This window comes from Janthinobacterium lividum (genome assembly GCF_011601275.1).
Lineage (GTDB): Bacteria > Pseudomonadota > Gammaproteobacteria > Burkholderiales > Burkholderiaceae_D > Janthinobacterium > Janthinobacterium lividum_E.
In genome coordinates this window covers 1-56,372 of record NZ_JAAOLY010000023.1, presented here as the reverse complement: position 1 = coordinate 56,372, position 56,372 = coordinate 1, and the positions used below count along the sequence as shown (strand labels likewise).

The window sequence follows — 56,372 nt, the reverse complement described above, 5'->3', positions numbered from 1 at the left end:
GGCCTCAGGGCGGAACACATCCTGGAAAACGGCGATGGCAGCGCCCGCTTCCAGGGCGTCGTCAGCCTGGTGGAACACCTGGGCGAAGCCAACTTCATTTACTTGGCGCTGGACAACGGCCAGGAACTGGTGATACGCGGCGACGGCAACAACCGCGTGCCGCTGGGCCAGCCATTCACGGTCTCGGCCGCCAGCAGCGCCTTTCATTTGTTCGACGCGCAAGGTGTGGCGCGCACGCGGCGCCAGCCCGGCAACCTGATTTCATCGAAACAGATATTGGCCGCCTGAGCTTCCCGCCAGGCAGCCCCCCGATTGGATCGGCAGCGATCCGGTACGACGTGCCCAAGCACGCATTTTGATAACGACAAGGAGACTCCATGCAACACCCGATCAAGACCTCGCTGGCCCTGGCCTGCACTGTGCTGCTGGCCTGCGGCGCCGCCCACGCCAGCGATGCCGAAGGCGAATACCACGGCTACTTCCGCGCCGGCCTCGGCTCGAGCACGGACAGCCGCGGCCCGCAAAGCTGCTACGGCCTGGGCGGCAACACCATGCGCTACCGGCTCGGCAACGAATGCGACACCTATGGCGAATTCGAATACCAGAAGGAAATGGCCAAGTCGAGCAACGGCGTCAGCTTCGTCGGCCATATCATGGTGGCCGCCTATACGCCCAGTTCCGCCGTCAGCGATTCGGACCTGAGCATGTCGAAGATGTACGTGGAAGCGAAAAACATTGAAATCCTCAACGGCGGCACGGCCTGGATCGGCAAGCGCTACTACATGCGTCCCGACATCCACATGTTGGACTTGCAATACATCAATATGAACGGCACGGGCGGCGGCATTGACCAGTACAAGCTGGGACCGGGCCGCATCAGCTATGGCTTCTTCAAGGATAACGACAAGCCCGGCAACTCGGCCATCCGGCAAAACCTCGTCTACCAGGGCATCCCCGTCAACCAGGATGGCACACTGGAAGTGCTGACCACCCTGATCACGCCCGACAAGAAGGACAGCACCTCGCACAGCGGCTGGCAAGCCACCGTGCTGCACAAGCAGGATAAAGTATGGGGCGGCGCCAACACCTTCGGCATCCAGTACGGCGTCGGGCCGGGCACGGGCGCCGGCGGCCAGTGCTGCGACCGCATGGGTACGACGGGCTCGATCCGCAACGGCAGCGACGTCACGCGCTTGCGCATCTTCAATTCGCTGTGGATACAACCGACGCCGGAATGGAGCGCGGAAATGATCGCCATCGTGCAGCGCGACAAGTCCGACGCCACGGGCGGCAGCTCGACCTGGACATCCCTGGGCGTGCGCCCCGTGTATGCCGTCAACGACAACTTCAAGCTGCAGTTCGAGCTGGGCACGGACCGCGTGACCTCGCCCACGGGCGGCGCCGCGCAGCGCCTGACCAAGCTGACCTTCGCCCCTACCCTGACGGCGGGCAAGGGTTACTGGTCGCGTCCCGAGCTGCGCGCCTTTGTCACCTACGGCAAATGGAACGACGCCGCCACGGCCGCCGTCAACAAGGCCAATGAATCGGGCCCCGTGTACGGCAACGCCACCAGCGGCACCTCGTTCGGCCTGCAAGTGGAGACGTGGTTTTAAGAAGCTGTCTTGATATGGCGCAGTGCGTGCGCCTATCGGACTGCGCGAAATCGCGTGCCGCGCTATGCTGCACGCCATAGCGCTCACTTCGGAGGTCGCATGCACGCCGCATTTCCCCGGGCCGCCGCCGCACTGGCCCTCGCTTTCGCCAGCATGGCGGCCGCCCGCGACGCCGTCGTCGCGCCGGCGCCGGTCCTGAGCGAGCGCCAGCAGGCGCTGATGGCCACCGTCGTGGGCAGCGCCGCCCATCCGCGCATCCTGCAGGTGCGTCTCGATGAATTGCATCCGACCCAGCCGGCCATCGGCTACGACCAGGTGTATTACAAGCTGGGACGCTATGCGGCCGAAGAAAAACACATCGCCGACATCGCCAAGCCAAAGAAATTCGCCGACCTGTGCGAAGCCAATGGCCAGGGCGACGTCTTGCCCAACACAGCCAATGTGCCCGGCGCCACGCTCAGCGCGCCACCGGCCGGCTACCGCTGCAAGGCGGCCGTGGGCAGCCGTCCGGACGACATGAAGACCGTCGTGATCGGCCCGCGCGGCATCGTATACCTGACCGATGGCCACCACACGTTTTCCACCTTCCGGGATGCCGACGGCGGGCGCAATCGTCAAATGAAAGTCTGGGTCAAGGTCAGCGACAATTTCAGCGCGCTGGGCGAAGCGGCCTTCTGGACGCGCATGCGCGAGGAAAACAAGGTATGGCTGAAAAACGGCCGCAACCAGGCCATCACGCCGCGGCAGCTGCCATCCGCCGTCGGCCTGCAGTCCCTGGGCGACGACCCGTACCGCTCGCTCGTCTACTTTACGCGCGGGGTCGGCTACGAGCCGCCGGAGCACGCCACGGAATTTCTCGAGTTTTATTGGGCCGACTGGCTGCGCGGCATGCCGGCGCTGGACCTGGCGCGCGTCGACCTGCGCGATTCGGCCGCGTATGCGAATGCGATCCTGCTGGCCGCGCAGGCGATGGCGGCGCTGCGGCCCGGCGATATCGTCAGCGGCGGCAAGAGCGCGCGCGAGCTGGGCTCCCTGCGGGAAGTCAACCGGGAAGCGTTCGATGAACTGATCGACGACGAGGGCAAGCTGCGCCACACCATCGCGTACAAGAAATCGTTGGCGCAATAAGCACAGCGGCGTAAACGACAACGGCCCGCCTGTCATGCGACAAGCGGGCCGTTTTCTGTTGCAGGTGCTGCTTACGCGATGCGCTCGCCGTTGGCCGGATCGAACATGGCCGCTTTCGACAGGTTGAACGACAGCTGCATGGTCTGCCCCGGCAGCACGGCTTCGCGCGGGTGCGTGCGGCACGTCACAGCAGCGCCGTTCAGGCGCGTCGTCAGCAGGGTGTCGGGGCCGGTCGGCTCGACCAGGTCGATCAGGCAGCCCAGTTCCTGGCCCACGTCGCCATGTGCGCTGCTCATGTCCGTGATCTGCTCCGGGCGTACGCCCAGGATCACGTCGCGGCCCGCATAGCTGCGCAGCTTATCGGCCGCGAACGGCAAGGCCAGGCGCAGGCTCTTGCCCGCGTTCTCGATGGCGACAAACACCTCGTTGCCCTCGATGACAGGCTTGACGGTGATGAAGTTCATCGACGGCGAGCCGATGAAACCGGCCACGAACAGGTTGGCCGGGTTGTCGTAGATTTCCTGCGGCGTGCCCAGTTGCTGCACCACCCCGTCCTTCATGACGGCGATCAGGTCGCCCATCGTCATCGCCTCGATCTGGTCATGCGTGACGTAGACGATGGTGGCCTTCAGGCGCTGGTGCAGCAGCTTGATCTCGGCGCGCATTTCAACGCGCAGCTTGGCGTCCAGGTTCGACAGCGGTTCGTCGAACAGGAACAGCGACGGCTTGCGCGAAATGGCGCGGCCCATGGCGACCCTCTGGCGCTGGCCGCCCGACAGCTGCGCCGGACGGCGGTCCAGCAAGTGCGTGATCTGCAGGGTTTCGGCGACGCGGGCGACGATTTCTTCCTGCTCCGCCTTCGGCACTTTTTTCACGTTCAGGCCGAACGCGATGTTTTCGCGCACCGTCATCGACGGGTACAGCGCGTAGGACTGGAACACCATGGCGATGTCGCGGTCCTTCGGCGGCAGGTCGTTGACGACCTTGCCGTCGATGAGGATCTCGCCCGAGGTAACGCTTTCCAGGCCGGCCACCATGTTGAGCAAGGTCGACTTGCCGGAGCCGGAGCCGCCGACGAGGATCAGGAACTGGCCGTCCTTGATCTCGATGTCGATGCCCTTGAGGACTTCGACGCCATTCGTGTACACCTTGCGGATGCTGCGTATCGATAAACTGGACATATTCTTTCCTTAACCTTTGACTGCGCCTGCGGTCAGACCGCGCACAAAATAACGGCCTGCGACCAGATAGACCAGCAGGGTCGGCAGCGCGGCAATCACCGCGGCCGCCATGTTGACGTTGTATTCCTTCACGCCCGTGGACGTGTTGACCAGGTTGTTCAAGCCCACCGTGATCGGCTGCGAATCGCCGCTGGCGAAGACGATACCGAACAGGAAGTCGTTCCAGATCTGCGTGAATTGCCAGATGATGCAGACGACGAAGATCGGGCCTGAAATCGGCAGCACGATCTTGCGGAAGATCAGGAAGAAGCCGGCGCCGTCGATGCGCGCCGCCTTGATCAGCTCTTCCGGCACGCCGATATAGTAATTGCGGAAGAACAGGGTCGTGAAGGCCGTGCCATACACCACGTGCACGAAGACGAGGCCCGTGGTGGTATTGGCCAGTCCGAATTCGCCCAGCAGGCGCGCCATCGGCAGGATCACCACCTGGAAGGGAATGAAGCAGCCCACCAGCAAGGCGGCAAACAGGATTTCCGAACCGCGGAAGCGCCAGTGTGCAAACACATAGCCGTTGAAGGCGCCCAGGAAGGTCGAGATCAGCACGGCGGGAATCACCATCTTGATCGAGTTCCAGAAGAACGGCTGCATGCCGTCGCAGGTAACGCCCGTGCAGGCCGAAGACCAGGCCTTGGACCAGGAATCGAACTGCCACACGTGCGGCAAGGCCAGCAGGTTGCCGCTGCGGATCTCGTCGAGCGACTTGAACGACGTCGACAGGGTCACGTACAGGGGCACGATGTAGTACACCGCAAACAGAATCAGCAGCAGGTATACCACCACCCGTCCGAGGGTGAGGCGATTATTACGTGTAGGTGTCATCTCATCGCCTTTGCGCTGCGCGTTTCCAGGTACATCAGCGGCACGAGCACGGCCACGATGGTGGCCAGCATCATCATTGCCGATGCCGAGCCCAGGCCCAGCTGGCCGCGGGTGAAGGAAAACTGGTACATGAAGATGGCCGGCACGGACGACGAGTTGCCAGGTCCGCCAGCCGTCAATGCGATGACCAGGTCGAAGCTCTTGATGGCGATATGCGCGAGGATCAGCAGCACGCTGAAGAACACGGGACGCATGGCGGGAATCACGATGCGCCAGTAGATCGTCGGCAAGGATGCGCCATCGACTTGCGCCGCCTTGATGATCTCGTCATCGATGCCGCGCAGGCCTGCCAGGAACAGGGCCATGACAAAGCCGGACGACTGCCATACGCCGGCAATCACCACCGTGTAGATGGCCATGTCGGAGTTCACCAGCCAGTCGAAGGTAAACGAGGTCCAGCCCCAGTCGTGCATGACCTTTTCCAGGCCCAGGCTGGGATTGAGCATCCATTTCCAGGCCGTGCCGGTGACGATGAAGGACAGCGCCATCGGATACAGGTAGATGGCGCGCAACGCGCCTTCGGCGCGGATTTTCTGGTCCAGCAGGATGGCCAGGAACAGGCCGATGGCGATGCTGCAACCGATGAACAGGACACCGAAGATGCCGAGGTTCTTGAGCGAGGTCCACCAGCGCTCGTTGTCGAACAGCTCGACGTATTGCACCAGACCGGCGAACTCGTAGTTCGGCATCAGCCGCGATTCGGTCAGCGACAGCCAACCGGTCAAAAAGATAAAACCATAGACGAATACCAGGCTGGCGATGAGCGTGGGGCCCAACACCATCTGCGGTATCCATCGGTCGAATTGCTTGCGTATGGACATAGGAGAGCCGTAGAGAGAACTGCGTGTGGCGCCGGCCTGGTCGAAGCCAGGGCGGACGCCTGCGATGCATGCAATGCAGCGGGCGCCGGCGAGCGTGCCGGCGCCGTCGTGATTACTTCACTTTTGCCGCTTTGGCCAAGGCTGCAACCGCGTCTTTCGAGCTCATGTTGGTGTTCATGAACTTGGCAATGACGTCGGTCACGGCGCCTTGCGTGGCCGATGGCAGCGCCATGCCGTGGGCGAACGACGGTACCAGGCCGCCGGTCTTGTTGGTGGCGTCCATGTCTTCCATCGATTTCAGGGCGCAAGCGTCAAACTTGTCCTTCGATACGCCGGAACGCACAGGGATGGAACCCTTGTTCAAGTTGAAGATCGACTGGAACTTCGGATTCATGATGGCGTTGGCCAGGGCGATCTGCCCTTTCTTCGCATTCGCATCCTTTTGCGTGAACATGGCAAACGAATCGATGTTGAAGGTGTAGGCCTTGTCCGTGCCAGGCGCTGCCACGCACAGGTAGTCCTTGCCCGGCACTTTGCCTGCAGCCGTGAACTCGCCCTTGGCCCAGTCGCCCATGAACTGGAAGCCGGCCTTGTTGTTGATGACCATGGCGGTGGCCAGGTTCCAGTCGCGGCCTGCCGCATCCTTGTCGATGTAGGTCTTCACCTTGCCCAGGGTGTCAAACACCTTGAGCATGGTCGGGCCGGTCAATTCCTTCTGGTCCAGCTTGAGGATGGCCTTTTTGTAGAACTCGGTGCCGCCCACGCCCAGCGCGACGGATTCAAACACGGTGGCGTCCTGCCAAGGCTGGCCGCCGTGGGCGATCGCGATGCCGCCCGATTTCTTGATTTTCTCGGCCGCGTCGAAGAACGCATCCCAGGTCGTCGGGGTGGTGGCCACGCCGGCTTTTTTCAGCACTTCCGGATTGACCCACATCCAGTTGACGCGGTGGACGTTGACGGGAGCGGCAACGTAGTGACCCTTGTATTTCATGATGTCGGCGACGACTTTCGGCAGCACGGCATCCCATTTGCCTGGAATGGCGGCATCATCGATATTGGCCAGCACGCCTTCAGCGCCCCACTCCTGGATCGATGGGCCCTTGATCTGGGCGGCCGTCGGCGGGTTGCCGGAAATGACGCGGGTTTTCAGTGCGGTCGCGGCGTTTTCGCCAGCGCCACCGGCCACGGCGAAGTCTTTCCAGCCGAAGCCGCTTTCTTTCACGATTTGCTGCAACTGGCCCACGGATTTCGCTTCGCCGCCGGAGGTCCAGTAGTGCAACACTTCCACGTCGGTCGCAAAGGCGCTGCCAGCGAATGCCAGGGTGGTCAATGCGGCCAGTTGGGTAATCTTGAATTTCAGTTTCATCTCCACATTCCTTTTTTGATCAAGCTTTTAGGGGGCTTCGGCATACGGGGGCCGAAAAAGGTGAAATCTGCGCCTGTACCGGCGCTCTTGTGCTCAGACCCGCTTGCAAACGGGCATCATCTTGGTGTAAAGACGGCGCCGTGATCCATGACATGACTACATTGCATTTATATCACGGGACGGCGCCAAAAACGCATCCGCGAAGGATGCGCCAGGTTGATCTAGACTTACGACGCCTGCAAACTTAGAACCAAGTTTCCACTTGGAAACCGTAGGAGGTGCCGCTGGTATTGTTGTTATAGATCGGGCCGCCGTTGTTCGACGCGTTGACCGAGGCGGTGGCCGCATCGTTCCACTTGCCGTAGGTAACAAAAGCGCGCAGTTCAGGACGCGACCACAGGCCAGGACCGGCCGAGATCGTCGGTGCGATGGTCAGCTTGGTCAAGCGCTTGGCTGGCTGGCCGCCCGATTGCGTCACGCGGTCCGTGCCCAGTTCGCCCACCAGCTTGAAGTTGTCGGTGAAGGCGTACACGGGACGTACGCCGACCGAGGTCCAGGTCGAGGAACCGGTGGCTTTCGACTCGTCTTTTTGCCACAGGGCGACAAATTCCATGCCGAAGTTGGCCATCGGCTGGATCGCCATGTCATTGAAGATGCGCGTGCGTTTCACGTCCGAACCGAAACCGGTGTCGCCCGACGCGCCGAACTGCGCGCCCTTGCCCGTGCCAGGACCGACGCCGTACTGCACGCCGAAGGTATTGCCGCCGCCAAATACCTTACCTTGACGGTGGAATGCCGACAACTGCCAGCCGTTGTGCTTTTCGCCAAAAACGTCGGTGTCCTTGCCTTCGCCGATGATGTAGGTCGCGGCCAGGTCCAGCGTGCCGTTTTCATTGACGGGAATTTCGCCGTAGATGAAGTTCTGGCGCACGGCCGACTTGGTGCCGCGGATGGTGCCGTCGGCATTGCGGTCGTTGATGTCGTTGTCCTTGAAGAAGGCATACGAGAATTTACCAGGGCCGGCAGGAATGCGGTCCAGGCCGGCGCCCGTGCCGTTCATGTTGATGTATTGCAGATCCAGCATGTGGATGTCAGGACGGTAGTAGAAGCGTTTACCGATCCAGGCCGTGCCGCCGTTCAGGAAATCGAGTCCCTGCGCTTCGACATAGGCTTTGACGATGCCCAGTTTGTTATCGCCGAAATCCGAATTTGGCGCGTAGGCGTTGACCCAGATCGTGGCCAGATAGTTCACGCCGCCGGACTTGGCGACGGACTTGGTGTAGCCGAATTCCGTGTAGGCGTCGCACTCATTGCCCAGACGATATTTCATGGTATTGCCGCCGAGGCCGAAGCAGCCTTGCGAACCGCCGTCGCCCGAGGTATTGCTGCCGGCGCCAGCGCGCAGGTAGCCGTGGAAGCCTTCGGAGTCGGATGGGTACATGGGATCGGCGGCAGCGGAACCGCTGGCGATGGCTAAGACGATGGCAGCCGGCAGTGTCTTCAACACGGCCTTCAACATGTTGCGATGCAGCATGGTAAGTCTCCTCAGTAGTTATTTTTTATCTAGTCATTCGTGGCCGAATGTACTGGCCAGAATTCTTTCCAGCAGGGACATAGTAACTATACTACGAACAAATATCAACATATTATGTTGTAATCCTACGACTACTCTGCGACACTTTATTTGCGTACCGACAGGCGAGTTGACTGCCCTGTTTTTCCCGCTGGCGCCACCGCATCCGGCACTATGGAAAAGCATTTGTGCAGGCAACCCGCATTTTTCGGCACGCGGCACGTATACGAATTAAAATCCTTGGTTTTTGCCATAACGACAGTGCGCGGCCATGACCGTGCACGCATACGAGACTAGGCACCGCCATGAAAATTGATGAAAAAATGGAAGTAGCAGGCAGCGATCCGGCGGAGCGTTTCAGTGAAGGCCCGCGCCTGCTGGCGGACATCGGCGGCACCAATGCCCGCTTCGTGCTGGAAACGCGCCAGGGCCACCTGGAAGCGGTAGCCGTGCTGCCCTGCGACGACTACGCTTCGCTGCTCGACGCCATCACCGCCTATATGGATAGCGGCGAGGCGCGCGCCGCCGGTTCGGCGCGCGTGCGCCATGCGGCCATCGCCATCGCCAATCCCATCGACGACGACAATATCCGCATGATGAACCATCACTGGTTCTTCTCCATCGAGGCGATGCGCGCCGCGCTGGGCCTCGACACCCTGCTGGTGGTGAACGACTTCACGGCGCTGGCCATGGCCCTGCCCTACCTGCGCCCCGACCAGCGCCTGCAGATCGGCGGCGGCATGGCGCGCGCCGACAGCGTCATCGGCTTGCTCGGTTCGGGTACGGGCCTGGGCGTGTCGGGCATGATCCCCGCGGAAGACCGCTGGATCGCGCTGGGCAGCGAAGGGGGCCACGTCAGCTTCGCCCCCTGCGACCAGCGCGAGATGGACGTGCTGTCCTTCGCCTGGCGCGAGTTGTCGCACGTCTCGGCCGAACGTCTCGCTTCCGGACGGGGGCTGGAACTGATCTACCGCGCCCTGTCCGAGCGCGCCGGCAAGCCCGATGCGCCGCCGCTGCTGGCAGCCGACATCACCAGCCGCGCCCTGAACAATGAATGCGACGTGTGCCTGGAAGCGGTGGACTGCTTTTGCGCCATCCTCGGCTCCATCGCCGGCAATGTAGCCATGACCCTGGGCGCGCTGGGCGGCATCTATATAGGCGGAGGCATCGTGCCGCGCCTGGGCCCCCTGTTTGAGCGGTCGCAATTCCGCGCCCGCTTCGAGCAAAAGGGCCGCCTGAACGAATATCTGGCGCAGATTCCCACCTTCCTGATCACGGCTGAACTGCCGACTTTCCTCGGCATCGCCGCCATCCTGGCGCAAAAGCTCAAGCGCGCCCATACCGGCGCGCCCGTGCTCGAATCCGTGCGCCAGGCGCGCGGGCGCATGAGTCCATCGGAATGCAAGGTGGCCGACTGGGTCTTGAAGGAGCCGAACGCCATGCTGACCCTGCCGATCGCCGAAATCGCCCAGCGGGTCGGCGTGAGCCAGCCCACCGTAATGCGTTTTTGCCGTTCGATCGGCGTGCAGGGTCTGGCCGACTTCAAATTGAAGCTGGCATCCGGCCTGACGGGCGGTGCCATCACGGTGGCCCACTGCCATGTGGAGATCTCGGACTCCGACGCCGAACTGGCGCGCAAGGTGCTGGGCAATAATGCCTCGGCCGCGCTGGCCATGCGCGACATGCTCGACGTGAAAGCGCTGACGGCGGCCATCGAACTGCTGCGCAGCGCACAGCGCGTGGAGCTGCTGGCCGTGGGCAGCGCCCGCGTGGTGGCCGACGACATGCAGCACAAGCTGCTCAACCTGGGCATCGTCAGCAGCTTCTTTGCCGACCCGCAGGCGCAGGAAATGAGCGCCGCCATGCTGAAACCGGGCGACGTGGCGCTGGTCATTTCCCGCTCGGGCGCCCTGCCCGACCTGCTGCGCACCGTCAAGGTGGCGCAGGGCTGCGGCGCGCGCGTGCTGGCGATCACGGCCAGCGGTTCGCCGCTGGCCAAGCTGGCCGACGTGCTGCTGACCTTGAACCACCCGGAAGGCAACCTCAATTTCGTGCCCATGATCGTGCGCCTGCTGCAACTGATGATGCTCGATATCCTGTCGGTGGGACTGGCGCGGCGCGACACGGCGCAACGCACCAGCGCCGCCGAACTGGAAGAAGGCCAATTGCACGGCATGCGCATCAGCGGCAAGCTGAAATTCGGTGGCCACCTCGAATAAGGCGGCGCACGCCGCACCAGACACCGCCAGCGGGGCCACCGTGCACGACGTGGCGCGCGTGGCCGGCGTGTCGGCCATGACGGTATCGCGCGTGATCAACGGGCGCGCCAGCGTCAGCACGGCCACGCGCGACAAGGTCGAGGCGGCGATCGCCAGCCTGCACTATCAGCCCAACCTGGCGGCCAGAGCGGCCCGCACGGGCACCCTGCGCATCGGCCTCTTGTACAGCAACCCCAGCGCGGCCTTTCTCAGCGAATTTCTCGTCGGCGCCATGGACCAGTGCCGCCAGGGCGGCGGCCAGCTGCTGCTCGAGCGCTGCGAAGACCAGGGCAGCCAGCGCGCCGGCATCGATTGCCTGGTGGCGGCCGGCGTGGACGGCATCCTCGTGCCGCCGCCCCTGTGCGATTCGCCCGCCGTGCTGGCGCAGCTCAATACCATGGGCATCCCCGCCATCGCCGTGGCCACGGCGCGTCCCTCGCCCGGCGTCTCGGCCGTGCGCATCGACGACTATGAAGGCGCGCTGGCCATGACGCGCCACTTGCTTGCGCTGGGCCACCGCGACATCGGCTTCATCGAAGGCGACCCGGCGCACACGCCCGCCCTGCTGCGCCGCCAGGCCTTCGAGGACGCCATGCGGGAAGCAGGCTTGCCAGTGGCGCCGCACAGGGTGGCGCAAGGTTACTTTACGTATCGTTCGGGGCTGGACGCGGCGCGCCAGCTGCTGGCGCAGGCACCGCACCCGAGCGCCATCTTCGCGAGCAACGACGACATGGCCGCCGCCACCCTGGCCGTGGCGCACGGCATGGGCTTGCAGGTGCCGGCGGAATTGAGCGTGTGCGGCTTCGACGACACGCCCGTCGCCACCACCGTCTGGCCCGAGCTGACCACCATCCACCAGCCCATCGCCGACATGGCGCGCGCCGCCGTCAGTCTCGTCATCGACGAAATCCGCCAGCGCCGCGCCGGGGAAACGGCGACGGCCACGCATCATTTGATGGCGTTTACCTTGATGGAACGCGCGTCGACGGGGCGCGCGCGCTAGCCACGCGCATCCATGGCGCTCACGCCTGCATGTCGGGCAGCTCGATTTCCGCCTTGCGCGCCGCAATCTGGCTGCCCATGGCTTCCAGGTCGATTTCCGCGTCGCGCGCGCGCGGGAAAATCTCGCCCTCCTCTTCCAGCACGTGGTGATCGATCTGTTCGGACAGTACCTTGACCTTGGCGTCGTACAAGTCTTCGCCCGGCGCCATGGCGACGATTTGCGCGATCAGCTCCTTGGCTGATGCGTGCTCGACGATGGCTTCATCGACCAGGTCTTCATTCGAACGGCTGGCGTCGCGCACGGCAGGATAGAAGATTTCTTCCTCCACCATCGCATGCTTGCTCAGTTCCTCACAGATTTTCAAGGCCAGCTTGCGCTTGCTGACGAGCGAACGGTCGCTGAGGCCCTCGTACTGCTCGAACAGTTCTTTGACGGTTTGATGATCTTGCGTCAGCAGCTCGATCGCGTCCATGTCCGGCATGCCTGCCTGTGTTTGGGAAACGGAAGCTGCCTGAGGTGATTGGGTGGCCATGATGTTGTCTCCAGTTGTACACATGAAGTGCACATTCTAGACAGCGCCCTGCGGTAGCCATGTAGGAGCACGGCTTACAACAAAGTAGGCCAAGCCCAAACGTGGCTACCTTGTTGATGCAGATCAGCCCAAGCTGACTTAACTGACGACCGTGCGCGCCTCCAGCGACTGTACCAGCTCCACCGAAGGCGGCGCTGCGCCGGCCGCCAGGCAGGCGCCCGCTCCGGCCGCGACGGCAAAGCGCAAGTGCTGGCCGCCGTCGGCATCCGGGCGGTACATCAGGCTGTACAGCAAGCCGCCGATGCTGGCGTCGCCCGCCCCCACCGAGTCGACCACCTCGATGACGGGCGGCGCCGCCTGCCATGTCCGTTCGCCCTGGTACAGCGCCGCGCCCTGCGCGCCGCGCGTATACAAATACGTGGCGTGCGGATTCCAGCTGCGCAGCATGGCAAACGCGCCATCGATGTCGCCATGGCGGAACAGCCCGGCCAGGTCTTCATCGGACACCTTGATCACGTCGGCCAGTTCCGTCATGCGGCGCAGGGTGGCGTCGTAGCGTTCATCCATCATGATGCGGAAATTCGGGTCGTAGCTGATCTTCACGCCAGCCGCCTTCAGTTCCTGCGCCAGCGCCACCAGCTTGCCCGCCAGCGGTTCGCGCGCCAGGCTGATGCCGCCGAAATGCACCCATTGCGCGCCCTGCATCCAGCCGGCAGGCAAGAGCGCCGCGTCGAAATGCAGGTCGGCGCTGTCGTCGCCGATGAAGTAATACGTGGGCGGATGCAGTTCATGCACGATGGCCAGCAGCGGCGACTTCGCATGGCGCTGCAGGAAGCGCATGTCCAGGCCCGCCACGTCGGTGGCAGCGGCCAGCGCGTCGCCGAAGACGTCGCGGCTGACGGCGCCCGCAAAGGCGCTGGGCACGCCCAGGCGCGCCATCACGCGCGCCACGTTCCAGGTCGAGCCGCCTACCTGGCTGCTCCACGTGTCCGGGCCTGTGCGCAGCATGTCCGTCAGCGCTTCTCCAGCCGACACAAAAGCGGGGAAAGAGGGAAAAGCGTTGGCACTCATGCTGCACCGCCAATCGCGTTCAGCACTTCATAGCAAGCGCCCATGGTGTGGTAATCGGTCTTGCCGGCCGGGCTTTTCTCCTTGCTGATTTTTTGATTCTCGGGCGTCAGGATGCGGTACCAGGCGCCATGTTCATGGTCGACGAAGTGCTGCCAGCTGTAGTCCCAGATCTTGTCGTAGCTGTGCCAGTAGGCCTCGTCGCCCGTGCGCGCGGCCAGCACGGCGGCGGCCGCGAAGCTTTCCGCCTGCACCCAGAAGTATTTGTCGCCATCGCAGATTTCATCTTGCGGACCGAAGCCGTAATGGATGCCGCCATGCGCGCCATCCCAGGCCTTGGCCAGAGCCGTGTCGTACAGTTCGCGCGCGCGCGGCAGCAGCCAGCCGGACGGACCGGCCATGAACTTGGCGTGGCGCTCCATGATCAGGAGCAGCTTGGCCCATTCCGTGAAGTGGCCGGGCTGGTAGCCCCAAGGGCGGAAGATATTGCTCTTGTCGTGCAGGTTGTAATCCCAGTCGATAGCCCAGTCGGGCGTGTAGTGTTCCCAGATCATGCCGTTCGCCAGACCCGCCTGGCGCACCGTGATGTTGTGCGCCAGCGTCTCGGCGCGGTGCAGATAGCGCGCCTCGCCCGTCGCCTCGAACGCGGCCAGCATCGCTTCGCACGCATGCATGTTGGCGTTCTGGCCACGGTAACCGTCCAGAGTAGACCAGTCGGCGCTGGCCACGTCCGCGTACAGGCCGTGTTCGGGCAGCCAGAAGCGCTGCTCCATCAATTCGAACGTTTCGTCCAGGTAGGCGCGCGCTTCCGTCATGCCCGCCTGCAAGGCGTGGGCATACGCCAGCAGCACGAAGGCCAGGCCGTAGCAGTGGTTGGCGCCGTCTTCGACTGTCTTGACGCCGTCCTGCCATTTCAGTTGCCAGGCATAGCCGCCCGTGGCCGGGTCGCGGTGCGCGTCGCGCAAGAAGGCCACGCCGTGGCGCAGGGCCGCCTGGTATTCGTCGCCGCCAAAATGGCGGTAGGCCATGGCGTAATTGAAGATGAAGCGCGTGCTGCTGACCAGGTGGCGCGTGCTGGCGTCGTACACGGTGCCATCGTCGAGGAAGAAGTGATAAAAGCCACCGCTCGCATCGATGGCGCGCGGGTGATAAAAGTGCATCGTGTGCAGGATATGCGCTTCGAGCGTCGCCTTGGAGCGGAAATCGGGATTCATGGTTCTCTCATGATATTGTTATCGATAACAATGATGATAGCATGCCGTTTCCGCGCCGTCATGCCCGCTCAGGGAGTCTTGGCCAGCCTGAGCTTTTCACGCCACAGTGCGGCCAGCGCGGGGTCGGCCGCCTGTCCCAGCTCGCCCTTATCGTACGCCCTGACCAGCCGTTCGATGGCTTCCAGGTCGCCCTGCTTCGCGGCCAGCAGATACAAGGCAAAGGGTTCGGGCGCCGGCCCTTGCCGGGTCGGGCCGCCACGCCCCTGCTCCAGCAGCCGCGCAAAACCCGTCTGCCCCGGCGGGCTTTTGGCGATGGCCGCCATCTCGTACCAGCCCAGGGCCGCCTCGTCGCTCTGCGGTGCGCCCTGCCCCACTTCATACGAGTACGCGACATTGTTCAAGCCCGACGGATCGAGCGCCTTCGCCGACTTCATGTACCAGCCGAACGCTTCCTTGCGCTGCGCCTCGTCCTTCGCCGTCATCATCAGGCGGTAGCCGATTTCATTGTAGGCGGGGATGAAGCCGTTTTCAGCATAGTATTTGAGCCAGTGCAGCGCGTGCGCCTGTTCCTCAAGGCTGCTGTGGATGTTTTCAAAGTGCTGGGCCACCGTGAAGTTGGCCAGTTCCACGCCTTGCGCGGCGCCTTTGCGCGACCAGTATTCGCCCAGCTTGCGGTCGATGGGCATGCCCTGGCCCAAGGTATAGGCCACGCCGAGGAAGGCCTGCGCCGGGCCATAACCGCCTCGGGCCGATTTCTGCATCCAGGCCAGGCCGGCGTCATAGTCGCGCGGCGTGCCCTCGCCCTCATGCAGCATCTGCGCCAGTTCCAGCTGGGCGGCCGTGTCGCCCCGTTCCGCAGCGGCGCGCGCCTTGTCGAAGGCCGCGACCTTCTCTGGCGACAGGTCGGCCGGGCGGTCGATCACGGCCTGCACCTTTGCGCGCATGGCGTCCTGGCCGGACATGTCGAATTCCACGAGCGCCGGATGCTGGCGCGGCTTTTGCAGGGACGCTGGCTGCGCCAGGACGCTCTGCGCCAAGGCCAGGCTCAAGATGAACAGCATAGTCTTCATTTGTTTTCCTTTTCAGCCAATTTACCGCGCCATTCGGCGGCGTCTTCGGCATTCGCCTGTTGTCCCAGTTCGCCCTTGACGTACACATCGACCATGCGCTGCATGGCGGGCACGTCGCCGCTCCATCCCGCACGCTCGTACCAGACCAGGGCCAGCTTGTCCGACTGCGCCACGCCCTGGCCCAGCTCGTGCGCGCGGGCCAGGTTGCGCATGCCGGCCGGCTCCTTTTCACGCGCCGATCGGTAAAACCAGTGGAAAGCCTCGCTGCGGTCCTGCTCGTCGGTGGCGGCGCGCATCAGGTGCTCACCCAGCGCATTGTAGGCGGGCACAAAGTGCTGCTCGTTCGCCGCCACCTTCAGCCATTTGATGGCCAGCGCCTGCTCTTCGGCACTGCTGCGGCCATCGATGAATTCCAGCGCCAGGATGGTTTGCGCCTCGGCGTTGCCCTGCGCCACGCCCTTGCGCAGCCAGTACTCGCCCTGCACGCGGTCGATGGGCACCTTGCCGCCCACGGTATGCGCCAGGCCCAAAGCCGCTTGCGCCGGCGCATAGCCGCCTTCGGCCGACTTGCGTATCCAGGCCATCGACTGCGCCGTGTCTTGCGGCGCGCCGACGCCCAGCTGCAGCATGCGCGCCAGTTCCAGCTGGGCCTCGGCGTCACCGCCTTCGGCCTGCGCGCGCGCCTGGGCGAACTGCGCCTTCGCCTGCTCCGAGGGCGGCGCTTCGGCCCGCGCGCGCACGGCGATCAGCTGCAGGTCGAGCAAGGTGGGCGCGGTTTGCGCCAGGACGGGCAGCGGCAATAATAAAGGAAACAGCAAGAGTAATTTCCTGGGCATGCGATTGGGTGCGGGAAGAAGAAAACACGCATGGTAGCCGATGCCGCGCCGCACTGGCGCGCACAGTAGGGGAAGTTTGACAGGGCGGGCAGGCAGGCTTACATTGCATCAACTCAACCCCAACAGTCAGGAACGCCATGAACCGCCTTGCCACCACCGCCTTGACCCTGCTGCTGGCCGCAGCCTCCATGGGCGCCAGCGCCGCAGACACCCAGCTGGCCGGCTGCGCCGCCAAGCGCGAAAGCATTCGCAGCGAATTGCGCCAGGCGCAGGAACAGGGCCTGTCCGACAAGGTCGCGGGCCTCACGCGCGCGCTCGACGAAGTCAACGCCCACTGCCGCGACAGCAGCCTGGTCGAACGCCACAACAAGAAGATCGTCAAGGCGCAGGCCAAGGTGAACCAGACGGAGCGTTCGCTGCGCCTGGCGCAGGAAGCGAATAAACAGCCGAAGAAGATCGCCAAGCTGGAAGGCAAGCTGGAAAAAGCCAGGGCGGAACTGGCCGCCCTGCAGGCGCAACAACCTTAAGCCTTCTCGCCCAGCATCTGGTAGATGCTGGAAAAATCCAGCGCGCCCGATCCCGCCTTGCTGTGCAAACTATATAAATTGCGCGACAGGGCGCCCAGCGGCACGGAGGCTCCGCTGGCCAGCGCACTTTCCACGGCCAGGCCCAGGTCTTTCAGCATCAGGTCGACGCCAAAGCCGCCCGTGTAGCCGCGCGACGCGGGCACGTTTTCCGCCACGCCCGGAGATGGGTTGTACACCTCCAGAGTCCAGTTGCGGCCCGAGCTTTTCGCCATCACGTCCGACACCACTTTTGGATCGAGGCCATTGGCCACGCCCAGGCGTATCGCTTCGCTGGTGCCGATCATGAGTATCCCCAGCAGCATGTTGTTGCAGATCTTGACCGTCTGCCCGCAGCCCGCGCCGCCCGCATGGAAGATCGCCTTGCCCATGACTTCCAGGCAGGGCCGCGCCGCCGCCAGCGCGGATGCTTCGCCACCCACCATGAAGGTCAAGGTGCCGTTGGTGGCGCCTGCCGTGCCGCCCGAGACGGGGGCGTCCAGCATGGGCATGCCCTTCTCCTGCGCCGCACGGCCCACCTGGCGCGCCGCCTCGGTGGAAATCGTCGAGCAGTCGATCAGCAGGGTGCCGGGCCGCGCCTGCGCCAGGATGCCCGCGTCTCCAAGGTACGCGCCGAGAACATGCCGGCTGGCCGGCAGCATGGTGATGACGATGTCGGCCTGGCCTATCGCCGCGCCCTGGTCGTCGGATACGAGGCCGCCGCCGTCCGCAAACTGCCGCACGCTGGCCGGCACCAGGTCAAAACCCGTCACCGCATGGCCGGCCCGCACGAGGTTTTGCGCCATGGGCAAGCCCATGTTCCCCAGGCCGATGAAAACGATATTGGTGCCCATGGCAGTCCCTTATTTCATCGAGATGGTGGTATTAACGCCGCTGCCGCCGTCGTCCGGGGCGAACCAGCGCGCCGTGACGGTCTTGGTCTGCGTCCAGAAGTATAAGGCTTGCTTGCCGTTCGGGCCCAGGTCGCCCAGTTTCGATGCGCGCGAGCCCGTGAAACTGAAATACGCGACGGGCACGGGAATAGCCACGTTGATGCCCACCTGCCCCACGTCGATCTCGTTCTGGAATTTGCGCCCCGCCCAGCCGGACGAGGTGAAGATCGACGTGCCGTTGCCGTTCGGGTTGGCGTTGATGAAGGCGATGGCCTGGTCCAGCGTGTCCGTCTCGACGACGCACATGGCGGGGCCGAAGATTTCCTGCGTGTAGACGGAGTTCGATGCCTGCACCTTCGAGAAAATCGTCGGCCCCATGAAGTTTCCGCCCTCATAGCCGGCCACCTTGTGGCCGCGGCCGTCGAGCAGCAGTTGCGCGCCTTCGTCGACGCCCGCCTGGATCAGCTTTTCCGCGCGCTGCATGGCCGCTTTCGACACCATCGGTCCCAGGTCGGCATCGCGGTCGCTGCCCGGCCCCACTTTCAGGGCTTTGGAGCGGGCGACGATTTCCGGCAGCCAGGAGCGGGCCTCGCCCACCAGCACCACGACGGAATTGGCCATGCAGCGCTGGCCGGCCGCGCCGAAGGCGGCGCCGATCAGGTTATTGATCGCCTGCTCCTTGTTGGCGTCGGCCAGCACCACGCAATGGTTTTTCGCGCCCATCATCGATTGCGCGCGCTTGCCCGATTCGCTGGCGCGGCGGTACACATGCGTGCCCACATGGGTGGAACCGATGAAGGAAACGGCCTTGATGTCGGGATGGTCGCACAGCATGTTGACGACGTCCGCGCCGCCATGCACGACGTTCAGCACGCCCGCCGGCAAGCCCGCCTGGTACATCAGTTCGACCAGGTACATCGACGAGGACGGGTCCTGTTCCGACGGTTTCAGTACGAAGGTATTACCGCAGGCAATGGCGATCGGGAACATGAAGCACGGCAGCATGACGGGGAAGTTGAAGGCCGTGATGCCGGCGCCCACGCCCAGCGGCTGGTAGATATTGTAGACATCGACGCCCGTGGCCGCGTTTTCCGCGATCTCGCCCAGTTGCAAGGTGGCGATCGAGCACGCGTGTTCCACCACTTCCAGGCCGCGCATCACCTCCCCTTCCGCGTCGGGCAAAGTCTTGCCGTGTTCGCGCGTGATCAGTTCGGCCAAAGTACCGATGTTTTCGCGGATCAGGTGCTGGTACTTGAGCATGATGCGCATGCGCGCCGCCAGCGGCGTGTTGCGCCAGGTTTTGAATGCTTCCTTGGCCGTGGCGACAGCCAGGTTGACTTCATCCGGCGTGGAAAACGGCACCTTGGCGACGATTTCCTGCGTGGCCGGATTGATGACGTCGCGCCATTCGGTGCTGATCGAAGAGTGGTGCTTGCCGCCGATGTGCAGGGGGACAGTAGGGACTTGGGTGAGGGCTTGGTTCATGGTTGAGACTCCGGGTGTGCGATGTTCATAGGACTCGACGGAGCAGCGGAAATCTGGGGTCAGACCCCGGCTCTCTGCTGCTCAGCCACAATTATTTTTTAACGAGGTTGCACGCGGCCGCATCCATCGGCTTGAATGCCTGGTCGGCGGGGATGGTCGACAGCACTTTCAGGTAGTCCCACGCGCCTTTCGATTCGGCCGGGGTTTTGACCTGCACCAAGTACATGTCGTGGATCACGCGGCCATCGGGGCGGATCGAGGCGTTGTTCATGACGGCGTCCTTGATCGGCAGTTCGCGCATCTTCTGGGCGACGATCTTCGAGTCGTCGCTTTTCGCGGCCGCCACCGATTTCAGGTAGTGGTAGACGCTCGAATACACGCCCGCCTGCACCATGGTCGGCTTGGCGCCCTTGTTGAGCGCCTCGAAACGCTTGGCAAACGCGCGGCTGCGGTCATCGTAATCCCAGTAAAAGCCGTCCGCGTAGACGAGGCCCTGGGCCGTTTCCAGCCCCAGCGCGTGCACGTCGGACAGGAACACGAGCAAGGCGGCCAGGCGCTGGTCCTTGCCGCTGCCGATACGGAATTCGCGCGCCTGCTTGATGGCCGACACCGTGTCCGCCCCGCCATTGGCCAGGCCGATCACCTGCGCTTTCGAGCCTTGCGCCTGCACCAGGAAGGACGAGAAATCCGAGGCGTTGAGCGGATGGCGCACGGCGCCCACCACGGTGCCGCCATTGCGCTTGACGACTTCACTGGCGTCTTTTTCCAGCGAGTGGCCGAACGCGTAGTCGACGGTGACGAAGTACCACGATTTCTGCCCCAGCTTGGTCAGCGCGGCCGCCGTGCCGGCCGCCTGCGAATACGTGTCGAACATCCAGTGGAAGCCGTTCGGCGAGCAGTCTTCATTCGTCAGGCGCCCCGTGGCGGGGCCGCTGAACATGGCGATGCCGCCCTTCTCCTTCATCAGCTTTTGCACGGACAGGGCCACCGAGGAGTTGGTCAGATCGGCGATGGCGTCGACCTTGTCCCGGTCTATCCATTCGCGCGCCTTGGAGGCGGCGATATCGGCCTTGTTCAAATGGTCGGCCGACAGGATCTCTATCTTCATGCCCTTGCATTCGGCTTTTAAACAATCCTCGACGGCCATCTGACTGGCGACGACGGAGCCGCGCCCGCCCATGGCCGAATACGGGCCGGACATGTCGGTCAGGATGCCCACCTTGACGACGCCGTCGGAAATCTGCGCTTGCGCGCCGGTGAAGGACAGCGTGAGCGCCAGCGCGCCCATGGCCAGAACGGTCTTTTTCATGCAGTGTCTCCTGAGGGGTAAAGGTTTTTCTTATATGGTTAGATGCATTCTGCATGTGTAAAAATATGCGCTCAAGTGAAATTAATGCATAATTCCTTTGCAAAAATGCACAGAGAGGGTTTGCCATGCTCGATTGGGATAATGTACGGGTCTTCTTGGAACTGACGCGCAGCGCCGGCCTCGTCGATGCGGCGAAAAAGCTGGGCATCGACCATTCCACCGTGTCGCGTCGCATGCGCAAGTTCGAGGAGCAGGTGGGCACGCAGCTGTTCGACCGCAACTACGTGGGCTACCAGCTGACGCCCGAGGGCCACCGCCTGATGGAATACGCGGAAACCATGGAAAGCACGGTGTTTGCCGCCACCGAGGAACTGGGCGAACATAACCGGCTGCTGTCGGGCCAGGTGCGCCTGGGCGCCACCGAGGGCTTCGGCGCCATCGTGCTGGCGCCCCACCTGGCGCAGTTTTGCGGCCGCTATCCGCACATCAGCGTGGACCTGATCGCCGTGCCCCGTTTCGTCAGCCTGTCCAAGCGCGAGGCGGATGTGGCCATTTCCATCGAGCGCCCCCTGTCCGGCCCGTATGTCGTAACCAAATTGTCCGACTACCGGCTGAAACTGTACGCCACGCCCGCCTACCTGGCACGCCACGCACCGATCACCAGCGTGGCGCAACTGGCGCAACACCCGATCATCGGCTACGTGGACGACCTGGTCTTCAGTTCGGAGCTGCGCTACATGGACAACGTGGCGCCCGATTCCCTGCGCGCGTTTCGCAGCACCAGCGTGATCGCCCAGTATCACGCGGCGCGCGCGGGCCAGGCGCTGGCGATCTTGCCCTGCTTCGTGGCCCAGCAGTCGAACGAGCTGGTGCCCGTGCTCGATGGCGAGATCGATCTGCTGCGCGCCTTCTGGATGATTTCGCCCAGCGAACGGCGCAATATTGCCAGGGTCAGCGCCCTGTGGAATTACCTGCGCAGCGCCATCGACCTCAATCACGCCTATCTGATGGGCGAAACGGCCGTGCCCAGCTGGCCAGCTTGAGCACGCTGCGGCGCGCTACACTGTCGCCACATACTAATAAGGAGAACGCCATGCTGATGGATGCGAACCAGGCCGTTCTGGTCATTGTCGACCTGCAAGGCCGCTTGATGCCGGCCATCCACGATGCGGGCCTCGTGCTGGCGCAAAACCTGCGCCTGGCAAAGATTGCCCGGCTGCTCGACGTGCCCGTGCTGGGCACGGAGCAGAACCGCCACGGACTGGGGCCAACCGTCGAAGAGATCGCCGCCCTGTGCGAACGGACCCTGCACAAGACGCATTTCGGCGCCTGCTTTGACGGCTTGCAGGACATCTTGCCGCCAGGGCGCAAACAGATCGTCGTCGCGGGGTGCGAAGCCCATGTGTGCATGCTGCAGACGGCCATCGGCCTGCTGGAGCTGGGGTACCAGGTCATCATCGCCATCGACGCCGTCGGTTCCCGCCAGGGGGCCAGCCGCGACGCGGCGCTGGCCCGCCTGGGCAAGCTGGGCGCCCATCTGGTGACGGTGGAAATGCTGGCCTTCGAATGGCTGCGCGACTGCAAGCACCCGCGTTTCCGCGAGGTATTGGCGCTGATTAAATAGAAAGCAGGTTTAAGCCAGATCAAGCCCGACGGCCGCCCATTTGCTAGCTTGGTAACAGCGCCCCCATTCCGAGCGGCGCGCCGTCCACATCAGCAAGGGAGCCATCATGGCCTATATCCTGCGGGGCAAGCTGTGCGGCTTGATCTGTGCCGAGTGTCCTGAAGCCTTGTCCCACATCATCGTGCGCCTGTACCGGCCGCGCGAGTCGCAAAACGTCACGGCCCTGGCCATGGCCAGCGCCAAGGAAACCTTCGCCGTCCTCACCGACGAGGAAGTGCAGGCGAAAGCGCCGTTCCTGCTGGCCGAAGCGCGCACGGATGACGACGGTAACTACAGTTTCACCCTGGACGGCGATTATCAGGGCGAGGCCGTGGAAGTCGATATCCTGTGCCCTACCGTGCCGCATTTGAAACCGGGGCCGAAAGACCCCCTGCCGCTGCAGTTTTCCATCACTACCATCCAGCCCCGCTGGCGCCAGGTAGAGAACGACTTCCTCGCCATCTGGGACTATTGCCTGCCGCAACGCTTCTGGTGCCTCGTGCGCGCCCGCTTCGGCGCCTGGACCATCTGCGGCCGACTGCGCACCTGCGACGCTCCCCACGCGCCGATCGCCGGCGCCGCCGTGCGGGCGTTCGACGCCGACTGGCTGCAGGACGATGCGCTCGGTGTCGCGGTGACGGATGCCAACGGGCGCTTCCGCATCGATTACCTGACGTCGGACTTTACATTGACGCCTTTCTCTCCGTTCATCAACGTGGAGTTCGCCAGCGGCCCCGACGTGTATTTCACGGCGCAGCTGGGCAGCGTCCCCATCCTGTCGGAAACGCAGGCCAACGGCCGGCAGCCAGGGCGCGAAAACGTGGGTCACTGCTTCTGCGTGGAATTGTGCTCGAAAGAAGTCCTGCCGCCCGACGTGGAGGGCGTGCCCCACTGGCAGCAGGTGGAAATCTTCGACATCCACCCCTTCCCGTCGCTGGCGGGCTTTTCCGCGCAAGGCTATGCGGGCGGACCCGGCGCCTCGTATGTGTTCGCCGGCGGCGTCACCTTGAAAGGCAATTGCCCGCTGCGCAACAGCGCCATCCCCGCCAACCCGCTCGAATACCGTTTTCTCATCGGCGAATGGACCTGGCCCGGCGGCAGCGACGACCCGGCCGCCATACCTTCGGTGGCGCCCGCCAGCCTGGCGCCGTTGACGCAAGTGCTCGGCACGCACGTCGGCTATGTGTTTTATACGAACGGTCTGGGCCTCGGCGATTCGGCGCCCGTCATCATCGATGCGGGCGATTTGAAACCGGGCGGCTGGATACGGGTGGACGGCAAGCCCGTCACCGTGGACATGCGCGACGGCACGACGGCCATCGTCAACGTGGCGCCCAACATCTTCCTGCGCACGTTTGACTTGCTGACCGTGAATTCGCCGGCCATCACGAGCATGCATCCGGCCAAGCTGCCGGGCGGTTTGCCCATCCTCGACGCGGGCCGCAGCTTGACGGGGGCCGAGAGCGAACCGATACGCCGCTACCGCCTGAGCTTCGAGGTGCGCGACGGCGTCAGTCTGGCGCTCGTGACCACGAACGGGCTCGATTCCATCGTCTTCGACAACTCGCCCGTCATCGTGGCGCTGGACCTGGAAGAGCTGCGCAGCAATGCCTGCAACCCCATCGCGAGCGGCCTCGTGCATATCCTGTACACGATCGACCACCCGCATCTGCGCTTTTTCAATATCACGATTTCCAACAACAACGGCATCACGCACCCGCCGCCACCGCTGCCGGCCGCCACGTTCACGCCGCCACCACCGCCCAGCAATTACCTGTTCCGCGGCGGCGCGGGCGGACCGCATTTATCGGGCAACAATGGCGGCTTCCCCGTCAACGTGGCGCTCGACCCACCTTGCGCCTACCGGGTGGCCATCGGTTGGCAGACGCGGCATTACCTGGCATCGGCGCACAGCATTGACAGGCTGTACTGCAAGTAGGCGAGCTTAGAAGTAGCGCACCCACGCCTGCTTCGACGTGCGCTTGTAATTGGCGAACGCGCGGCAAGGGAAATACAGCACGGGCATCAGGGCCAGCGCGATCAGCCACACTTGCCAGATGTGCTCGACGCCATAACGGTTGCCATGGTTGGCGCCCAGCACAGCCGTCAAGGTGATGCCGATGGCCAGCAGCAGATACAGGTGCAGCAAATAGTAAAACATGGGCGCGCCGCCAAAGGTGGCGCAAGCGCGCGTAAACCAGTTATCGACGCTTTCCAGCCAGGCCATGCCCAGCAAGCCCAAGCCCAGGGTGAACAGCAAAAAGTCCAGCGACGGCGGATACTTGGTGAAGTTCAGCACGCTCATGGCCGTGCGCAGGGCCGTGTCGCCCGCCCCCCATGGCAGGGTTTCGCCATAGATATTCAAGCCGCGCAGCACGGCCAGCAGCAGCAGGCTGCCCGCACCCAGCGCCAGCAGCAGGCGACGGCGTTCTTCGGCGGACAGCCCCCGTGCATACAGGGGACCGGCCGCATAGCCAAGCACGATCACGCCTATCCACGGCAGCAGCGGATAGCTGACCTTGATTTTCATGGCGCCATCGGCCACCAGATAACCGCGTTGCAGCAGTACCGTCAGCAGATAGTAGCCAAGGCTGCCCTCTTCCGCATGCAGCCAGGTAAACAAATGCTGGCCGGCGATGATCGCCACGCCCAGCACGACCAGCACTTTCAACGGCAGCTTGTGCAGCACGGCCAGCGCCATCATGGCCAGGCCGATGACCCAGATCACCTGCAGATACAGGATCGCCGGCGTGAAAGTACCCATCCAGGCAAAATTGACGAACACCAGTTCCAGCACGACGAGCAGCAAGCCCCGCTTGAACAAAAAGCCGCTGGCGCTACGGGGACCGGCGACCGGATGCGCATACAGCCAGGCCGACAAACCCGTCAAAAAGACGAACATGGGCGCGCACACGTGGGCCGCCAGGCGCGTGAAGAAGAGTGCCGGATCGACGTGGGCCGCATCCATGGGATCGCTGACCTGGTGATGCAGAAAGAACGTTTCGCGCACATGGTCGAACAGCATGATCAGCATGACGAGGCCGCGCATGACGTCGATGACGGCGATGCGGGTGCGCAGGGTGGAAGATGTAGTCAATGTCATCGTCATCCCTTAAAAACGGTAATGGGCATTCAAAGTCACCGTGCGCTCGGCCCCCGGCGCCACCCAAAGCTGGCTGTAGGAACTCGCATAGTAGCTGCGGTTGAACAGGTTTTCCACGCTCAAAGCCAGGCGCAGTTTCGCCGTCGGCGAGTACGATGCCAGCAGTTTGGCCGTCGTGTAGGCCGGCAGGGTAAAGCTGCTGCTGACGGCCACGTCACCCAGGCGCTCGCCCACGTATTGCACGCCGCCGCCCACGCTGGCCGTTCCCGTGCCCAGCGCGAATTGCTGCGTGGCCAGCAGGTTGGCGCTGTGGCGCGGCACGTTGGCGAAGCGGCTGCCCGTCACGATCGTATTGTCGCCGCGCGTGACGGTGGCGTCCGTGTACGCATAGGCGCCCGAGACGCGCAAGCCGCGCGCCACTTCGCCCGACACATCGAGCTCCAGTCCCCGGCTGCCCACCTCGCCCGCCGCAACGGCGAAATCCGTGTTGGCGGGATTGGTCGTCAGCACATTGCTCTTGCGGATGTCGTACACGGCCACTGTGCCCGTCAGCTTGCCCGTTTCCAGCTTGGCGCCCAGCTCATACGAGCGGCTGCGCTCTGCGGGAAACGCCTGGTTGGCTATGCTGATGCCGCTGTTGGGCCGGAAGCCCTTGGCCGCGCTCGCATACAGCGACCACGCCTTCGACGGCTGGTAGACGAGACCCACGCGGGGGCTGGTGGCCGACAGCGACTGGCGGTTGCTCACGTGCAGGCGATTATTCGTCACGTCCTGCGTGTAGCTATCACGGCGCACGCCGACCAGCGCCTTCCATTGCGCGCCCAGGTCGATCTGGTCCTGCGCATACAGTCCCCGCGCCTTTTGCCCTTCCTGCGTATCGATGGACAGGGCCAGCGGATCGGCCTTGCCGCCATACACGGGATTGAAAATATCGATGGCATAGGCATTCGCGGCAGAGGGATTGCGGCGCAGCTGCACCCGGTGGTCGTCGAAATGATAGGCGTCGACGCCGGCCAGCACCTCGTGCGCCAGCCCGCCCGTCCTGAACTTGCCCAGTACTTCAACGCGTGCCGACACGTCGGTGGCCGAGAAATCGCGGTGACGGCGCTGGCGTTGCAGGGTGCGGCCATCGGCCAGCAGCTTGCTCGCCTCGGTTGAATAACCGCGCAATTCGCTGTCGCGGTAGGAAGCACCCGCCTGCACCGTCCAGTCGTCGGACAGCGCATGATGAATGAACAGCTGCTGTCCCAGCGACTTGACCGTCATGGGACCATCGCCCGGTTCGCCCAGGAAGCGCGACACTGGCACCTCCCCCAGCCTGCCATTCACGGCGGCGACGCCGCGGTCGAACGGCGCGCGCTGTCGCACGGCTTCGATTTCATACGACACGGTCGTGTGCTCGCCCACCAGCCAGAGAAACGAGGGAGCAAACAGGCTGCGCTCGACTTTCACCGTATCGCGGAAGCTGTGCCCTTCTTCATGCGCCGCGTTCAGGCGGTAGGCGATGGTGTCGTTCAAGGGCCCTGTCAAGTCCAGGGCGGCGCGGCGCGTCTGGAAACTGCCGAGAGAAACATCGGCGCTGTATTCAGGCGCGAACTTCGGCTTTTTCGTCGTGATATTCACCGTACCGCCCGGTTCGCCCCGGCCGTACAGTGCCGATGCGGGGCCTTTCAGCACTTCGACGGCCTGCGTATTGCCGCCGTCGCGCATGCCGTTGTAGCCGCGGCTGGAACTGAAACCGTTGACCATGTAGTCGGAACCGAAATTCGGGTCGCCCGTAAAGCCGCGCATGGCGTAGCTATCCCACAGGCCGCCCAGCGGGCTTTGTTTTGCAATGCCGCTGGCCAGGTCCAGGGCGCCAGCCAGGGTCGTCACGCCCGCGTCGCGCAGCAGGTCGCCCGTCAGCACGCGCACGCTTTGCGGCAAGTCCATCAGCAAGGCGTCCGTCTTGGTGGCGCCCGTGGCGGACAGGCTGCGGTAGTGCTGGCGCTCGGCCTTGACGGTGACGACATCATCGGTCTGCGCACCATCGACTGCCAGTGACCAGGGGCTGGCGGCGGCCAGCAAGAGCGCCACGGGGCGGCGTAAAAACACGGACATGGGGATTCCTGACTATGGGCAATTCAATGCAATAGGCTTGCATTATAATTGATAATCAATTCTCATTAAAGCCTTCATCAACAATCTGCGTCAAAAACTCCACGAACACCTGCACCTTGGCCGCGCGCAGCTGGCGCGGGTGGAACAGCGCCCACAGGTCCGGCCCGCGCGTGCGGAACGGTTGCAGCACGGGCACGAGGCTGCCTTCACGCAGCGGCTGCAGCACGGAAACGGACAGCGCCTGCACGATACCGCAGCCGGCCTGGGCGGCGGCGATCATCGATTCGATATGGTCGAAGGACAAGGCAGCCGGCGGCGTGTGCGCATACGCGGCAGCGCCCGCCTCTCCCTCCTTGGCCTGGAACAGCCACGGCCGCACCTGGCGCGATTTCGGGTACAGGAAATGCAGACAGGCAAACTGGTCCAGCTCCTGCGGCGTGCGCGGCAGGCCATGCCGGGCCACAAAGGCGGGCGAGGCGCAGCACAGGTAATCCATCTTCAGCAGGCTGCGCGCCACCAGCGATGAATCCTGCGGCTCGCCGATGCGCAGCATCACGTCGATGCCCTCTTCCACCATGTCGACCAGGCGGTCGCTGACCGTCAGGCGCAGGGAAATGTCGGGACAGGCGGCCGTAAAACGGGGTAAGGCGGGCGCCACCAGGTTGCGGCTGATGCTGCTGGGCATATCCACTCGCAAGCTGCCCGATGGTTTCCCGGCCGCCTGTTCCAGACTGGACTCCAGCGCGGCCATATCGGCCAGCATCTGGCGCGCCTGCGCATGGCACTGCCGGCCTTCGGCCGTCAGCGACATGCTGCGCGTGGTGCGCTGCAAGAGGCGCACGCCAAAGTGTTTTTCCAGCGCCGCCACCTGGTTGGTCACGGACGAGGTAGAAATGCCCAGGCGCTGCGCCGCCTTGCTGAAACCGCCCGCCTCGATCACGGCGCAAAACACCTGCATCGCTTCCAGCCTGTCCATGCATTTCCTCCTGTTTGACTTTGATTATCCACGATATCGAAATAGTGTATGGAGTCACGCCCCATTTTTCTTTGCGCCGGCCTCGCCTAGACTGGGGCATCAACCACAGGAGAACCCCATGCAAGCCCTCGCCCTTGGCGCCAAAGTGTATGCCACGGGCAGCGCGGCCAGCCGCGACGCCATCGAGGCGCTGGGTGCCCATTTCATCGATTACCGCAGCAGCACGGTGGACGACTACGTGGCCGAGCATACGGGCGGCGCCGGCTTTGACATCGTCTACGACACGGTGGGCGGCGCCACCCTGGACGCCAGTTTCAAGGCGGCACGCATGTATGGCGGCCACGTCGTCAGTTGCCTCGGCTGGGGCACGTTCGCCCTGAGCCCGCTGACGGCGCGCGCGGCGACATACTCGGGCGTGTTCACCCTGCTGCCCCTGTTGAGCGGCCAAGGCCACGCGCGCCATGGCGCGATTCTGCGCGAAGCCAACAAGTTAATTGAGGCGGGCAAGCTGAAGGTGCGGCTCGATCCACGCCGCTTTACCCTGCGCACGGCGCACGATGCGCATGCGGCGCAGATGGACGGCAGCGCGCGCGGCAAGCTGGTGGTGGAGGTGGAGGATTGAACGCCGCTTGTTTCCCGCACGCTGAAGCGTTAATATACAAGAATAAACTTGTATATTAACGGGACTCTTGATGCGTGAAAATCTGGAAAAACTGCTGGCGCAGGGGCGCGACAACGCGCTGCTGCGCTTTGGCCTGGGAGATGCCTGCCTGAAAGACCATGATGCCGAGCAAGCGGCCCTGCACCTGGCGCAAGCCACCGTGCAGCAGCCCGGCTATTCCGCCGCCTGGAAACTGCTGGGCAAGGCCTTGCATCAGTTGGGCCGGCTGGACGAAGCGCAGGCTGCGTGGACCACCGGCGTGACCGTGGCCCAGCAGCAAGGCGACCTGCAAGCCGTCAAGGAAATGACGGTATTCCTGAAACGCCTGCACAAACAGCGGCAGGCGGCAGAGTAAAAAGCTTAATGCGCGTGCGCGGCGCCTTTGGCTTCGGCTGGTAACGCCAGGCCCCGCTCTTTCGCCAGCTTCTTGGCCAGCAAGCCGCCCGCTTCGGCCGCATAGGCGCGGCAGGCGTTGGCGTCGATCAGGGGATTATCTTTACCGTTACGCTTGGCGGCCTTGCCCAGCACATCCGTCGTGCCCGGATGCACGGGGATGATGATATCGCATGGCAAGGCAGCCACCTTGGCGATGCTCGCTTCGAACGAGGCCGAAATATCGGGCTTGCCGCCTTTGCCCGTGTACGTGAAATCGCCGCTCGAATACGGGTTCAGGCTATCCGCATACACGACGTCCAGGCAGCGCTGGCCTTCGCAGGACGTCCACGTCCACGTCGTGCCGCCGGGGGTGTGGCCCGGCGTCATGTGGGCCGTCAAGGTCAACGGTCCTACCTTGACGGTATCGCCCTCGCCTACCAGGCTGACCTTGCTTACCTTGGCGACATGCACGACGGGATCGGCCTGGTATTGCGGATCGTCCTTGCCGTTGGTACCGCTTTGCAGCACCGGGGCGGCCGCTGCGCTGGCCATCACGGTGGCGCCGCTGGCCCGCTGCAGCGCGGCGATGCCGCCCGCATGGTCCCAATGGGCGTGCGAATTGAGGATGTATTTCACGTCCTCGATACGGAAGCCCAGCGCCTTGATGTTTTCGATGATCAGGGGCGCCGATTGCGGCAGCGCGCCGTCGAGCAGGATATGGCCCTGCGGGCTCGTCACCAACACGGCGGACAGGCCGGCCGTGCCCACATACCAGGTATTGCCAAAGACATTGAACGGCTTGACGGGCGCGTTCCATTCCTTGCAATTGTCGCAATTAACCGGTCTATCCTGCACCGGTGCGGGGATCCTCGCCTGCACCGTGCCAGCCGTCATGGTCGCAACCGTAGCCAGCATCAACTTCGCCAATAGTGTCATCTTCATCTCCAGAGTGTAAAAAGAAGGGCGCCCGCACTGGCGCGCCCGGGGGGGTATCAATACATGCGGCCGGTCCTGTCGGCCAGGGTGTCGCGGATGTGTCCGGCGTCGAGCGAGCGCCGCTGCGCACCGTCGGCGTCCAGCAGCACCACGGTGACGTGCTTGCCGCCGCTACGCATGCGCATCGTCAGGCAACTGCCCGCCTCGTGGCTGCTGCCCGTCTTCGACAACACGATGTCCCAGCCCTTGCCGCCCACCAATGGATTGGTGTTGTGCAAGGTGCGGACCTTGCCATTGACGGCCACGCTCGCTTGCGGGTGGCTGGTGATGCGCGCGATGTCCGGATAGCGTGCGGCGGCCGCGACGATCTTGGCCACCTCGCTGGCCGTGGACGTATTCGCGGGCGAACTGCCGACGGGGTCCAGCAAGGTGGTGCGGCGCAAGCCCAGGTGGCGGATCTTCGCCTGCAAGGCGTCATTAAAAGCCGCACTGCCGCCCGGATAAGTGCGCGCCAGCGCGGCGGCGGCGCGGTTTTCGGACGGCAGCAGCGCCAGTTGCAACAGCGCGCCGCGCGACACGGCCACGCCATCGGCCAGCAGGCTGCGGCGTTGCAAGGACGCACCACCATCAGCGCGCACGATGCGTACCTGCTCATCATGATCCTGTCCCGCGTCAAGCACCACCATGGCCGTCATCAGCTTCGTGATCGAAGCGATGGGCACAACGGCGTCCGCGTCTTTCGCCATCAGCACCTTGCCGCTGGCGTCATCGAACACCAGCATGTGTTTGGCGCTGACGGGCAAGTCCAGCATGCCGGCGGCAGCCTCGGCCAAGGTCGAGCCGCTGACTTCTGGCTTGCCCTGCGTCTGCAGCAACAAGGTGGCGCAGGCCAGCAGCAAGGCGGGCACGGCCAGCTTCCAGCTGCCGGCATCCAGACCGGGCGCCATCAAGCGTTCGATACGCGTGAGCAACGCCCCACCCCGGGCCGATATCAGCAAACCGGAGTGCTGCGGCGCGGCCGTCTGCAGGGACAAGGCATGCAGCGCCGTGGCCAGTTGCTGCGGGTCTTGCAGCGCTTGCGCGGCCAGAGTATCAGCCACCTGTTCGCGCTCGGCCCGCATGCGCGCCGACAACCACCACACGACAGGGTGAAAGAACAGCAGCGCCTCGGCCACGCTTTGCAACAGATTGACCAGGTAATCCCAGCGCCGCACGTGCGCCAGCTCATGCGCCAGCAGCGCTTCGAGCAAGGCGACGGGCATGCCGCTCAGCAAGGCCGCCGGCAGCAGGATGACGGGACGCCAGAAACCCACGGTGACGGGGCTGTCCAGGCCCGCATGCAGCTTCAGCGGCGGCCGCCGCTGCAGGCCCATGCGCAGCGCCAGCGCATCGAGGCGCGCCTGCCAGACTGCCGGGGCAGCCACGGCCTGGCGGCGCAGCTTGCCGACCCAGGCCAGGCCCAGGCACAGCCGCAAGCTCATCAAGCCAACGCCCGCGCTCCAGGCCAGCACCAGGGCCGGCATCCACGCTTGCAGCGCGGCGCGCCAGGCAGGCGGCGCGGCCACGGGCAACTGGGCCAGTGATGTGCCCGACAGCAGAGACAACAGGTGGAGCGAGGGAATACACAGGCACAGCAGCAGCGCCAGCGCGCAGACGGCATAGCGCCAGCGCGCGCTGGCGTGGCGCAGCAGCCAGAGCAGGACAGCGGACACGGCGCCGACGATCACGCCCTGCCAGACAAAATACAGCAGGACCCAGCCCAGCGCAGGAACAAGCTTGCCCAACTCAATGCCCAAGCCCATGTCCAGACTCATGGCGCGCCGCCATCCTTGCTGCGCAGGATTTTTTCAATTTCCAGGCGTTCCGCGTCGCTCACGTGCTCGCGCAGCGCCGTCAGCACGAGCGCCTTGCCGGAACCGGAAAACACCTTGCCGATCAAGTCCTTGAGCAAACTCGTTTGCAGCTTTTCCTGCGCTTCGACGGCCGCATACAGCTGGGGACGCTGGCTTTCATCGCGGCTCAGCAAGCCCTTGCCATGCATCAACTGCAACTGGCGCAGCACGGTGGCGTAACTGGCGTCGGCACGCTCGGCGGCCAGGGCGTCATACACGGCGCGGGCGTCGGACGGACCGCGCTGCCACAGGATGCGCAGCAGGTCCAGTTCGGCGGCCGTGGGATGGGGAGTGGAGGTATTTTTTAACATGCCGCTAGAATACCCAGTCTAGAACTCGATGTCTAGAACTTTTTTTCTAGATTGCCGTGCGAGACTAAAATTCGCGCAAGCGGTCGAACAAGTCCAGCAATGCCGCCTCATCGACGAGCGCAGCGCCCTGCCCGCTCAGTTGCCCGCTCAGTTGCCCACTTAGCTGCGCCAGCAGTTCCGCCAGTACCGTGTAGATTTCCTCGCGTTCGACCGTCTCGATGATGCTGGCGCGCCGCTCGATCTTGTTGAATGCCTCGACATAGGCGGCGACCATCGCCTCCAGTGCGGCGGCCACCGCCGTCGCGTCCATGGCGGCGTCGATACCGCGCGTCACGGCCAGCATGTTCTTGTAGGCCAGCGCCGCCTTTTTTGCATACGCGGGGGGAAATATGTTCGCGGCCATCCCAGTCGCGGAACGGGTTGAGCAAGTTGTCAGCCAGCCATTCCGGCTTGCGCGCCTTGGTCACCGACAAGTCCAGTCCCAGCGCCGCCGCCCTCTTGTAGCCGACCTTGATGGCCTTGGCCACATCGGCGGGCAAGCTGGTCAGCCACAAGGCCGACAACTGCGGCAATTGCGTGGCAGATGGAAACTCTTCCGCCGTGTAACCGAACAGGTCATAGGCGGTAAACATCCGCAGCGCGGTCAGCTGCGCCAGGCTGGCCATGTGCGACGCCAGCCCCGGCTTGCCCCAGATGCGCAAGGCCGTCAGATGGGGAAAGCGCTGCGCCACTTGCGCCAGGTCAACGTCTTTCATGCTGACCAGCGACAGGCCGCCCAGTTGCTCCAGGCCGTGGAACGGCGGCAGCGTGTGCGTGCACTGCAGTGTCAGATGGCGGCCATCGGCGCCATCGGCGACGCGCAGCGCCGGCGATGGCACACCGCGCAGCGCGAGCAGGCTCAAGCCTTCGTTCAAAACCAGGCTGGTGACGCCATCGGGCTGCAGGATCAAACGGCTCAAGCCGCTGCCGCTGAAATCGAGCGCCTGCACCGTCGATGATTGCCAGTGCAGCTCATTGATGAAGGGATTGCCCTGTATAAACTCCATCAAGGCCTGCGTGCCATTGCTGGTCTCGATGGACATCAGGCAAGGCAGCTCGGACAGCTCGGACACGTCGCCCAGCGCCTGCAAGACGCTGTCATTGATTTTCGTCGCGTCCTGCCGGAAGACCTGGCCGCCGAGCGTCACTTCACGCTCGTCCGACGCGGACTTGAACCGCTGGCGCCGCAGCGGATCGATGCGCTCCCAGTTGCGCTGGCGCAGCACGCTGTCGCCCACGTTCCAGCCGCTGCGGTAGCTGTTGACTTCCGCATCCACCAGCGGCGCGATATTGCCAACGAGAGTATGGCCAGGCGGCACGTTTGCCGTGGCATAGCAGTGGTCGTGGCGATTATTCCAGAAGAAATAATCGCACAGCAGCGGCCGCATGGCTTGCACGGCCGCCGCATCGGGCAAGGCGTCGCCGGTCCAGTCCAGCTCCAGCACGGCAGCTACCGGCCTGGACGAGGACGTATCCTTGATATGGGTAACCTGGCAAGCCACGTACTGCTGCAGCTCGGGCGAAAACACACTGTAAACATCTCCAACATTCGCTAGCACGCTACATCCTTTTCAGAACACCTGACGGTCGAATGTTGAAACATAGCAAATTTTCAGCGCCCCTGTCGTTCGACTCAGTCCACGTGCAGCTTGTGATGCATTCGCCGCAAGCCCAGCCAGACGGCGGCCGCCACGAACGGCACGAGGGCGCCGACGAGGATTTCCGGATTCACGGGCAGTCCCATCACCTTGGCCGCCTTGCCCGTGTAGCTGAACAGGCCGATCACGTAATAGGAAATGGCCGCGACAGACAGGCCTTCCACCGCTTGCTGCAAGCGCAGCTGCTGCGCCGCGCGGGCGTTCATCGATTGCAGGATTTGGCGGTTCTGCAATTCCTGCACGATGCCCACGCGCGTGCGCAGCAAGTCATTCGTGTTTGCAATGCGCTGCGCCATCGCTTCCTGGCGGCTGGCCATCGCTTCGCACGTGTTCATGGCCGGCGTCAAACGGCGATCCATGAATTCCTCGACCGTCGGGATGCCTTCGATGCGCACTTCGCGCAACTCGTCGATGCGCGCCTTGACCAGACCCATGTAGGCTTTCGAGGCGGAAAAACGGTAGCTATTGTCGAGTGACAGCTTTTCAATGCGGGCGGCCAGGCGCGTGATGCGGTCGAGCAAGGCTTGCTCGGCAACGCCCTCGTCGGCCTTGGCCAAGCCAGGTGCGTCATCCGTGTCGACCATGGCGGCGGCCAGGGTCGCCAGTTCGTTCTCGATGGCATTCAACGATGGCGCCGCCTGCATGGCATAGGGCAAGCCTAATAATGCCATCATGCGGTAGGTTTCGATTTCCAGCACCCGCTGCACCAGGCGGCCCGACTGCTGCGAGCGCATGCCCGCATCGCGGATGACGAAACGGCTGAAGCCGTCCGACTGGATCGTGAAATCCGTCCACAATTCGCCGCCCTGCAACACCTTGCTGCCGGCCAGGGTATTGCCCTCGAACACGCGCGACAATCCCTGCATGAAGATCTCCGCCGGTTCTGTCGCCTGCTCGAGCACCACGTGCGCGGCCACCATCAGCTTGCCCTTCAAACCCACCAGCCATTGCTGCGGCAACTGGGCCAAAGGCATGCGCTCGAACGCCTGTTCCAGGGGCAAGGCTTGCCCCGGATGTTCGGCAAAGGTAAACGTGGCAAATTCCGTGTGGCATTCCCATTTCAGGCGGAAGCGGCCAAAGTCGTAATAGAAGTACTTGGCTTCGGCAGCGGGCGGCGTGACGCCGAAATGCGTGCACAGGGCCGCCAAGGTGGCGTGCTGGGCCACCATATTCGAGGCCCCCGGCGCCGCGCTGTCATCTTTATACACGGCCAGATGGGTGATCAGCTCGGGGGCATCGAGCTGCAAAAACGGCCGCGAGTGGATTTCCGCAGCCAGCGGCACGCGCAAGGCGTGGTTCAAACTGGAGTTAATCAAATGCATGATAGCCAAAGGTAAAGTTGCAAAACTGCTTAGACCCGCGCACGTGGTGTAGCGTCCGCAACATGGGTCTGATTGTCACAGTGTAACAAAGCAGGAAGCATGCCTACCTTTTCAAACCCTGCTCATGCCGTTTTGGCAACCCCCGTCGCACGCTGCGCCGCGCTCTGGCGCGTGCCCAGCCACCAGAAAAACGCGGCCAGCGCCACGGCCGAAGCCTGTCCCAGCGCCAGCTTGAACGCACTGTCGAACAACAACGGTGCAACAAAACCGGACACCAGCGCAAACACCAGCATTTGCACGAAGTTTTGCAGGGAAGCGGCCAGGCCCCGCATCTGCGGGAATATATCGAGCGTCGACATGGTCATGCCCGGCAAGGCCAGCGACATGCCGAACGTGTACAGCATCACGGGCACGACGGCGAACGGGATGCTGGCCGCGAACCAGTGGTTGTAAGCAATATTGAGCGCCCCCGTGGTCGCCATGGCCAGCAAGCCCCAGCGCACCAGCACGGTGCTTTTCACCGCATGGGCCAGCTTGCCCGACAGGGCCGAACCCAAAACCAGACCGGCCACCATGGGGATGAACATCCAGCCGAACGCCGTTTCCGGCAGGCGCAGCAATTCCAGAATGAAATGCGGGGCGGACGCGATGTACAGGGCGAAGCCGCCAAAGGCAAAGGCCACGGCCAGCGAACGCAGCAGGAACGCCCGGTGGCGCAAGGCCAGCCAGTAATTGCGCGCGATGTTGCCGGGGTGGAAGGGTTGACGTTGCCCGACGGCCAAACTTTCCGGCAAGCCTTTCAGGCAAGCCAGCAACAACAGCACCGTGACGGAAAAGGTGAACACGAACGTCGATTGCCAGCCGTAGGCCACGTGCAGCCAGCCGCCGATGATGGGCGCGATGGCCGGCGCGATGCCAAACACCATCATGATATTGGCCAGCATCTTTTGCGCGGCCGCGCCCGACAAGCTGTCGCGCACGATGGCTTGCCCGATCACCCTGCCAGCCCCTGCCGAAGCACCCTGCATGCCGCGGAAAAACAGCAGCCAGCCAAAGCTGGGCGCGAACGCGGCGCCGATGGAGCCGACGGCAAAGATCAGCAGCGAAGCGAGAATCACGGGACGGCGGCCAAACGAGTCGGACAAGGTGCCGTAAAACAAGGTCATGAAGGCATAGGCGGCCAGATAGACGCTCAGGGTCTGCTGCACCAGCACGCTGCTGACGTCGAAATGCGTGCCGATTGCGGGAAACGATGGCAAGAAGGTATCCGTGGCGAACGGACCCAGCATGGCCAGCCCGGCCAGCACGAGGGTCAGGTTTCTCGTCTTCATGCGACCGCCTGCGCAGCATATTGGCGGCGCAAGCCGTCGAGGGCCGCCAGCGAGAAGGCGGCAATATGCCGGGCGATATCGGCGATGCCCGCCTCGTCATAGGTAATCTCGGGCACCACCAGTTCATGCACGATGCGCGAACGGGCATAAAACACCACCTGGCCAATCACGCTGAACACGCATTTCTGCACCACATCGTCCGGCAAGGCCGGCCCCACCACGCCTCGGATCAAGCGAGTGAACAGCGCATGCTGCGGGCGCACATTACGCTCGGCCAACTTGTGGATGGCGGCCGTCGGCTCGATCAGTTCGCGTGCCACCAGGCGGCTGAACAAGGACGCCGGCCCCGAGCGCAGCATGTCGGAGACGAGCGCTTCTATGGCCAGGCGCAACTGTTCCAACGGCGGCATCTGCGCCTGCGCGCTGGCGGCGGCCACGTCGGCAGCCGAGGCGCGCGCCAGGTCGCGCGCATGGTCGAAGGCGGCCAGGTACAGCTCTTCCTTGCCATGAAAATAATAATTGACCATCGCCACATTGACGTGGGCCGCATCGCATATCCTGCGCACGGACGCGAGCTTGTAGCCATCGTCGGCGAACAGCTGGACAGCCGCCTGCAGGATGCGAGCGCGCGCCGGTTCGTTTTCTTTCTCGTTTTCCTTGTCTTGCGTCATGCCATTCCCATCATTTAAACAGTTGTTTGATATTTTTTCAAATTATATCAAACACCTGTTTAATTTTCTGGCGGACGCAAAAAAGCCCGGCGCACCGGGCTTCTGGCAAGAAGGACGGAGATCAGTGCTTCATGGCAGGCATCGGGGACGTGGTGGCGCCCAGCGGACGCGCCACGGCATTGACTTCGATGGTTTCGCGGCGCTTGTCCTCGCCTTCAACGACCAGGGTCAGCGGGATCTTGTCGCCCGCCTTCACTTGTCCTTTCAGGTCCAGCAGCATCACGTGGTAGCCGCCCGGCTTCAGCTCGACGGCTTTACCGGCTGGCAAGGCGATTTCCTTGACCTGGCGCATGCGCATCATATTGTCCGCCATGCTCATTTCATGGATTTCCGCCACGCCGGCCACGGGCGAGCGCACTTCCAGCAAACGCATGGCTTTCGGCGCCGTGATCTGCATGAAGGCGCCCGTGGCTTTTTGCTGCGGAACGGTGGCGCGCACCCACGGGTCGGTGATCTGCACGGAAGTCTGGGCAGCGGCGGAGAAGGACAGCACGGCCAGGGCCGTGGCCAGCAGGGTTTTCAGATGGGTCATGATTATTTCCTCGGTGTGGTTATAAGGTGTATTTCGATTTCATCAGGGTCTTGATGTCCTGCACGCACTCGTCGCCCGTCAACTGGTGCTTCAAGCCCAGGCGCATGCGGCCCTCGGTATCGAGCACATAGCTGATGGCCGTGTGGTCCATCGTGTAGGAACTGCCGCTGGGCACGCGGCGGTAGAAGACCTTGTAGTTGAAGGCCGTCTGCGCCGTGTTCTTCGGGTCCGTGCGCAAGCCGAGGAAGCTGGGGTCGAAGGCGCGCATGTACTCGCCCAACAACTCTGGCGTATCGCGCTCGGGGTCGATACTGATGAAGATCACTTGCAGTTTATCGGCATCCGGCCCCAGCTTCTGGCGGATTTCCACCGCGCGCGACAGGGCTGTCGGGCACACGTCCGGACATTGCGTGAAGCCAAAGAAGACCATCACATACTTGCCCTTGAAGTCGGCCAGGGTGTACACCTTGCCGTCGGGGCCGCTCAATTTGAAGTCGGGCTTGTAATCGCCCCCCGTCAAGTCGAGGCCGTTGTAATGGGGTTTCGGCGCTGGTTCGCAAGCGGCAAGCGTAAGCAATCCCGCCGTGCCGGCGAGAAGGAAAAGACGACGTTTCATGATAATTCCGGCCCGATGGGCGTAGTGGATACAGTTAAGACGTGGAAGGCGTGACTGGGCGTTCAGGCAGCCAAAGGCGGACCGCGCGGGCTGGCGGCCAGCCACGCGAACGGCGCCTGCGGCGCCTGGTAAAACAAGGGCGGATACAGGTCGTGGCCCGTGATGACGGCCAGCGTCGATGCTGGCGAAGGCGGCAAGCCCACGCTGCCCGCATGGCTCATGCAAAACGGGCAATGCTCGATGTGGTGCAGCACGGAACCGGTGGTGGATGTGGCGGCTGGCGCCAGGTCCGCCTGCGTGTAGACGGCGCCGCTGGCCGAGCAGATGTCGACGGCGGCATTGTTCGCGTTCGCGTGGTGCGAAGCAAACGCATACGACAGGGACGGCGACAGCGCATTGAGCAGTATCGCCAGGCAGGCGAACCACATGTGCCACTGTTTGCGCTTCAATAAGTATCCCATGGCCCGATTATAACGGAGTCTGGCTATCCGGGCGCCTGGCCGCGCAGGAACAGGCTGGGGCGCACGCCGGCCACGTCCACGCAAGCGTCGCAAAACGCGGGGATCGAGGCAAAGCCGGAGCCGGCCGCCACTTGCGCCAGGTCGCGCTCGCCTTGTTCGTCATCGGCATCCGCTTGCGCCGCCGTATGCAGCGCGTGCGCCAGACGCTGTTCGCGCACCAGACTGAGCAATGCCTCGCCCTCGGAAAACAATCGCGCCCGGGCTTTGTGCGGCGTCACTTGCCACAGGGTGGCCAGGCGCGCCGCCGTCCATTTGCCTTGCGGCGTATCGAAGATATGCTGCGCCAGCGCCTGGCTCCAGCGCTTGCCGCCGCCGTGGCCGCCATCGGACTCATCGTCTTCCAGCGCCAGGGTGAACACGGCCGGCTTGCCCCGCCCCGGCATCACGTCGCAGGCAAAGCGCAAAAAGGCGGGCACGACGAAACTGTCGCCGCTGGCCAGTTTCTTGGTGGCGATTTCATTATGCAAGGTCACAAAACCCTGGCGCACGGTGACGCGCAGCCGGAGCGGAAAGCGCAAGCCCAGCAGGTGCAAGGGATGATCGGAAACGAGGGCCATGCGTCAGGTCAATATGGTGAACGAGCCGCAAGCATGCCATACATCGCGCAAGCAGTCTGTCATCACAGCGACGCTACGCCATAACGGCGCAAGCCGTCGAGGTCGACGACGCGGATCGATTGGTAGGCAATGCTGATGAGCTTTAGTTCGGCCAGATGGCCCAGCGCCTGGTTCACGCGCTGGCGCGAAATGCCGGTCAGCAAGCCGATTTCTTCCTGCGACAGCTCAAGCACGCTGGAGGTGCGCGGATATAACATGGGGTGGAACAGCTGCGCGATGGCTTGCGCCACTTGCGCGTCGACAGCCAGCAAGCGCTGGTTCTGGATGGTGGCGATGAACTGGCCCATGCGTTCGTTCAGCTGGCGGATGACGAAGGCGTTAAAGGAGAGGCTCTCGGCCAGCAGCAGATGAAACAGGTCCACCGGCACGAGGAGGATGCTCGATGCGCGCACGGCCACCACGTCGTAGCGGCGCAGTTCGCGCTTGAGCACGCTGCCCTCGCCGCACCAGCCGCCGGCCGGCACGCCGGAAAACGTGGCGCCGCGCCCATCGGCGTTGTAGACAGCCAGCTTGATCAAGCCCGTGTGCACGCCGATCCAGTGCACCGACGGTTCGCCGCGCCGCGTGATGAAGGCGCCCGCCTCGACATGCCGCAGTACGCTGCCGGCACGCAACAGGGATTGATGCCGGGGATCGAGGGCCGCGAACCAGTCGTGGCTGTCGAGTTCGGGCACGGCACGTTCTACACTATCGTTGCTATCCATTCCATCCTTCAGACCTGTCACTAAGATGACAGTGATTTTCCAGCACCGGTGCTATGCTAACCGGTATCAATCCCGAAACAGGGAGCTACAAGATTCTTTTACCAGGAGACAAGCATGACAGCTGATTTCAACACCGGCCTCGGCAAAAACAGCGCCAACTACGCCGCCCTCACCCCGCTCGACTATATCGCCAGGGCAGCCGCAGTATATGGCAATCGCCTGGCAATTGCACATGGCACGGTGCGGCAGACGTGGCAAGAAACGTATGCGCGCACGCGCCGCCTCGCCTCCGGTCTCATCAAGCTGGGCGTGGGCACGGGCGATACGGTGGCCGTGATGCTGCCGAACACGCCCGCCATGGTGGAAGCAAGCTTTGGCGTTCCCATGGCCGGCGCCGTCCTCAACGCCTTGAATATCCGCCTCGACCTGGCATCGCTGACGTTCATGCTGCGCCATGGCCAGGCGAAAATCTTGCTGGCCGACACGGAATTTGCCGAGCTGGCGCGCCAGATGGCGGCGCAGATTCCCGGCTTGCGCGTGATCCAGGTCAATGACGTGCTGGGACCGGAAGTGGACGCTTTTTCCGACCTCGATTATGAAAGCTTGCTGGCCAGCGGCGACCCCGACTACGACTGGCAGCCGCCTGCAGACGAATGGGACGCCATCGCCCTGAACTACACGTCCGGCACCACGGGCGACCCGAAAGGCGTGGTCTACCACCACCGCGGCGCGGCCCTGAACGCCTTGTCGAACATCCTGGAATGGGACATGCCCAAGCACGCCGTCTACCTATGGACCTTGCCGATGTTCCACTGCAACGGCTGGTGCTTCCCGTGGACCGTCGCCGCGCGCGCCGGCGTCAACGTGTGCCTGCGCAAGTTCGAACCGAAACTCGTGTTCGACCTGATGCGCGAATTGCGCATCACCCACTATTGCGCCGCGCCCATCGTGCACGCGGCCCTGGCCAACGCGCCCGCCAACTGGCGCGACGGCATCGACTGGACCGTGCGCGGCATGGTGGCTGGCGCGCCGCCGCCTGCGGCCATGGTGGCGAAGATCGAAGCCATGGGCTTTGACTTGATCCACTCGTATGGCTTGACGGAAGTGTATGGCCCGGCCGCCATCTGCGCCGAACAGGACGAGTGGGCGGCCTTGAGCCAGGAAGAGCGGGCCGTGTTGAAATCGCGCCAGGGCGTGCGCTACCACCTGCAAAGCGCCGTCGCCGTGCTCGACCCGGACACCATGCAGCCTGTGGCGGCTGATGGCGAACAGATCGGTGAGATCATGTTCCGTGGCAACATCTGCATGAAGGGTTATCTGAAGAATGAAAAGGCGACGCAGGAGGCGTTCGCCGGCGGCTGGTTCCACACGGGCGACCTCGGCGTCATGTATCCGGACGGCTATATCAAGCTGAAGGACCGCAGCAAGGACATCATCATTTCCGGCGGCGAGAACATTTCCAGTGTGGAAGTGGAAGATGCGCTGTACCACCATCCGCAAGTGCTGGCCGCCGCCGTCATCGCCCAGCCGGACGAAAAATGGGGCGAGACCCCGTGCGCCTTTGTCGAACTGCGCGAAGGCGGCACGGTGACGGAAGCGGAATTGATGGCGTTTTGCAAGAACAACCTGGCCGGATTCAAGGTGCCGAAAGCCATTTATTTCGGCCCCTTGCCCCGCACGTCGACGGGCAAGATCCAGAAGTTCGAACTGCGCAAGCGTATGCAGTCGGACAAGGCCATCGACGTCTGACGGCGGTGATCGCTCAGTCGCGCTTGCCGGCAAGCCACGCCGGCTGCGCCACCACCAGGCGCGAGAAGCTGGCGATGCTGGCCACGGCGGCGAACCCTGCCGCCAGGCACAGCGCATACGTCGTGCCCCGGCTGGCGGAAACGGTGAAGCAATACGCGACGAGCGCCGCGCCCGTGGCTTGCCCGATCAGGCGCGACGTGGCCACCACGCCGCTGGCGCCGCCGGCCCGCTCGGGCGGCGCGCTGCCCATGATGGCTTTCAGATTGGGGGCCTGGAAAAAACCAAAACCGATGCCGCACAAGGCCATGCGCCAGCCGATGTCAAAGACGCTTGGGTGCGCCGGTATCCACACGAGGGTCAGCAAGCCGCCGGCCAGCGCCGCCAGGCCGATGCCGCCCAGCACGCCCGGCGAATAACGGTCGCTCAGGCGTCCGGCCACGGGCGCCATCACGGCCACCAGCACGGCCCATGGCGTCATCAAAAACCCCGTCTCGACGGGCGAACGGCCCAGTGTCACTTCGAAATAGAATGGCAGAGACACAAACGCCAGCCCCTGCGCGGCGAACGTGCAGATGGCCGTCAGCGACGACAGCAGGAATAATGGACGGCGAAACAGGTCGATCGGCAGCATGGGCGCAGCATGCCCGGCCTGGCGGCGCAGCAGCAAGACAAAGAAGACCGCCACGGCCACCAGTTCCGGCAGCAAGGTCGACAGGGCCGCGTGATGGGCCGCATCGCCAAACAATAAGATCAGCAAGCCAAAAGCGCCCACGTTGTACAGCGCCGTGCGCGCGTCGAGGGTGTGACCGGACAGTTTTGTCGCCGGCAGCATGCGGCTGGCCAGGAAAAAGCCGGCCACGCCCAGCGGCACGTTGATGGCGAACAGCCACGGCCACGACGCCGTCGCCAGGATCAGCGAGGCGGCCGTGGGGCCGATGGCGAACGCGACGGCCACCACCAGCGCATTGTTGCCAAACGCGCGGCCCAGCAAGTGTTTCGGATACAGGGCGCGCAGCAGCGCCGTGTTGACGCTCATCATGGCGCTGGCGCCGACACCCTGGAACAGCCGCGCCACCACCAGCGAGGGCAAGGACCAGGCCAGCGCGCAGGCGAGCGAGGCCAAGGTAAACAGGAACATGCCGGAGATAAACACCCGCCGGTAGCCGGCGATTTCGCCGAGGGCCGAGAACGGCAGCAAGGTCGCCACCATGGCCAGTTGATAGACATTCACGATCCAGACGGAGGCGGCCGGCGTCGTGTGCAGCTCGCTGGCGATGGCCGGCAAGGCCGTGTTGGCAATGGCCGTATCGAGCGAGGCCATGCCCACGCCGATGGCCAGCGCCAGCATCGCCCATAAACGGGCGCCCGGCGGCAAGCCGTCCTCGCCCACCATGACGGCTTGCGTTTGCCGCTGCCTAGTCTGCTGCATAAACTACCTGTTCATCTTGCTGGTCCGGGCCATACACTAGCATGGATGGACAGACTCTGCCGGGCAGGCAAGCGCCATCACTTCTGGCAGTCGATGACCTTGAAATCTTTCGAATAACAGATGCGCAACTCGCCCGAGTGTTTTTCATAGCCGAGCCAGCGGCCTTTCAGCTGCGGGTTGTGCTGTTTCATCCACTGGAACAGCTCGTTCTTTGGCATTGTGGAGTCCGGCAACTTCAAGGCCTGGAACAGTTCGCGTTCCTTCTCGAAATATTCCTTCGCCGTATCGAAATCGCAAGCGCCATGCTTTTCCCATTCGCCCTGCAGCAAGGCTTCCCCCGGCTGCATGCACATGTAGGGCAGGATGTCCGACGGCGCCAGTTTCGGCAAATTGCCCTTGCAATAGCGCGGGTGCATGTCCGTCTTGCGCGGCGGCGTCACGGAAATGTCTTCGCAAGTGGCGGGATTGTTCGACTGCGCCCACAGGCCATGCACGATCCAGCCGAACTGGTTGCTCTCGGCGCATTGGAAGGCAGCCTTTTTCGACACGGCGCCACGGCGGCGCTGGCTGTCGCAAAAGCCCGGCGACCACGACAGCGCCAGCATGAAGTAATCGGTAGGCACATTCGTGCTTTGCTTGTAGCACGTGTTTTTCTCGTCCGACGGCTTGACGTCGTAATCGACGTAGCTGACGTTGCGCGGAATGGCGCAACTGGCGTCGGCCGCATGGACGGCGCCAGCGGACAGGCTGAGGAAAACGGCGGCCAGCGCGGGCAAGACAGAGCGAATTTTCATCGTAGTTCCTTCAAGATATAAAAACGCCGGCAACACAGTGCCGGCGCGGTCAGAGCGAAAACATCAGTCACGACACCTGACAAAACCGTAGCGAGCGGCAGTGATTTGTGGCCGAGAAGCGCAACCGTACTTTAGTACGGTGAGCATCGCCGGCCGCAAAGCGCGACGCGCAGTAGGTTTGGTCAGGTGACATCTACTAGCAAACCTTGTGCATCCAGCCATGCGTATCGGCCGCCGTGCCATGCTGCAAGCCCAGCAGCGCTTCGCGCAGGGCCAGGGTGACGGCGCCGTTTTCATTGTTGTTGATCGTCATTTCAAAACCGTTTGCCTTGGCCACGCCCACCGGCGTGATGACGGCGGCCGTGCCGCAGGCGAACACTTCGGTCATGCGGCCCGAGGCGATATCGTCGCGCCATTGCTGGACGGACAATTTACGCTCTTCCGTCGCATAGCCGAGGTCCTTCGCCATTTCCAGCAGGCTGCGGCGGGTGATACCTGGCAACAAGGTGCCCGTCAGTTCCGGCGTGACGACGGTGATCTTCTCGCCATCCTTGTAGACGAAGAAGAGGTTCATGCCGCCCATTTCCTCGATGAATTCGCGGTGCACAGCGTCCAGCCACACGACCTGGTCGCAGCCCTTTTCTTGCGCTTGCGACTGGGCCATCAGGCTGGCCGCGTAGTTGCCTGCGCACTTGGCTTCGCCGGTGCCGCCCGGCGCGGCGCGCACGAAGTCTTCGCTGATCCACACGGTGACGGGTTTCACGCCTTTCGGGAAGTAGGCGCCGGCTGGCGAGGCGAACAGCACGAACAGGTATTCTTCCGACGGACGCACGCCCAGGTAGGGATCGGTGGCGATCATCAGCGGACGCATGTACAGGCTCTCGCCCGTGTTCTTCGGCACCCAGTTGCGGTCTTGCGAAATGAGCGCGTCGCCCGCTTCCAGGAACAGCTCGACTGGAATGGCCGGCATGGCCAGGCGCGCGGCGCTGCGGTTGAAGCGCTCGGCGTTTTGTTCCGGGCGGAAAGTCTTGATGCTGCCGTCCGGCTGGGCAAACGCCTTGTAGCCTTCGAAGATGGCCTGGCCGTAATGCAGGGACGAGGCGGACGGGTCCAGCATCAAGGGGCCGTAAGCCTTCAGTTCACCTTGCTGCCACTTGCCGTCACGGTAAGGAATCACCACCATGTGGTCGGTGAAGATGCGGCCAAAAGCGGGGTTGACCATGCGCGCGGCGCGCTCGGCGTCGGACAAGGGGTGGGCGGACGGGGTGACGACGAGATTCGGTGTGGAAGTGGTCATGGCAGCAATGGGAACTAGTGAACAGTATCCCTATTGTAGCGCCTATAGTGCCCGATCAGGCAAACGTGGATGGCCCCCGCCCCATGAACACATGGTTGCCATCATTTGCGAATGATTCTCGTTTGCGTTAAAATATCAGCCTTCCTTCTTCCCCGCCATGCCTGATACCTGCATGGCGGCGCTATCGAAAGCCGCCATGACCACTTCCTCCCTCCCCCGGTTGCGCGCCAGCACCGACGCCGTGTCCGCGGTGCGCCAGCTTGCCGCTACGCCAAAACAACGGCGCTGGCACTGGAACTGGAAGCAGGTGTGGTTTCAATTGCACTGGCTTATCGGCATCACGGCCGGTACGGTGCTGGTGATCATTGGCCTGAGCGGCGCCACCCTGGCTTTCAAGGATGAATTGCTGGACCTCATGAACCCCGGCGTACGCCATGTGCCCGTGGAAACCCGCACCCCGCTGACCCCTGCCCAGCTGAGCAACATTGCCGCTGCCGAACATGGCCAGCGCGTGGCCTCGGTCACCGTGTATGCGCAAGCGGGCGCGGCGCCACGGCTGTTCTTTGCACCGAAGAACGGCCAGCGGCGCGGCGAGTCCATCTACGTGCATCCGTACACGGGCGCGACCCAGCCTGCTTTGACGGGTGCGGAATTTTTCGAGTGGACGGAATCGCTGCACCGCTGGCTGCTGCTGCCCCGCGATCCGGGCCGGCAAGTGGCGGGCGCACTGGCCCTGTGTCTGCTGGGTCTGGCATTGTCGGGGCTGTATCTGCGCTGGCCCCGCCGTCCGCTGGACTGGCGCACGTGGCTGACCTTCGACCCGGCCCTGAAAGGCCGCTCCTTTTTGTGGAATCTGCACGCCGTGGCCGGCACCTGGTGCCTGGTCGTCTACGTGGCGCTGACCCTGACGGGCATTTACTGGAGCTACGACGTGGTGCGCGACAATATCGACGCCTGGGCCGGCAAGCCGCCAAGGATGGCACAGGCGCCCGCGAAAAAAGGCGGCGGCAAGGAGCAGGCGCCCGCCGTCGACATCGGCCAGGCCTGGACCAGCTTCCAGCAGCACGCCCCCGGCTGGACCCTGGCCAGCGTACGCCTGCCCACGCGCGCCGGCGAAGCCGTGCAATTCACGTGGCTGGCCGGCGATGCGCCGCATGAACGGGCGCGCAGCCGCATGAGCATTGCACCGGCCGACGGCACGGTGACGGAAAACGAGCCGTACAGCCAGCAGGGGCTCGGTGCGCGCCTCGTCAACATCATTTATCCGCTGCACATGGGCACGTATTTCGGCTTGCCGGGGCGCATCATCGTTACCTTGGCCAGCCTGGGCCTGCCCCTGTTCGCCGTCACGGGCTGGATGCTGTACCTGGACCGCCGCAAGGCAAAACGGGCAGTCCAGGCGCAGCGCGCCATGCTGGGCGCCGGCGCAACGGACAAGCAAAATACCGGCTTGCCGACGCTCGTCGCCTACGCCAGCCAGTCGGGCCAGGCCGAGCGCCTGGCCCTTGAAAGCGCGCGTGCCCTGCAGCAGGCGGGGGTGGCCGTCGACGTACAGTCGCTGGACCGTTTTGATCCCGCGCAATTGCGCCAGTACGAACGGACCCTGATCGTTGCCAGCACCTTTGGCGAAGGCGAGGCGCCGGACGGCACGCGCCGCTTTGCGCGCCTGCTGCAAACAACAGCCGGCACGCCGCTGGCGGGCCTGGAGTTCGGCATGCTGGCCCTGGGCGACCGCCATTACAGCGCCTTTTGCGGCTTTGGCCATGCGCTGGCGCAGCAATTGCAAGCGCTGGGCGCCCATCCATTATTCCCGCTGATCGAAGTGGACAAGCACGACCCTGCCGCCCTGGCCGACTGGTCCACAGCGCTGGCCCGCTGCAGCGGCAGCGCCATCGACGCCATCGGCGTGCAGGAAGAAGCGTCGTATGCCAAGTGGCGCCTGGCGCGCCGCGTGTTGCTCAATCCGGGCAGCCAGGGTGGAGAATTGCATGAAATCACCTTGACGGGACCGGCCGACACCATCTGGGAAGCGGGCGCGCTGGCCGAAATCATTCCATGCAACGCGGACGGCAGCGAGGGCGAAGGTAGCCACCCCGACAATGCCCGCCACGCGCCCCGCAGCTATTCGCTCGCTTCGCTGCCCTCCGATGGCGAACTGCAGTTGCTGGTGCGCCAGGAACGCCATGCGGACGAGGACAATCAGGGATTTGGCGTCTGTTCCGGCTGGCTCACGCGTTTCGCCCCGCTGGGCAGCCCCATCCGCCTGCGCCTGCAAGCCAATCCCGCCTTCGCGCCCGCTCTCGTCGACGTGCCCTGTATTTATATCGGCAACGGTTCCGGCCTGGCCGGCTTGCGTGCGCATCTACGCGCGCGCCAGCGGGCGGGGCTGGCCCGCAACTGGTTGCTGTTCGGCGAACGCCAGCAAGCTTTTGACAGCATCTGCGGCACAGAGTTGCAAGGCTGGCTCGACGCTGGCCACCTGGCGCGCCTGGACCGGGTCTTTTCGCGCGATGGCGAAGCACGCCAATACGTGCAGGACCGCTTGCGCGCCAACGCCGGCGAGTTGCGCGCGTGGCTGGCGCAAGGCGCCATCGTCTACGTGTGCGGTAGCCTGCAAGGCATGGCGGCGGGAATCGATGCTGTACTGCAAGAAGTGCTGGGCCAGGAGGGCGTCGACGCCCTGCTGGCGGCCGGACGCTACCGCCGCGACGTGTATTGATCTGGCTCAGCCCATCGCCAACACCGCCCGGCTATGTGGGCAGGCGCACGGTCAGCACCAGCCAACGGACTACAGTAGCGGCATTCCCACCCACTATCTGCGAGACTAGCCATGAAAAACCCCTGGATGAGCATGTACCTGAGCGCCGCCAACCGCATCGCCAACACGGCGCGCGGCCACGCCACGGCCGCCGTCAAGCGCGAGGCGGCAAAAAATACGCGGCAGTTGACGCAAGTGTGGTTCGATTCCTTGCTGCCCGCGGCGGGCAAGCGACGGCGCAGCCGCAAGGCCAAATAAGGGCGGTCACGCGCGGCAACTGGTGCAGTGCATCACAGCAATAAGTTGAAGTTACGACCAGATGAACTAAACTGCAAGCATGGTAGTACATAAGGAAGTGACCGGCAGGCGCCGCATCCCCGCACCGCCGCCGGAACACCGGGAGACGACCATGTTGACGCTCAAAGTGCTGGCCTGCCTTGCCCTGTCGGCCCTGATGCTCGCGCCCCTCGTGTTGAGGGATACGATGCAGCTATCCGCCGGGCAGCAGTTGCAGGTACCGAATGTCGATGCACAAGCCATGTGGAGCCATTGGCCCAAGCAATAATACGCGCTCGGTAACACGTCGCATCGAGGAAAACCGCCATATTGCGGCTGGGGATTTGTTCCCCGTTTTTCTTCATTTCTCAGTGCCTCAACCCTCTCCCTCTTCACCATATTTTTGATCCAGGTCATGGATTTGAAGCGTCGCTGCGTCCACACTGGAACAGTCCGCTTCGCACAGTGACGGACTTAACCGGGAGCATCGGCATGGGTAAATCGCATTGGAAGGAAGAGATGGCGCTGGGTGTTCCCGTCATCGACGAGGCGCATGAGGCGCTGTTTCAGGAGCTGGCGCGGCTGCAGCAGTTGAGCGACCAGCATTTCAGCGTGGCGTTTCGCGAGCTGATTGCGGCCGTCGAACGCGATTTTCGCGAGGAGGAGGATTTGATGGAAGAAATCGCCTTTCCCTCGCTGGCCAACCACCGCGAACAGCATGCCCGAGTGCTCAGCGGCCTGCACCATGCCTGGGCCGCCGTCGATGAAGGCGATCTGGAACAGGGCCGCCATGCGCTGTCGCTGTTGCCGCAATGGCTGATCTTCCACCAGGCCACCATGGACCTGGCCCTGGCGGCGGCGCTGGAACTGGTGCAGCGCCAGCCCAACTAGTTTCTACAGCAGCAGCACCGTCGCCTGCTCGGGCATGACCACGCGGTAGTGTCCCGGGTATTTGTCTTCACCGTCGAAAATCTTGCAAAACACGGGCTGGTTGATGTCGTTGACGGCAGCCTCGTTCATGGGCAAGGTGGCGATCAATTGCTCGCCATCCATCAACTGCAAGGCGCTGCCCCGTTCCACCGCGCAAAAGGCCAGCGATTGCACGTCGCTGGCGAACGGCCGCTTGTACCACGGCGTGATGGCCCGCACGGCGCGCCGGGCGTCGCGCAAGACTTGCCCCACGCGCGTGACGTTCCACGCATCGCGCGCCACGGCGGGCTGCAGCACGATATTCGCCGTCAGCTCGCCCCTGCCCTTGTTCACCAGGAAAGTACCGTCCTGCGCGGCGATGTCATCGTTGAGCGGCACGACAAACACGCCGCCGTCGGACACCTTGATCGGCATGGGCGCGCCATTGCCTTGCAAGGCCACGCGCACGTCGTCGATAGTGGCGCTCAGCTTGGCAGGAATCAGACGCAGGGCCATGACCACGCTGCCGCTCGACACTTGCCACACTTTCCTGGCCGTCAGATAGCTTTCGCGGTAAGCCGTGAAGCGCACGCGCGGCGCCTTGGCGTCGCTGCTGGCCGTGATCGTCACCGTTTGCGCAGGCAAGGCTTCCTCGGCGGGCGCCGTTACCTCTGGCGCTGACGCTGCTGGCATGGCTGGCGCAAGGGGTGGCGATACAGGTGGCGATACGGCGGCGGCGGGCGGCACGCTGGCGCTCTGCAGCGGCGCGGGAACAGCCGGCGGCGGCGCGTGTTCCTGAGCCTGCCCCAGCGACACGACACACAACCATCCGGCACAAGCGATCCATATACGCATGCATTTCTTTCAATGAGGAAAATATTTGTCAGCGCCTGCATTATCGCAGAAGGCCAGCCGATGCGCCGCCAATAGCCTGCCCGCACTCCTGTCTGCACTCTTTCGGTGCGTACGCTTGATTATTTGGCAAATATCACTTATATTGATAATGATTCTTATTTACAAAATTAACAAGAATCGCGCGCTTTTCTTTTCCACTGCCCGACCGCGCCGGGCCTTGCTGTGGAACTGCTATCCAAGCCAGACCACGGGCCAGCGTCACGCCATCCCCCAGCTACTGCGCACCTCGCCAGACGAGATAGGAACACTCACGACTAAAAATATTCCAGGAAAATGATGCAATCAACGACAGTCCTCTCTTCTTCGCGCCGGCCCGCCTTGCGCCCCCTCCCCCATCTGTTACACATCAGCTTGCTGAGCCTTGCCGCCGGCGTGGTTTTGCCCGCACAGGCCGCCGACGACGCCGCGGCCGACGTCACCATGCCGGCCGTCACCGTACTGGGCCAGTCGACGGCTACCACGGAAGGGACGCAGTCGTACACGGCAGGCGAAGCGCGCAGCGCCACGCGCATGGAGCTGACCCTGCGCGAGACGCCGCAATCGGTCAGCGTCATCACGCGCCAGCTGCTCGACGACTTGGGCGCCGTACGCCTGGACCAGGCGCTGGCGCAGACGACGGGCATCCAGGTGGGGCAGAACGACACGGAACGCACGCGGTTTTATGCGCGCGGCTTCGGCATCGACAATCTCCAGATCGACGGCATGGCGCGCGGCGGCAATGCGCCGCTGCAAGACACGATACTGTACGACCGCATCGAGGTTGTGCGCGGCGCCACTGGCTTGATGGGCGGTAAGGGCGATCCATCGGCCACCATCAATATGATACGCAAGCGGCCAACGAAAACCTTCCAGGCCAGCGCCGGTCTCATCATGGGCCGCTGGGATGACCAGCGCTTCGAAGCCGACCTGTCCACGCCGCTGAACGCGGAGGGCAGCGTGCGTGCGCGTACGGCCCTGGCCTGGCAAAAACGCGATTCCTACCTGGACATGTATCACGAACGCAAGACGGTCGGCATGGTCATCGTCGAGGCGGACTTGCGCCCCGGCACCCTGCTGACGGCCGGTGTCGACTTTCAGGACAACAAGCCCACGGGCGCCACCTGGGGCGCCGTGCCCTACTGGAACGCGGACGGCAGCCTGGCCAACTTGCCGCGCAACACCAGCCTCACGACGCCATGGAGCACCTGGGCCAACAAGCAGCACACGCTGTTCACGTCGCTGGACCAGCGCCTGCCCGGCAACTGGAATATGCACCTGGGCTACGCGCGCACGGAAAGCACGAACCGCACCACGGTCGCCTATGCGGGTGGCGGCCATCCCGACCCGGCCACGGGCAAAGGCATGCTCCTGTGGACGGGCGCCTATGGCCCGGGCAAGACCACCAACGACAATTTCGACCTGTACGCCAGCGGCCCGTTCACCTTGCTGGGGCGCAAGCATACGGCCATCATCGGCTGGAACGGCGGCAACCAGCGCGCCCGTTCGCTGGGTGGCGAGGCGGACATCGATTACCCGGCCTTCGTTCCCGATTACCGCAGCTGGACGGGCAACATTCCCCGCCCCGTCTTCCATCCGGACGGCTCGCACACGGAAGCCGTCACGCGCCTGGCGGGCGGCTATGTGGCCACGCGTTTGAGCCTGGCCGATCCCCTGCATGTCATCATCGGCGCGCGCAGCAGCAGCTACCGCACGGATACGCGCAACTACAACACGCAGGGCATGTACACGGGCAGCAGCGACCTCGTGGAGACGCGCAATGAAGTGACGCCTTATGTGGGCGCCGTGTTCGACATCAACAAACAGTATTCGGCCTACGCCAGCTTCACGCAGCTGTTCAATCCGCAGACGAGCAAGGACCGCAACAACCAGTTCCTGGCGCCGGAAACGGGCGACAATGCGGAACTGGGCATCAAGGGCGAATTCTATGAAGGCAAGCTGAACGCGTCGGCCGCCCTGTTCCACACGAAGAAAAAGAACCTGGCGGAGCTCGACCGCACGGTGCCGCCCGGCTTCTTGCTGCCCGACGGCGGCCAGGCCATGGTGGCCAATGGTGCCGGCGTGACGGCCAAGGGCGTCGAGTTCGACGTCTCCGGCCAGATCACGCCCGCCTGGGAAGCGAGCGGCGGCTATACCTATCTGCATGCGGCCGAGGCCGATGGCCGCCGCGCCGCCACCACGCAGCCGCGCCACTTGCTGCGCCTGGCCACCAGCTACCGTTTCGACGGCCGCCTGGCGGGCTTGAGAGCGGGCGCCAGCATGACGGCGCAAAGCGCCACCTACAGCGAGTCGTGGTACGGCCGCCCGCCATCGAACGCGATCACGAATATTCCGCAAGCGGGCTACGCGTTGGTCAACGCCATGGCCAGCTACGCGCTCAACCGCCACGCCAGCGTGCAGCTGAACGTGAATAACCTGTTCGACAAAAAGTACTACCGCAACGTGGGCTTCTTCGACGGCATCTTCTGGGGCGAACCGCGCAACATCAGCCTGGCCGTGCGCACGGCGTTTTAAGTACGCCAGTGCGCGGGCGCCGGCAAGGTAAAGCCTGCGAGCAAGGGCCCGCCCACGGGCGCCAGCACGGCGGCGGCGACTTGTTCGAAGGCGCGCTGACCGGCAGGCAAGTCGGCCGCCGTCAAGCGCAAGGCACCGTCGAGCTGCGCGGCGGTGGCGGGATCGAACGCCTGCAGGCGGCGGAACAGGTGCTTGCCGCCGCCGCTCCACTGCCCCGCCGCGCGCAGGTGCAGGTCGGCCAGCGCTTGGTACAGCTGGCAAGCGACGGCCAGCGATTCGCCCGGGTGCGTGCTGTCGACCAGGTCTTCCAGCGCGGTGGTGATGGCGTAGCGCCGGCGCTGCAGGTTCTCCACGCCGAGCACGGGCGGCCCGGCGGCGGCGAATGCTTGCGCCAGCGCAAGCAACTGCGCGTAATGCTCGCTTGCAGCGAGGATGTTTTCCCCTTCCACCACCATCATCGCCAGCGGCACCGTGCCGCCCGGCGCATCCATTTCCTTGCAGAAATACGTGAAGGTGGCCAGATCGTGCGCGAACAGTTCCACCGTGCGCCCCTCGGCCACGATAGTGTCGCGCCAGGCGCAGTCGACATGGTCGAACAGCAGCAGCAAGTCGATATCGGAACTGGCCGTTTGCCGGCCTGTGGCGAACGAGCCGCCGATGATGGCCGCCACGGCCGTGGGATAGCGTTCCTGCACCAGCCGTTGGGCAATCGCGCGGATGGCGTCGTAGGTGGGGATCGTCGTCAAAGCCTGTGCTCCATGTCGATAAAACGCTATCCTACACGCTATCCACACACGATAGGCGGCATGCCGCCATCCTGCTACACTGGCGCCATCTGACCGAGGAAGAAACATGGAATACGACTGCATCGTGGTGCCCTCGCCCGTGGGCGAGCTGACCCTGGTGGCGCGCGGCGCGGCCCTGACCGCCATCCTGTGGGAAAACGACAAGCCGAACCGCGTGCGCCTGGGCGCGATGCGCGTCGATGGCGGTTGCGCCGTGCTGCAGGAAACGGCGCGCCAGCTGGCTGAATATTTTGCCGGCACGCGCCAGCAATTCGACGTGCCGCTCGATTTTGCCGGCACGCCATTCCAGCAGGAAGTCTGGCGCGCGCTGCTGACGATACCGTACGGCCAGACGCGCAGCTATGGCGAGATCGCGCGCCAGATCGGCCGTCCCGCCGCCGTGCGCGCCGTGGGCGCCGCCAACGGCAAGAATCCCATTTCCATCATCGCCCCCTGCCACCGTGTCATCGGCGCTACGGGCGAGTTGACGGGTTTTGCGGGCGGCCTGCATGCCAAGGAAACGTTATTGGCGCTGGAAGGCATTTCCCTGTCCAGCGACCGCGAAGCGCTGAAGACGGGCCACGCCCGCCGCCGCGCCGTGCACGTCGATACGGCGCAAGGCTGCTTGTTTTAAGCGGCGGCATCGCTCCCCTTGTGGGATACTGACGCCCTCCGCTCAAGCAAACACATCCTATGCCCTACCTTGTCATCCTGTTCTTTGTCATCCTGTATTTGCTGGCCACGTTCTTTTTCCACATCCCCGCCGTTGCCGCCCTCGCGTATGGCGTGCTGAGCCTCGGCTGCTTCGTTGCTTATGCCATCGACAAATCCGCCGCCAAGGAGGGCCGCTGGCGCACGTCGGAACGCACTTTGCTGTTGCTGGGATTGTTGTGCGGCTGGCCTGGCGCCGTGCTGGCCCAGCAATGGCTGCGCCACAAGTCCAGCAAGCGCTCGTTCCGCGTGATATTCTGGATTACGGTCGCCATCAATATCGGCGCTTTCGTGTATTTCAGCATGCATTACGCGGCGCCCGATATCGGCACCGAGGTGGCTCCCATCGAACTGTAGGCTTACTCGCCCAGCAGGCGCAGCGATTCCAGCCAGTCCGCCTTCCATTCGCGCAGCAAGGGCTGCGTGGCAAATGCCTTTTTCAGGTGCGCCATCGGCACGCGGTGCACGTCGTGCAAGCCGAACGCCAAGGTCACGGGATGCCACAGGTGGCTATTCTTGCCGCCGCGCGAATTCTTGCGCACGCGCGCGCCATCGTCGCCAAAGATGCCCACGCCACTGGCCAGTCCCTGGTCCAGGTCGACCTTGCCCACGCCGGCAAAGGCCATCAAAATCTGCTCGCGCCCCAGGCCCTTCAGGGCGCTGGGCAGGACGGCGGGCGCCTTCTCCGCCGTTTCCTCGGCCGGCTGCGGATGCTGCAGCTCCTTGAGCAAACGCAACAGATCGCGCTCCTGGAAATGCAAGCCGTCCAGCGGCACGCGCAAGCCGGGCGCCTTCAGTTCGATGGCGATGTTGCTTGAATCGCGCGTAAAACGCAGCCACACGTCGTCGGCGCCCGAGGCCAGGTGCTCCTTGTCGCCAATAAACACGATGGGCGCCGCATAGCGCATCACGCCGTCATGGAACAGTTCGGCCCATGCTTCGCTGTAATCGAGCCAGACAAACGGCAAGCCGCCCTGCTCCAGCAAGCGCGCCAGGGTCCACGGGGTGCCCGTCTGTTCGGCCAGCCAGGCGCAGGCTTCAAGTGCGGTAGCGCGATATGGCAAAGGGTGGGAGGTCATGGCAATTCCGTCGATAAAAGTGGAGCGCAGTGTAGCAGACTGACGCCCTCGCCCCTTCCGCAAACGCAGCGGGCGCGCTTTTTTTGCGCGATGTGCTAGGCTGGAAACATCAGCACGTGCCACGGCCACCCCGGCAGCGTGGCGCACCACCGCGAGGGAATCATCATGCATTCCAGCACCAACGCCGCCACCGCACCCGCCCCGCCACCGGAGCGCGAT

The 56,372-nt window shown here is 63.8% G+C and carries 53 protein-coding genes (1 of these 53 running past the window's edge); 19 read left to right on the top strand and 34 right to left on the bottom strand.

Going from position 1 to position 56,372, the window contains the following annotated elements:
• From GYK42_RS25770 to GYK42_RS25760, 3 genes are all read left to right on the top strand, one after another.
• On the top strand, positions 1–288 hold the 3' portion of the coding sequence (locus tag GYK42_RS25770; protein WP_166449812.1) for an ABC transporter ATP-binding protein. It extends 846 nt beyond the left edge of the window; 288 of the gene's 1,134 nt are visible here — the last part of the coding sequence; its start codon lies beyond the left edge, outside the window; it ends in the stop codon at positions 286–288.
• A gap of 89 nt (positions 289–377) precedes the next feature.
• Positions 378–1,613, top strand: coding sequence for a maltoporin (locus GYK42_RS25765; RefSeq protein ID WP_166449811.1), 1,236 nt, complete (start codon positions 378–380; stop codon positions 1,611–1,613).
• A gap of 99 nt (positions 1,614–1,712) precedes the next feature.
• Positions 1,713–2,741, top strand: coding sequence for a ParB/Srx family N-terminal domain-containing protein (locus GYK42_RS25760; protein WP_166449810.1), 1,029 nt, complete (start codon positions 1,713–1,715; stop codon positions 2,739–2,741).
• 71 nt (positions 2,742–2,812) lie between these two features.
• Here GYK42_RS25760 and GYK42_RS25755 read toward each other — a convergent pair whose 3' ends face one another.
• The 5 genes from GYK42_RS25755 to GYK42_RS25735 form a co-directional block, all read right to left on the bottom strand.
• On the bottom strand, positions 2,813–3,922 hold the full coding sequence (locus tag GYK42_RS25755; protein WP_046684848.1) for an ABC transporter ATP-binding protein: 1,110 nt from the start codon (positions 3,920–3,922) through the stop codon (positions 2,813–2,815).
• 9 nt (positions 3,923–3,931) lie between these two features.
• Positions 3,932–4,801, bottom strand: a complete 870-nt coding sequence (locus tag GYK42_RS25750) for a carbohydrate ABC transporter permease (RefSeq protein ID WP_034777933.1) — start codon at positions 4,799–4,801, stop codon at positions 3,932–3,934.
• Entirely contained in the window at positions 4,798–5,682 is an 885-nt protein-coding gene (locus tag GYK42_RS25745; protein WP_010397323.1) for a carbohydrate ABC transporter permease, read from the bottom strand. The genes GYK42_RS25750 and GYK42_RS25745 overlap by 4 nt, the downstream gene beginning before the upstream one ends.
• Before the next feature lie 112 nt (positions 5,683–5,794).
• Entirely contained in the window at positions 5,795–7,048 is a 1,254-nt protein-coding gene (locus tag GYK42_RS25740; RefSeq protein ID WP_035817882.1) for an ABC transporter substrate-binding protein, read from the bottom strand.
• A 244-nt stretch (positions 7,049–7,292) separates the two neighbouring features.
• Positions 7,293–8,582 (bottom strand): maltoporin, encoded by a 1,290-nt coding sequence (locus GYK42_RS25735; protein WP_166449809.1) that lies wholly within the window; start codon positions 8,580–8,582, stop codon positions 7,293–7,295.
• Between the two features lie 344 nt (positions 8,583–8,926).
• Here GYK42_RS25735 and GYK42_RS25730 point away from each other — a divergent pair, with 344 nt between their 5' ends.
• Positions 8,927–10,840, top strand: coding sequence for a glucokinase (locus GYK42_RS25730; RefSeq protein ID WP_166449808.1), 1,914 nt, complete (start codon positions 8,927–8,929; stop codon positions 10,838–10,840).
• Entirely contained in the window at positions 10,824–11,882 is a 1,059-nt protein-coding gene (locus GYK42_RS25725; RefSeq protein WP_166449807.1) for a substrate-binding domain-containing protein, read from the top strand. Before GYK42_RS25730 ends, GYK42_RS25725 begins: the two co-directional genes overlap by 17 nt.
• A gap of 19 nt (positions 11,883–11,901) precedes the next feature.
• Here GYK42_RS25725 and GYK42_RS25720 read toward each other — a convergent pair whose 3' ends face one another.
• From GYK42_RS25720 to GYK42_RS25700, 5 genes are all read right to left on the bottom strand, one after another.
• Positions 11,902–12,354 (bottom strand): hemerythrin domain-containing protein, encoded by a 453-nt coding sequence (locus GYK42_RS25720; RefSeq protein WP_240943821.1) that lies wholly within the window; start codon positions 12,352–12,354, stop codon positions 11,902–11,904.
• Positions 12,355–12,552: 198 nt separating this feature from the next.
• Positions 12,553–13,485: a carbohydrate kinase family protein gene (locus GYK42_RS25715; protein ID WP_166449805.1), complete on the bottom strand. Its 933-nt coding sequence runs from the start codon at positions 13,483–13,485 to the stop codon at positions 12,553–12,555.
• Positions 13,482–14,696 carry an AGE family epimerase/isomerase gene (locus GYK42_RS25710; RefSeq protein ID WP_166449804.1) on the bottom strand — a complete coding sequence of 405 codons (1,215 nt, stop codon included), beginning with the start codon at positions 14,694–14,696 and terminating at the stop codon, positions 13,482–13,484. Before GYK42_RS25710 ends, GYK42_RS25715 begins: the two co-directional genes overlap by 4 nt.
• Positions 14,697–14,764: 68 nt before the next feature.
• Positions 14,765–15,766, bottom strand: a complete 1,002-nt coding sequence (locus GYK42_RS25705; RefSeq protein WP_166449803.1) for a tetratricopeptide repeat protein — start codon at positions 15,764–15,766, stop codon at positions 14,765–14,767.
• A complete protein-coding gene (locus tag GYK42_RS25700; RefSeq protein ID WP_166449802.1) occupies positions 15,763–16,584 on the bottom strand; it encodes a tetratricopeptide repeat protein in 822 nt (273 codons plus the stop codon). The genes GYK42_RS25705 and GYK42_RS25700 overlap by 4 nt, the downstream gene beginning before the upstream one ends.
• A gap of 155 nt (positions 16,585–16,739) precedes the next feature.
• Here GYK42_RS25700 and GYK42_RS25695 point away from each other — a divergent pair, with 155 nt between their 5' ends.
• The gene (locus GYK42_RS25695; protein ID WP_166449801.1) at positions 16,740–17,129 is read left to right on the top strand and encodes a DUF1090 family protein; all 390 of its coding nucleotides are present in this window, start codon (positions 16,740–16,742) and stop codon (positions 17,127–17,129) included.
• Here the strand turns inward: GYK42_RS25695 and mmsB are convergent.
• From mmsB to GYK42_RS25680, 3 genes are all read right to left on the bottom strand, one after another.
• On the bottom strand, positions 17,126–18,019 hold the full coding sequence (gene mmsB / locus GYK42_RS25690; protein WP_166449800.1) for a 3-hydroxyisobutyrate dehydrogenase: 894 nt from the start codon (positions 18,017–18,019) through the stop codon (positions 17,126–17,128). The two genes, GYK42_RS25695 and mmsB, sit on opposite strands and share 4 nt — an antisense overlap.
• Positions 18,020–18,028: 9 nt before the next feature.
• Entirely contained in the window at positions 18,029–19,543 is a 1,515-nt protein-coding gene (locus tag GYK42_RS25685; RefSeq protein ID WP_166449799.1) for a CoA-acylating methylmalonate-semialdehyde dehydrogenase, read from the bottom strand.
• A 91-nt stretch (positions 19,544–19,634) separates the two neighbouring features.
• Positions 19,635–20,831 (bottom strand): ABC transporter substrate-binding protein, encoded by a 1,197-nt coding sequence (locus tag GYK42_RS25680; RefSeq protein WP_431190189.1) that lies wholly within the window; start codon positions 20,829–20,831, stop codon positions 19,635–19,637.
• A 146-nt stretch (positions 20,832–20,977) separates the two neighbouring features.
• Between GYK42_RS25680 and GYK42_RS25675 the strand changes: the two genes are divergently transcribed.
• From GYK42_RS25675 to GYK42_RS25665, 3 genes are all read left to right on the top strand, one after another.
• Entirely contained in the window at positions 20,978–21,895 is a 918-nt protein-coding gene (locus tag GYK42_RS25675) for a LysR family transcriptional regulator (RefSeq protein ID WP_099402356.1), read from the top strand.
• 50 nt (positions 21,896–21,945) lie between these two features.
• Positions 21,946–22,476: an isochorismatase family protein gene (locus GYK42_RS25670; protein ID WP_166449797.1), complete on the top strand. Its 531-nt coding sequence runs from the start codon at positions 21,946–21,948 to the stop codon at positions 22,474–22,476.
• 106 nt (positions 22,477–22,582) lie between these two features.
• On the top strand, positions 22,583–24,454 hold the full coding sequence (locus GYK42_RS25665; RefSeq protein ID WP_205711556.1) for a carboxypeptidase-like regulatory domain-containing protein: 1,872 nt from the start codon (positions 22,583–22,585) through the stop codon (positions 24,452–24,454).
• A gap of 6 nt (positions 24,455–24,460) precedes the next feature.
• Here the strand turns inward: GYK42_RS25665 and GYK42_RS25660 are convergent, their stop codons facing one another.
• Genes GYK42_RS25660 through GYK42_RS25650 form a run of 3 tightly spaced genes read right to left on the bottom strand, consistent with a single transcriptional unit; the run spans position 24,461 to position 28,694 of the window.
• Complete coding sequence (locus tag GYK42_RS25660; RefSeq protein WP_166449796.1) at positions 24,461–25,624, bottom strand: DUF1624 domain-containing protein; 1,164 nt, start codon at positions 25,622–25,624, stop codon at positions 24,461–24,463.
• A gap of 3 nt (positions 25,625–25,627) precedes the next feature.
• Positions 25,628–27,718 carry a TonB-dependent siderophore receptor gene (locus GYK42_RS25655; protein WP_166449795.1) on the bottom strand — a complete coding sequence of 697 codons (2,091 nt, stop codon included), beginning with the start codon at positions 27,716–27,718 and terminating at the stop codon, positions 25,628–25,630.
• 55 nt (positions 27,719–27,773) lie between these two features.
• Positions 27,774–28,694, bottom strand: a complete 921-nt coding sequence (locus GYK42_RS25650; protein WP_166449794.1) for a LysR family transcriptional regulator — start codon at positions 28,692–28,694, stop codon at positions 27,774–27,776.
• A 118-nt stretch (positions 28,695–28,812) separates the two neighbouring features.
• Between GYK42_RS25650 and GYK42_RS25645 the strand changes: the two genes are divergently transcribed.
• The gene (locus GYK42_RS25645) at positions 28,813–29,316 is read left to right on the top strand and encodes a zinc-binding dehydrogenase (protein ID WP_346768163.1); all 504 of its coding nucleotides are present in this window, start codon (positions 28,813–28,815) and stop codon (positions 29,314–29,316) included.
• Between the two features lie 70 nt (positions 29,317–29,386).
• A complete protein-coding gene (locus GYK42_RS25640; protein WP_046683746.1) occupies positions 29,387–29,710 on the top strand; it encodes a tetratricopeptide repeat protein in 324 nt (107 codons plus the stop codon).
• 5 nt (positions 29,711–29,715) lie between these two features.
• On the opposite strand, the gene bla is transcribed toward GYK42_RS25640, so the two are convergent.
• The 12 genes from bla to GYK42_RS25580 all read right to left on the bottom strand — a co-directional run bounded on the left by bla (position 29,716) and on the right by GYK42_RS25580 (position 40,940).
• Positions 29,716–30,666 carry a subclass B3 metallo-beta-lactamase gene (gene bla / locus GYK42_RS25635; protein WP_240943819.1) on the bottom strand — a complete coding sequence of 317 codons (951 nt, stop codon included), beginning with the start codon at positions 30,664–30,666 and terminating at the stop codon, positions 29,716–29,718.
• Positions 30,667–30,722: 56 nt separating this feature from the next.
• On the bottom strand, positions 30,723–32,480 hold the full coding sequence (locus GYK42_RS25630; protein ID WP_166449792.1) for a M56 family metallopeptidase: 1,758 nt from the start codon (positions 32,478–32,480) through the stop codon (positions 30,723–30,725).
• A complete protein-coding gene (locus GYK42_RS25625; RefSeq protein ID WP_034757543.1) occupies positions 32,477–32,869 on the bottom strand; it encodes a BlaI/MecI/CopY family transcriptional regulator in 393 nt (130 codons plus the stop codon). Before GYK42_RS25625 ends, GYK42_RS25630 begins: the two co-directional genes overlap by 4 nt.
• A 107-nt stretch (positions 32,870–32,976) precedes the next feature.
• A complete protein-coding gene (locus GYK42_RS25620) occupies positions 32,977–34,437 on the bottom strand; it encodes a hypothetical protein (protein ID WP_205711555.1) in 1,461 nt (486 codons plus the stop codon).
• Positions 34,438–34,541: 104 nt separating this feature from the next.
• Positions 34,542–35,888, bottom strand: coding sequence for a DUF3422 family protein (locus GYK42_RS25615; RefSeq protein ID WP_166449791.1), 1,347 nt, complete (start codon positions 35,886–35,888; stop codon positions 34,542–34,544).
• A gap of 122 nt (positions 35,889–36,010) precedes the next feature.
• Positions 36,011–37,219: a multidrug effflux MFS transporter gene (locus tag GYK42_RS25610; RefSeq protein WP_166449790.1), complete on the bottom strand. Its 1,209-nt coding sequence runs from the start codon at positions 37,217–37,219 to the stop codon at positions 36,011–36,013.
• A complete protein-coding gene (locus GYK42_RS25605; protein WP_166449789.1) occupies positions 37,216–37,890 on the bottom strand; it encodes a CerR family C-terminal domain-containing protein in 675 nt (224 codons plus the stop codon). Before GYK42_RS25605 ends, GYK42_RS25610 begins: the two co-directional genes overlap by 4 nt.
• 121 nt (positions 37,891–38,011) lie before the next feature.
• Positions 38,012–38,482: a copper chaperone PCu(A)C gene (locus GYK42_RS25600; protein ID WP_205711554.1), complete on the bottom strand. Its 471-nt coding sequence runs from the start codon at positions 38,480–38,482 to the stop codon at positions 38,012–38,014.
• A gap of 19 nt (positions 38,483–38,501) precedes the next feature.
• The gene (locus GYK42_RS25595; RefSeq protein WP_166449788.1) at positions 38,502–39,098 is read right to left on the bottom strand and encodes an SCO family protein; all 597 of its coding nucleotides are present in this window, start codon (positions 39,096–39,098) and stop codon (positions 38,502–38,504) included.
• 62 nt (positions 39,099–39,160) lie between these two features.
• Complete coding sequence (locus tag GYK42_RS25590; RefSeq protein ID WP_166449787.1) at positions 39,161–39,547, bottom strand: DUF2946 domain-containing protein; 387 nt, start codon at positions 39,545–39,547, stop codon at positions 39,161–39,163.
• 35 nt (positions 39,548–39,582) lie between these two features.
• The gene (locus GYK42_RS25585; RefSeq protein WP_166449786.1) at positions 39,583–40,176 is read right to left on the bottom strand and encodes an AraC family transcriptional regulator; all 594 of its coding nucleotides are present in this window, start codon (positions 40,174–40,176) and stop codon (positions 39,583–39,585) included.
• Positions 40,177–40,238: 62 nt separating this feature from the next.
• Positions 40,239–40,940: a Crp/Fnr family transcriptional regulator gene (locus GYK42_RS25580; RefSeq protein ID WP_166449785.1), complete on the bottom strand. Its 702-nt coding sequence runs from the start codon at positions 40,938–40,940 to the stop codon at positions 40,239–40,241.
• Positions 40,941–41,054: 114 nt separating this feature from the next.
• On the opposite strand from GYK42_RS25580, the gene GYK42_RS25575 reads away from it, so the two are divergent.
• Positions 41,055–42,689: an acyl-CoA synthetase gene (locus tag GYK42_RS25575; protein ID WP_166449784.1), complete on the top strand. Its 1,635-nt coding sequence runs from the start codon at positions 41,055–41,057 to the stop codon at positions 42,687–42,689.
• Between the two features lie 13 nt (positions 42,690–42,702).
• On the opposite strand, the gene GYK42_RS25570 is transcribed toward GYK42_RS25575, so the two are convergent.
• The 3 genes from GYK42_RS25570 to GYK42_RS25560 all read right to left on the bottom strand — a co-directional run bounded on the left by GYK42_RS25570 (position 42,703) and on the right by GYK42_RS25560 (position 46,209).
• The gene (locus tag GYK42_RS25570; RefSeq protein WP_166449783.1) at positions 42,703–44,118 is read right to left on the bottom strand and encodes an MFS transporter; all 1,416 of its coding nucleotides are present in this window, start codon (positions 44,116–44,118) and stop codon (positions 42,703–42,705) included.
• 77 nt (positions 44,119–44,195) lie between these two features.
• Positions 44,196–44,912, bottom strand: a complete 717-nt coding sequence (locus GYK42_RS25565; RefSeq protein ID WP_166449782.1) for a ribonuclease T2 family protein — start codon at positions 44,910–44,912, stop codon at positions 44,196–44,198.
• Between the two features lie 196 nt (positions 44,913–45,108).
• Complete coding sequence (locus GYK42_RS25560) at positions 45,109–46,209, bottom strand: branched-chain amino acid aminotransferase (protein ID WP_058050799.1); 1,101 nt, start codon at positions 46,207–46,209, stop codon at positions 45,109–45,111.
• Positions 46,210–46,405: 196 nt separating this feature from the next.
• Here GYK42_RS25560 and GYK42_RS25555 point away from each other — a divergent pair, with 196 nt between their 5' ends.
• From GYK42_RS25555 to GYK42_RS25540, 4 genes are all read left to right on the top strand, one after another.
• Positions 46,406–48,928, top strand: coding sequence for a PepSY domain-containing protein (locus GYK42_RS25555; protein ID WP_166449781.1), 2,523 nt, complete (start codon positions 46,406–46,408; stop codon positions 48,926–48,928).
• A 111-nt stretch (positions 48,929–49,039) separates the two neighbouring features.
• Positions 49,040–49,225 carry a hypothetical protein gene (locus tag GYK42_RS25550; RefSeq protein ID WP_166449772.1) on the top strand — a complete coding sequence of 62 codons (186 nt, stop codon included), beginning with the start codon at positions 49,040–49,042 and terminating at the stop codon, positions 49,223–49,225.
• 151 nt (positions 49,226–49,376) lie between these two features.
• Complete coding sequence (locus tag GYK42_RS25545) at positions 49,377–49,532, top strand: hypothetical protein (RefSeq protein WP_166449780.1); 156 nt, start codon at positions 49,377–49,379, stop codon at positions 49,530–49,532.
• A gap of 203 nt (positions 49,533–49,735) precedes the next feature.
• Positions 49,736–50,134 (top strand): bacteriohemerythrin, encoded by a 399-nt coding sequence (locus GYK42_RS25540; RefSeq protein WP_166449779.1) that lies wholly within the window; start codon positions 49,736–49,738, stop codon positions 50,132–50,134.
• A gap of 3 nt (positions 50,135–50,137) precedes the next feature.
• On the opposite strand, the gene GYK42_RS25535 is transcribed toward GYK42_RS25540, so the two are convergent.
• Positions 50,138–51,007 (bottom strand): hypothetical protein, encoded by an 870-nt coding sequence (locus GYK42_RS25535; RefSeq protein WP_166449778.1) that lies wholly within the window; start codon positions 51,005–51,007, stop codon positions 50,138–50,140.
• A 336-nt stretch (positions 51,008–51,343) separates the two neighbouring features.
• On the opposite strand from GYK42_RS25535, the gene GYK42_RS25530 reads away from it, so the two are divergent.
• Positions 51,344–53,578: a TonB-dependent siderophore receptor gene (locus tag GYK42_RS25530; RefSeq protein ID WP_166449777.1), complete on the top strand. Its 2,235-nt coding sequence runs from the start codon at positions 51,344–51,346 to the stop codon at positions 53,576–53,578.
• Here the strand turns inward: GYK42_RS25530 and GYK42_RS25525 are convergent.
• Entirely contained in the window at positions 53,575–54,324 is a 750-nt protein-coding gene (locus GYK42_RS25525; RefSeq protein ID WP_166449776.1) for a nucleotidyltransferase domain-containing protein, read from the bottom strand. The genes GYK42_RS25530 and GYK42_RS25525 overlap by 4 nt on opposite strands.
• Before the next feature lie 106 nt (positions 54,325–54,430).
• On the opposite strand from GYK42_RS25525, the gene GYK42_RS25520 reads away from it, so the two are divergent.
• Together GYK42_RS25520 and GYK42_RS25515 are read left to right on the top strand one after the other, a co-directional pair.
• Positions 54,431–54,997 carry a methylated-DNA--[protein]-cysteine S-methyltransferase gene (locus GYK42_RS25520; RefSeq protein ID WP_166449775.1) on the top strand — a complete coding sequence of 189 codons (567 nt, stop codon included), beginning with the start codon at positions 54,431–54,433 and terminating at the stop codon, positions 54,995–54,997.
• A 59-nt stretch (positions 54,998–55,056) separates the two neighbouring features.
• On the top strand, positions 55,057–55,431 hold the full coding sequence (locus tag GYK42_RS25515; RefSeq protein ID WP_166449774.1) for a DUF1294 domain-containing protein: 375 nt from the start codon (positions 55,057–55,059) through the stop codon (positions 55,429–55,431).
• Between the two features lie 2 nt (positions 55,432–55,433).
• Here the strand turns inward: GYK42_RS25515 and GYK42_RS25510 are convergent, their stop codons facing one another.
• Positions 55,434–56,153, bottom strand: coding sequence for a hypothetical protein (locus tag GYK42_RS25510; RefSeq protein WP_166449773.1), 720 nt, complete (start codon positions 56,151–56,153; stop codon positions 55,434–55,436).
• Positions 56,154–56,372: the final 219 nt, after the last annotated feature.

What these genes read in the sequence shown, in the direction of transcription:
- GYK42_RS25765 (WP_166449811.1), top strand. Translation starts at nt 378, where the DNA reads ATGCAACACCCGATCAAGACCTCGCTGGCCCTGGCCTGCACTGTGCTG.
- GYK42_RS25760 (WP_166449810.1), top strand. Translation starts at nt 1,713, where the DNA reads ATGCACGCCGCATTTCCCCGGGCCGCCGCCGCACTGGCCCTCGCTTTC.
- GYK42_RS25755 (WP_046684848.1), bottom strand. Translation starts at nt 3,922, where the DNA reads ATGTCCAGTTTATCGATACGCAGCATCCGCAAGGTGTACACGAATGGC.
- GYK42_RS25750 (WP_034777933.1), bottom strand. Translation starts at nt 4,801, where the DNA reads ATGACACCTACACGTAATAATCGCCTCACCCTCGGACGGGTGGTGGTA.
- GYK42_RS25745 (WP_010397323.1), bottom strand. Translation starts at nt 5,682, where the DNA reads ATGTCCATACGCAAGCAATTCGACCGATGGATACCGCAGATGGTGTTG.
- GYK42_RS25740 (WP_035817882.1), bottom strand. Translation starts at nt 7,048, where the DNA reads ATGAAACTGAAATTCAAGATTACCCAACTGGCCGCATTGACCACCCTG.
- GYK42_RS25735 (WP_166449809.1), bottom strand. Translation starts at nt 8,582, where the DNA reads ATGCTGCATCGCAACATGTTGAAGGCCGTGTTGAAGACACTGCCGGCT.
- GYK42_RS25730 (WP_166449808.1), top strand. Translation starts at nt 8,927, where the DNA reads ATGAAAATTGATGAAAAAATGGAAGTAGCAGGCAGCGATCCGGCGGAG.
- GYK42_RS25720 (WP_240943821.1), bottom strand. Translation starts at nt 12,354, where the DNA reads ATGGACGCGATCGAGCTGCTGACGCAAGATCATCAAACCGTCAAAGAA.
- GYK42_RS25715 (WP_166449805.1), bottom strand. Translation starts at nt 13,485, where the DNA reads ATGAGTGCCAACGCTTTTCCCTCTTTCCCCGCTTTTGTGTCGGCTGGA.
- GYK42_RS25710 (WP_166449804.1), bottom strand. Translation starts at nt 14,696, where the DNA reads ATGAATCCCGATTTCCGCTCCAAGGCGACGCTCGAAGCGCATATCCTG.
- GYK42_RS25705 (WP_166449803.1), bottom strand. Translation starts at nt 15,766, where the DNA reads ATGAAGACTATGCTGTTCATCTTGAGCCTGGCCTTGGCGCAGAGCGTC.
- GYK42_RS25695 (WP_166449801.1), top strand. Translation starts at nt 16,740, where the DNA reads ATGAACCGCCTTGCCACCACCGCCTTGACCCTGCTGCTGGCCGCAGCC.
- mmsB (WP_166449800.1), bottom strand. Translation starts at nt 18,019, where the DNA reads ATGGGCACCAATATCGTTTTCATCGGCCTGGGGAACATGGGCTTGCCC.
- GYK42_RS25685 (WP_166449799.1), bottom strand. Translation starts at nt 19,543, where the DNA reads ATGAACCAAGCCCTCACCCAAGTCCCTACTGTCCCCCTGCACATCGGC.
- GYK42_RS25680 (WP_431190189.1), bottom strand. Translation starts at nt 20,831, where the DNA reads ATGGGCGCGCTGGCGCTCACGCTGTCCTTCACCGGCGCGCAAGCGCAG.
- GYK42_RS25675 (WP_099402356.1), top strand. Translation starts at nt 20,978, where the DNA reads ATGCTCGATTGGGATAATGTACGGGTCTTCTTGGAACTGACGCGCAGC.
- GYK42_RS25670 (WP_166449797.1), top strand. Translation starts at nt 21,946, where the DNA reads ATGCTGATGGATGCGAACCAGGCCGTTCTGGTCATTGTCGACCTGCAA.
- GYK42_RS25665 (WP_205711556.1), top strand. Translation starts at nt 22,583, where the DNA reads ATGGCCTATATCCTGCGGGGCAAGCTGTGCGGCTTGATCTGTGCCGAG.
- GYK42_RS25660 (WP_166449796.1), bottom strand. Translation starts at nt 25,624, where the DNA reads ATGACGATGACATTGACTACATCTTCCACCCTGCGCACCCGCATCGCC.
- GYK42_RS25655 (WP_166449795.1), bottom strand. Translation starts at nt 27,718, where the DNA reads ATGTCCGTGTTTTTACGCCGCCCCGTGGCGCTCTTGCTGGCCGCCGCC.
- GYK42_RS25650 (WP_166449794.1), bottom strand. Translation starts at nt 28,694, where the DNA reads ATGGACAGGCTGGAAGCGATGCAGGTGTTTTGCGCCGTGATCGAGGCG.
- GYK42_RS25645 (WP_346768163.1), top strand. Translation starts at nt 28,813, where the DNA reads ATGCAAGCCCTCGCCCTTGGCGCCAAAGTGTATGCCACGGGCAGCGCG.
- GYK42_RS25640 (WP_046683746.1), top strand. Translation starts at nt 29,387, where the DNA reads ATGCGTGAAAATCTGGAAAAACTGCTGGCGCAGGGGCGCGACAACGCG.
- bla (WP_240943819.1), bottom strand. Translation starts at nt 30,666, where the DNA reads ATGACACTATTGGCGAAGTTGATGCTGGCTACGGTTGCGACCATGACG.
- GYK42_RS25630 (WP_166449792.1), bottom strand. Translation starts at nt 32,480, where the DNA reads ATGAGTCTGGACATGGGCTTGGGCATTGAGTTGGGCAAGCTTGTTCCT.
- GYK42_RS25625 (WP_034757543.1), bottom strand. Translation starts at nt 32,869, where the DNA reads ATGTTAAAAAATACCTCCACTCCCCATCCCACGGCCGCCGAACTGGAC.
- GYK42_RS25615 (WP_166449791.1), bottom strand. Translation starts at nt 35,888, where the DNA reads ATGCATTTGATTAACTCCAGTTTGAACCACGCCTTGCGCGTGCCGCTG.
- GYK42_RS25610 (WP_166449790.1), bottom strand. Translation starts at nt 37,219, where the DNA reads ATGAAGACGAGAAACCTGACCCTCGTGCTGGCCGGGCTGGCCATGCTG.
- GYK42_RS25605 (WP_166449789.1), bottom strand. Translation starts at nt 37,890, where the DNA reads ATGACGCAAGACAAGGAAAACGAGAAAGAAAACGAACCGGCGCGCGCT.
- GYK42_RS25600 (WP_205711554.1), bottom strand. Translation starts at nt 38,482, where the DNA reads ATGACCCATCTGAAAACCCTGCTGGCCACGGCCCTGGCCGTGCTGTCC.
- GYK42_RS25595 (WP_166449788.1), bottom strand. Translation starts at nt 39,098, where the DNA reads ATGAAACGTCGTCTTTTCCTTCTCGCCGGCACGGCGGGATTGCTTACG.
- GYK42_RS25585 (WP_166449786.1), bottom strand. Translation starts at nt 40,176, where the DNA reads ATGGCCCTCGTTTCCGATCATCCCTTGCACCTGCTGGGCTTGCGCTTT.
- GYK42_RS25580 (WP_166449785.1), bottom strand. Translation starts at nt 40,940, where the DNA reads ATGGATAGCAACGATAGTGTAGAACGTGCCGTGCCCGAACTCGACAGC.
- GYK42_RS25575 (WP_166449784.1), top strand. Translation starts at nt 41,055, where the DNA reads ATGACAGCTGATTTCAACACCGGCCTCGGCAAAAACAGCGCCAACTAC.
- GYK42_RS25570 (WP_166449783.1), bottom strand. Translation starts at nt 44,118, where the DNA reads ATGCAGCAGACTAGGCAGCGGCAAACGCAAGCCGTCATGGTGGGCGAG.
- GYK42_RS25565 (WP_166449782.1), bottom strand. Translation starts at nt 44,912, where the DNA reads ATGAAAATTCGCTCTGTCTTGCCCGCGCTGGCCGCCGTTTTCCTCAGC.
- GYK42_RS25560 (WP_058050799.1), bottom strand. Translation starts at nt 46,209, where the DNA reads ATGACCACTTCCACACCGAATCTCGTCGTCACCCCGTCCGCCCACCCC.
- GYK42_RS25555 (WP_166449781.1), top strand. Translation starts at nt 46,406, where the DNA reads ATGACCACTTCCTCCCTCCCCCGGTTGCGCGCCAGCACCGACGCCGTG.
- GYK42_RS25550 (WP_166449772.1), top strand. Translation starts at nt 49,040, where the DNA reads ATGAAAAACCCCTGGATGAGCATGTACCTGAGCGCCGCCAACCGCATC.
- GYK42_RS25545 (WP_166449780.1), top strand. Translation starts at nt 49,377, where the DNA reads ATGTTGACGCTCAAAGTGCTGGCCTGCCTTGCCCTGTCGGCCCTGATG.
- GYK42_RS25540 (WP_166449779.1), top strand. Translation starts at nt 49,736, where the DNA reads ATGGGTAAATCGCATTGGAAGGAAGAGATGGCGCTGGGTGTTCCCGTC.
- GYK42_RS25535 (WP_166449778.1), bottom strand. Translation starts at nt 51,007, where the DNA reads ATGCGTATATGGATCGCTTGTGCCGGATGGTTGTGTGTCGTGTCGCTG.
- GYK42_RS25530 (WP_166449777.1), top strand. Translation starts at nt 51,344, where the DNA reads ATGCAATCAACGACAGTCCTCTCTTCTTCGCGCCGGCCCGCCTTGCGC.
- GYK42_RS25520 (WP_166449775.1), top strand. Translation starts at nt 54,431, where the DNA reads ATGGAATACGACTGCATCGTGGTGCCCTCGCCCGTGGGCGAGCTGACC.
- GYK42_RS25515 (WP_166449774.1), top strand. Translation starts at nt 55,057, where the DNA reads ATGCCCTACCTTGTCATCCTGTTCTTTGTCATCCTGTATTTGCTGGCC.
- GYK42_RS25510 (WP_166449773.1), bottom strand. Translation starts at nt 56,153, where the DNA reads ATGACCTCCCACCCTTTGCCATATCGCGCTACCGCACTTGAAGCCTGC.